Annotated in this window: 51 protein-coding genes and 1 other RNA gene (1 of these 52 cut by a window edge); 16 read left to right on the top strand and 36 right to left on the bottom strand. The window is 64.0% G+C overall.

The window, feature by feature from the left end:
* Window positions 1-320: 320 nt before the first annotated feature.
* The 4 genes from K7I12_RS08165 to K7I12_RS08150 form a co-directional block, all read right to left on the bottom strand.
* The gene (locus K7I12_RS08165) at window positions 321-1,268 is read right to left on the bottom strand and encodes a Nudix family hydrolase (protein ID WP_231663840.1); all 948 of its coding nucleotides are present in this window, start codon (window positions 1,266-1,268) and stop codon (window positions 321-323) included.
* Window positions 1,269-1,344: 76 nt separating this feature from the next.
* Window positions 1,345-2,559 carry a bifunctional glutamate N-acetyltransferase/amino-acid acetyltransferase ArgJ gene (gene argJ, locus K7I12_RS08160; RefSeq protein ID WP_231663839.1) on the bottom strand — a complete coding sequence of 405 codons (1,215 nt, stop codon included), beginning with the start codon at window positions 2,557-2,559 and terminating at the stop codon, window positions 1,345-1,347.
* Window positions 2,560-2,629: 70 nt separating this feature from the next.
* Window positions 2,630-5,356, bottom strand: a complete 2,727-nt coding sequence (secA, locus tag K7I12_RS08155; RefSeq protein WP_231663838.1) for a preprotein translocase subunit SecA — start codon at window positions 5,354-5,356, stop codon at window positions 2,630-2,632.
* Window positions 5,357-5,440: 84 nt separating this feature from the next.
* Window positions 5,441-5,794: a hypothetical protein gene (locus K7I12_RS08150; RefSeq protein ID WP_084173364.1), complete on the bottom strand. Its 354-nt coding sequence runs from the start codon at window positions 5,792-5,794 to the stop codon at window positions 5,441-5,443.
* Between the two features lie 61 nt (window positions 5,795-5,855).
* Here K7I12_RS08150 and K7I12_RS08145 point away from each other — a divergent pair, with 61 nt between their 5' ends.
* Entirely contained in the window at window positions 5,856-6,338 is a 483-nt protein-coding gene (locus tag K7I12_RS08145) for a DUF721 domain-containing protein (protein WP_031383167.1), read from the top strand.
* A gap of 120 nt (window positions 6,339-6,458) precedes the next feature.
* On the opposite strand, the gene lpxC is transcribed toward K7I12_RS08145, so the two are convergent.
* From lpxC to rsmI, 17 genes are all read right to left on the bottom strand, one after another.
* On the bottom strand, window positions 6,459-7,373 hold the full coding sequence (gene lpxC, locus K7I12_RS08140; RefSeq protein WP_031383166.1) for a UDP-3-O-acyl-N-acetylglucosamine deacetylase: 915 nt from the start codon (window positions 7,371-7,373) through the stop codon (window positions 6,459-6,461).
* A gap of 111 nt (window positions 7,374-7,484) precedes the next feature.
* Window positions 7,485-8,648, bottom strand: a complete 1,164-nt coding sequence (ftsZ, locus tag K7I12_RS08135; RefSeq protein ID WP_031383165.1) for a cell division protein FtsZ — start codon at window positions 8,646-8,648, stop codon at window positions 7,485-7,487.
* Between the two features lie 36 nt (window positions 8,649-8,684).
* Window positions 8,685-9,959 carry a cell division protein FtsA gene (ftsA, locus tag K7I12_RS08130; RefSeq protein ID WP_031383164.1) on the bottom strand — a complete coding sequence of 425 codons (1,275 nt, stop codon included), beginning with the start codon at window positions 9,957-9,959 and terminating at the stop codon, window positions 8,685-8,687.
* 203 nt (window positions 9,960-10,162) lie between these two features.
* The gene (locus K7I12_RS08125; RefSeq protein ID WP_031383163.1) at window positions 10,163-10,891 is read right to left on the bottom strand and encodes a cell division protein FtsQ/DivIB; all 729 of its coding nucleotides are present in this window, start codon (window positions 10,889-10,891) and stop codon (window positions 10,163-10,165) included.
* 4 nt (window positions 10,892-10,895) lie between these two features.
* Window positions 10,896-11,846: a D-alanine--D-alanine ligase gene (locus K7I12_RS08120; protein WP_051907386.1), complete on the bottom strand. Its 951-nt coding sequence runs from the start codon at window positions 11,844-11,846 to the stop codon at window positions 10,896-10,898.
* Entirely contained in the window at window positions 11,843-13,255 is a 1,413-nt protein-coding gene (murC, locus tag K7I12_RS08115; RefSeq protein WP_231663843.1) for a UDP-N-acetylmuramate--L-alanine ligase, read from the bottom strand. The genes K7I12_RS08120 and murC overlap by 4 nt, the downstream gene beginning before the upstream one ends.
* A gap of 43 nt (window positions 13,256-13,298) precedes the next feature.
* Window positions 13,299-14,366 (bottom strand): undecaprenyldiphospho-muramoylpentapeptide beta-N-acetylglucosaminyltransferase, encoded by a 1,068-nt coding sequence (gene murG / locus K7I12_RS08110; RefSeq protein ID WP_031383160.1) that lies wholly within the window; start codon window positions 14,364-14,366, stop codon window positions 13,299-13,301.
* A gap of 75 nt (window positions 14,367-14,441) precedes the next feature.
* On the bottom strand, window positions 14,442-15,605 hold the full coding sequence (gene ftsW / locus K7I12_RS08105) for a putative lipid II flippase FtsW (protein ID WP_031383159.1): 1,164 nt from the start codon (window positions 15,603-15,605) through the stop codon (window positions 14,442-14,444).
* Window positions 15,602-17,008 (bottom strand): UDP-N-acetylmuramoyl-L-alanine--D-glutamate ligase, encoded by a 1,407-nt coding sequence (murD, locus tag K7I12_RS08100; RefSeq protein ID WP_031383158.1) that lies wholly within the window; start codon window positions 17,006-17,008, stop codon window positions 15,602-15,604. Before murD ends, ftsW begins: the two co-directional genes overlap by 4 nt.
* 54 nt (window positions 17,009-17,062) lie before the next feature.
* On the bottom strand, window positions 17,063-18,145 hold the full coding sequence (gene mraY, locus K7I12_RS08095) for a phospho-N-acetylmuramoyl-pentapeptide-transferase (protein ID WP_031383157.1): 1,083 nt from the start codon (window positions 18,143-18,145) through the stop codon (window positions 17,063-17,065).
* A 9-nt stretch (window positions 18,146-18,154) separates the two neighbouring features.
* Entirely contained in the window at window positions 18,155-19,522 is a 1,368-nt protein-coding gene (locus tag K7I12_RS08090) for a UDP-N-acetylmuramoyl-tripeptide--D-alanyl-D-alanine ligase (protein ID WP_031383156.1), read from the bottom strand.
* Window positions 19,522-21,060, bottom strand: coding sequence for a UDP-N-acetylmuramoyl-L-alanyl-D-glutamate--2,6-diaminopimelate ligase (locus tag K7I12_RS08085; RefSeq protein WP_031383155.1), 1,539 nt, complete (start codon window positions 21,058-21,060; stop codon window positions 19,522-19,524). The genes K7I12_RS08090 and K7I12_RS08085 overlap by 1 nt, the downstream gene beginning before the upstream one ends.
* The gene (locus tag K7I12_RS08080; protein ID WP_031383154.1) at window positions 21,060-22,775 is read right to left on the bottom strand and encodes a peptidoglycan D,D-transpeptidase FtsI family protein; all 1,716 of its coding nucleotides are present in this window, start codon (window positions 22,773-22,775) and stop codon (window positions 21,060-21,062) included. The genes K7I12_RS08085 and K7I12_RS08080 overlap by 1 nt, the downstream gene beginning before the upstream one ends.
* Window positions 22,772-23,023 carry a cell division protein FtsL gene (gene ftsL, locus K7I12_RS08075; protein WP_231663835.1) on the bottom strand — a complete coding sequence of 84 codons (252 nt, stop codon included), beginning with the start codon at window positions 23,021-23,023 and terminating at the stop codon, window positions 22,772-22,774. Before ftsL ends, K7I12_RS08080 begins: the two co-directional genes overlap by 4 nt.
* 80 nt (window positions 23,024-23,103) lie before the next feature.
* Window positions 23,104-24,054 carry a 16S rRNA (cytosine(1402)-N(4))-methyltransferase RsmH gene (gene rsmH, locus K7I12_RS08070; protein ID WP_231663834.1) on the bottom strand — a complete coding sequence of 317 codons (951 nt, stop codon included), beginning with the start codon at window positions 24,052-24,054 and terminating at the stop codon, window positions 23,104-23,106.
* A 32-nt stretch (window positions 24,055-24,086) separates the two neighbouring features.
* Window positions 24,087-24,444: RNase P RNA component class A (gene rnpB, locus K7I12_RS08065), an RNA gene on the bottom strand.
* A 35-nt stretch (window positions 24,445-24,479) separates the two neighbouring features.
* Entirely contained in the window at window positions 24,480-25,346 is an 867-nt protein-coding gene (gene rsmI, locus K7I12_RS08060; protein ID WP_231663833.1) for a 16S rRNA (cytidine(1402)-2'-O)-methyltransferase, read from the bottom strand.
* Window positions 25,347-25,481: 135 nt separating this feature from the next.
* Between rsmI and K7I12_RS08055 the strand changes: the two genes are divergently transcribed.
* Genes K7I12_RS08055 through K7I12_RS08040 form a run of 4 tightly spaced genes read left to right on the top strand, consistent with a single transcriptional unit; the run spans window position 25,482 to window position 28,848 of the window.
* Window positions 25,482-27,296 (top strand): penicillin-binding protein activator, encoded by a 1,815-nt coding sequence (locus tag K7I12_RS08055; protein ID WP_084173360.1) that lies wholly within the window; start codon window positions 25,482-25,484, stop codon window positions 27,294-27,296.
* Window positions 27,277-27,651, top strand: a complete 375-nt coding sequence (locus tag K7I12_RS08050; RefSeq protein WP_031383149.1) for a YraN family protein — start codon at window positions 27,277-27,279, stop codon at window positions 27,649-27,651. The genes K7I12_RS08055 and K7I12_RS08050 overlap by 20 nt, the downstream gene beginning before the upstream one ends.
* A 22-nt stretch (window positions 27,652-27,673) precedes the next feature.
* Window positions 27,674-28,267: a phosphoheptose isomerase gene (locus tag K7I12_RS08045; protein WP_031383148.1), complete on the top strand. Its 594-nt coding sequence runs from the start codon at window positions 27,674-27,676 to the stop codon at window positions 28,265-28,267.
* A 5-nt stretch (window positions 28,268-28,272) separates the two neighbouring features.
* The gene (locus K7I12_RS08040) at window positions 28,273-28,848 is read left to right on the top strand and encodes a BON domain-containing protein (RefSeq protein ID WP_031383147.1); all 576 of its coding nucleotides are present in this window, start codon (window positions 28,273-28,275) and stop codon (window positions 28,846-28,848) included.
* Between the two features lie 89 nt (window positions 28,849-28,937).
* Here K7I12_RS08040 and K7I12_RS08035 read toward each other — a convergent pair whose 3' ends face one another.
* The 5 genes from K7I12_RS08035 to zapE form a co-directional block, all read right to left on the bottom strand.
* Window positions 28,938-29,444, bottom strand: coding sequence for a ClpXP protease specificity-enhancing factor (locus tag K7I12_RS08035; RefSeq protein WP_231663832.1), 507 nt, complete (start codon window positions 29,442-29,444; stop codon window positions 28,938-28,940).
* Window positions 29,445-29,501: 57 nt separating this feature from the next.
* Window positions 29,502-30,128, bottom strand: coding sequence for a stringent starvation protein SspA (gene sspA, locus K7I12_RS08030; protein WP_031383145.1), 627 nt, complete (start codon window positions 30,126-30,128; stop codon window positions 29,502-29,504).
* Between the two features lie 261 nt (window positions 30,129-30,389).
* Window positions 30,390-30,779 (bottom strand): 30S ribosomal protein S9, encoded by a 390-nt coding sequence (rpsI, locus tag K7I12_RS08025; protein WP_031383144.1) that lies wholly within the window; start codon window positions 30,777-30,779, stop codon window positions 30,390-30,392.
* 13 nt (window positions 30,780-30,792) lie between these two features.
* The gene (rplM, locus tag K7I12_RS08020) at window positions 30,793-31,221 is read right to left on the bottom strand and encodes a 50S ribosomal protein L13 (protein WP_031383143.1); all 429 of its coding nucleotides are present in this window, start codon (window positions 31,219-31,221) and stop codon (window positions 30,793-30,795) included.
* Between the two features lie 148 nt (window positions 31,222-31,369).
* On the bottom strand, window positions 31,370-32,557 hold the full coding sequence (gene zapE, locus K7I12_RS08015) for a cell division protein ZapE (RefSeq protein WP_031383142.1): 1,188 nt from the start codon (window positions 32,555-32,557) through the stop codon (window positions 31,370-31,372).
* Between the two features lie 192 nt (window positions 32,558-32,749).
* Here zapE and K7I12_RS08010 point away from each other — a divergent pair, with 192 nt between their 5' ends.
* Window positions 32,750-33,196, top strand: a complete 447-nt coding sequence (locus K7I12_RS08010; RefSeq protein WP_035575169.1) for a YhcB family protein — start codon at window positions 32,750-32,752, stop codon at window positions 33,194-33,196.
* A 32-nt stretch (window positions 33,197-33,228) separates the two neighbouring features.
* On the opposite strand, the gene K7I12_RS08005 is transcribed toward K7I12_RS08010, so the two are convergent.
* Complete coding sequence (locus K7I12_RS08005) at window positions 33,229-33,987, bottom strand: Nif3-like dinuclear metal center hexameric protein (RefSeq protein WP_031383140.1); 759 nt, start codon at window positions 33,985-33,987, stop codon at window positions 33,229-33,231.
* 115 nt (window positions 33,988-34,102) lie between these two features.
* On the opposite strand from K7I12_RS08005, the gene K7I12_RS08000 reads away from it, so the two are divergent.
* The gene (locus tag K7I12_RS08000) at window positions 34,103-35,344 is read left to right on the top strand and encodes a S1C family serine protease (protein ID WP_031383139.1); all 1,242 of its coding nucleotides are present in this window, start codon (window positions 34,103-34,105) and stop codon (window positions 35,342-35,344) included.
* Between the two features lie 99 nt (window positions 35,345-35,443).
* On the opposite strand, the gene hisD is transcribed toward K7I12_RS08000, so the two are convergent.
* From hisD to K7I12_RS07955, 9 genes are all read right to left on the bottom strand, one after another.
* Window positions 35,444-36,778: a histidinol dehydrogenase gene (hisD, locus tag K7I12_RS07995; protein WP_231663831.1), complete on the bottom strand. Its 1,335-nt coding sequence runs from the start codon at window positions 36,776-36,778 to the stop codon at window positions 35,444-35,446.
* A gap of 43 nt (window positions 36,779-36,821) precedes the next feature.
* Window positions 36,822-37,478 carry an ATP phosphoribosyltransferase gene (hisG, locus tag K7I12_RS07990; protein ID WP_031383137.1) on the bottom strand — a complete coding sequence of 219 codons (657 nt, stop codon included), beginning with the start codon at window positions 37,476-37,478 and terminating at the stop codon, window positions 36,822-36,824.
* Window positions 37,479-37,519: 41 nt separating this feature from the next.
* Complete coding sequence (gene murA / locus K7I12_RS07985; protein WP_031383136.1) at window positions 37,520-38,785, bottom strand: UDP-N-acetylglucosamine 1-carboxyvinyltransferase; 1,266 nt, start codon at window positions 38,783-38,785, stop codon at window positions 37,520-37,522.
* A 13-nt stretch (window positions 38,786-38,798) separates the two neighbouring features.
* Window positions 38,799-39,053 carry a BolA family protein gene (locus K7I12_RS07980; protein ID WP_031383135.1) on the bottom strand — a complete coding sequence of 85 codons (255 nt, stop codon included), beginning with the start codon at window positions 39,051-39,053 and terminating at the stop codon, window positions 38,799-38,801.
* A gap of 139 nt (window positions 39,054-39,192) precedes the next feature.
* Entirely contained in the window at window positions 39,193-39,534 is a 342-nt protein-coding gene (locus tag K7I12_RS07975; RefSeq protein ID WP_031383134.1) for an STAS domain-containing protein, read from the bottom strand.
* Complete coding sequence (locus K7I12_RS07970; RefSeq protein ID WP_051907385.1) at window positions 39,531-40,205, bottom strand: MlaC/ttg2D family ABC transporter substrate-binding protein; 675 nt, start codon at window positions 40,203-40,205, stop codon at window positions 39,531-39,533. Before K7I12_RS07970 ends, K7I12_RS07975 begins: the two co-directional genes overlap by 4 nt.
* Window positions 40,206-40,218: 13 nt before the next feature.
* Window positions 40,219-40,683: an outer membrane lipid asymmetry maintenance protein MlaD gene (mlaD, locus tag K7I12_RS07965; protein ID WP_031383132.1), complete on the bottom strand. Its 465-nt coding sequence runs from the start codon at window positions 40,681-40,683 to the stop codon at window positions 40,219-40,221.
* A complete protein-coding gene (mlaE, locus tag K7I12_RS07960; RefSeq protein ID WP_201448219.1) occupies window positions 40,680-41,459 on the bottom strand; it encodes a lipid asymmetry maintenance ABC transporter permease subunit MlaE in 780 nt (259 codons plus the stop codon). Before mlaE ends, mlaD begins: the two co-directional genes overlap by 4 nt.
* Before the next feature lie 59 nt (window positions 41,460-41,518).
* The gene (locus K7I12_RS07955; RefSeq protein WP_031383130.1) at window positions 41,519-42,331 is read right to left on the bottom strand and encodes an ABC transporter ATP-binding protein; all 813 of its coding nucleotides are present in this window, start codon (window positions 42,329-42,331) and stop codon (window positions 41,519-41,521) included.
* Window positions 42,332-42,531: 200 nt separating this feature from the next.
* On the opposite strand from K7I12_RS07955, the gene K7I12_RS07950 reads away from it, so the two are divergent.
* The 9 genes from K7I12_RS07950 to rapZ form a co-directional block, all read left to right on the top strand.
* On the top strand, window positions 42,532-43,512 hold the full coding sequence (locus tag K7I12_RS07950) for a KpsF/GutQ family sugar-phosphate isomerase (RefSeq protein ID WP_231663830.1): 981 nt from the start codon (window positions 42,532-42,534) through the stop codon (window positions 43,510-43,512).
* Between the two features lie 9 nt (window positions 43,513-43,521).
* Window positions 43,522-44,064: a KdsC family phosphatase gene (locus K7I12_RS07945; protein WP_231663829.1), complete on the top strand. Its 543-nt coding sequence runs from the start codon at window positions 43,522-43,524 to the stop codon at window positions 44,062-44,064.
* Window positions 44,065-44,067: 3 nt separating this feature from the next.
* The gene (gene lptC / locus K7I12_RS07940; RefSeq protein WP_231663828.1) at window positions 44,068-44,655 is read left to right on the top strand and encodes an LPS export ABC transporter periplasmic protein LptC; all 588 of its coding nucleotides are present in this window, start codon (window positions 44,068-44,070) and stop codon (window positions 44,653-44,655) included.
* A complete protein-coding gene (gene lptA / locus K7I12_RS07935) occupies window positions 44,652-45,173 on the top strand; it encodes a lipopolysaccharide transport periplasmic protein LptA (protein WP_231663827.1) in 522 nt (173 codons plus the stop codon). The genes lptC and lptA overlap by 4 nt, the downstream gene beginning before the upstream one ends.
* A 64-nt stretch (window positions 45,174-45,237) precedes the next feature.
* Window positions 45,238-45,963 carry an LPS export ABC transporter ATP-binding protein gene (lptB, locus tag K7I12_RS07930; RefSeq protein WP_231663825.1) on the top strand — a complete coding sequence of 242 codons (726 nt, stop codon included), beginning with the start codon at window positions 45,238-45,240 and terminating at the stop codon, window positions 45,961-45,963.
* Between the two features lie 171 nt (window positions 45,964-46,134).
* Window positions 46,135-47,553, top strand: a complete 1,419-nt coding sequence (locus tag K7I12_RS07925; RefSeq protein ID WP_231663824.1) for an RNA polymerase factor sigma-54 — start codon at window positions 46,135-46,137, stop codon at window positions 47,551-47,553.
* A gap of 188 nt (window positions 47,554-47,741) precedes the next feature.
* Window positions 47,742-48,050 (top strand): ribosome hibernation-promoting factor, HPF/YfiA family, encoded by a 309-nt coding sequence (gene hpf, locus K7I12_RS07920; protein WP_031383123.1) that lies wholly within the window; start codon window positions 47,742-47,744, stop codon window positions 48,048-48,050.
* A 9-nt stretch (window positions 48,051-48,059) separates the two neighbouring features.
* Window positions 48,060-48,557, top strand: a complete 498-nt coding sequence (gene ptsN, locus K7I12_RS07915; protein ID WP_051907384.1) for a PTS IIA-like nitrogen regulatory protein PtsN — start codon at window positions 48,060-48,062, stop codon at window positions 48,555-48,557.
* 104 nt (window positions 48,558-48,661) lie between these two features.
* Window positions 48,662-49,314, top strand: the 5' portion of a protein-coding gene (rapZ, locus tag K7I12_RS07910; RefSeq protein ID WP_031383121.1) for an RNase adapter RapZ. Its footprint extends 238 nt past the window's final position; the window shows 653 of its 891 coding nt (coding positions 1-653); the start codon lies at window positions 48,662-48,664; the stop codon falls past the right edge of the window.

The following is a 49,314-nucleotide window of genomic DNA, read 5'->3' as shown; positions in this document are numbered from 1 at the left end:
ATCGCGTGACTTGTCACCGCGTATCGGGCAAGCGCCCACATGAATTACCTGATCGATTGTTAAAGAGCGTCTCGCTGTGCCGTCGCGCCACCGGGTGGCTCGCCAGCGCCCTGCGAGGAAGACGTATTCTACCGATCCGGGCCGCGCTGTCAAGCGCCGGGTCGAGCCCGCGACGCTGTGCGTCGTCGGCAGCGGATGCGTACTTTACGGATCGATGGCGGCGAACACAAGGGGGCTGACCAGAATTTTTAGTTTAGTCCTTCTTCGGCACGAAAGACCACATTCAGAGCACTTGCCGCGCTTATCTCACTGCCCCCTCACTACTGCCAGAAGTCACGTATCGATGCGATACCTTGAGCGCCCACCGCCCTTGCATGGTTGGCATCGTGGCGAGTCATGCCGCCAAGCGCAAAAACCGGCATGCCGGCCGGCTCCACCAGCTGCTGGAAGTCATGCCAGCCAAGCGGTGTTGCGTCGGGGTGCGTCGGGGTCGTGCGCAAGGGCGAAAGCGTGACGAAGTCACAACCGATATGCGCAGCATGATCGAGTTGCTGGGCATTGTGAGTTGACGCAGAAAGCCACTTACCCTGCACGATGGGCCGGCGATCGAGGGTCATCAGGCGATCGCTGGTCAAGTGAATGCCATCGGCGTCGACAAGCTTGAGCAACTCGGGCTCGCCATTGAGCAGCAGGCGGGCACTGAACCTGCGACACAGGGCAAGTGCCTGCTCGGCACGCTGCACGTAGTCTTCGTGATCCAGGGTCTTGGCCCGCAGCTGGACGAGGCGAAGGCCGTCTTCCTGCAGCGCCCGCTCCAGCTTGTTCAAAAAGACCCCATCGTCAGCCTCTTCGGCACTGATCAAATATTCGGTAGGCAGCATTACGGCTCGCAGAATGGGCATGTTGGCCGCCGGGAATGGATAGTTGAACAGCTCGTCGAGCTTCACCCAGCGCACGGCCTGCCCCTCGCGCCCGTAGGGCTCGCCACTGAAGGCGCGTACCTGCCAGACATCAAGCAGAATGTGCTTGTCCGGGTATTCATGATGGACACGGATCAAGGGCTGCGCTCGATCGATCGTGAGGCCCAATTCCTCGTAGAGCTCACGCTGCAGGGCCACGAAACCGGTCTCGTAAGGCGCCAGCTTGCCACCGGGAAATTCCCACAGCCCACCTTGATCGACCGTAGAGGGCCGCCTGGCAAGCAGAACTTCCTGGCCGTCATCGCTGAAGATGGCGGCAGCCGCCACATGCACCCGTCGCTTGATCATGTTGCCTTGTTACCCTTGTCACGTTACTGGCGCGAGTTCATGAGAGAATTCGCTCATTCTGAAGCTTCGATCGCGACTAGCTGCGATAATCGGCGTTGATCGAAACGTAGTCATGCGACAGATCGGACGTCCATACCGTCGCTGCAGCTTCGCCACGCCCCAGGTGAATACGTATATCGATCTCGTCGCGGGCCATCACCGAACTTCCCGCCTCTTCGATGTAGCCGGGAGCACGCCCTCCCGCTTCCACCAGTCGTACTTCGCCCAGGTCTATGGCCACGCGCTCGACATCGAAATCTTCGAGCGGTGCACGACCGACTGCCGCCAGAATGCGTCCCCAGTTGGCATCCGAAGCGTATAGGGCGGTCTTGACCAGGGGCGAATGCGCCACGGTAAAAGCCACATCCAACGCCTCGTCGCGGGACCTTGCGCCCTGCACGTCCAGCGTGACGAACTTGGTCGCTCCCTCGCCGTCACGGATGATTGCTTGGGCAAGCTCCCGCGTGAGCCTATCCAGCGCGTCGCGAAAGGCAGCGATGGACTCCTCGCCAACGATGCAAGGCCCCTCGCCAGTAGCGATCAACATGCAAGCATCGTTGGTTGACGTATCGCTGTCGACGGTAATGCAGTTGAAGCTGCGATCCACGCTATCTCGCAGCAATCTCTCGAGCAACGCCGTCTCGATTTCGGCATCGGTAGCCACAAAGGCCAGCATGGTGGCCATGTTCGGCTTGATCATCCCGGAGCCCTTGGCGATGCCGTTGATGGTCACCGACTGACCATCGACGTTGCACGTCGCAGTAGCCCCCTTGGGACGCGTATCGGTGGTCAGGATGGCCTGGCCGGCAAGTTCCCAGGCGACAGCTGAATCGTCCAGGTTCGTCAGGGCTTCGGAAAGGCTGTTGCAGAGGCGCTCGACAGGTAGCCGTTCGCCAATCACACCGGTGGAGAAAGGCAGGACACTCTGGATGGCCACATCGGTGAGCGCCGCCAAGGCATCGCAACAGGCCTGGGCGTCCTGCATGCCCTGCATGCCGGTTCCGGCATTGGCATTGCCGGTATTGACCAACAGATAGCGGCTCGCGCCATGCTGCAAATGGCGTTTGGCGACATGCACCGGTGCGGCGCAGAATGCGTTGCGCGTGAAGACACCGGCGACTCGCGCCTGTTCCGGCACTTCGATTATCAGGACGTCGCGGCGCCCCGCCTTCTTGATCCCCGCCTGTGCCGTACCGAGCCGGACCCCGGCAATAGCCGGCATCTGCGGGAAGATTGCTTCGCCTACCGCCATCCCCTAGCCTCCTGAACCGATGAGCCGCGGGCTACGCCGGCCATACGGCCACCGTTAAACACGCTCGCGGTTAATCCAACTTGCCATGACACTGCTTGTACTTCTTGCCGGAACCGCAGGGGCACGGATCGTTACGCCCGACCTTGGGTCCTTCGCGCCGTACCGTCTGAGAGACTGCGGCCTCAGCCGGCGCGCCGCCACTCGGCTCGGCTTCATCCTCTGCCGTTTCATGCTGCTGCGTCGCGGAGGCCTTCTCGCGCTCGAGTGTCTCGCGACGCTGTCGCTCCAATTCATCGACCTCTTCCTGCCGACGGACCTGCACATGGCTCAGGATACGCGTGACGTCATGCTTGATATTGGTCAGCAGGCTCTGGAAAAGCTCGAAGGCCTCGCGCTTGTATTCCTGCTTGGGATTCTTCTGGGCATAGCCACGCAAGTGAATGCCGCGCCGCAAATGGTCCATCGATTGCAGGTGTTCCTTCCAGCGGGTATCCAGCACCTGCAGCATGACCTGCTTCTCGAATCGCCGCATCAACTCGGGCCCGACCGCCTCGACCTTGGCTGCATAGATCTCGCGGTGCTGGTTCTGCAGGCGCTCGCGCAGTTGCTCCTCGTGGAAATGCTCGTCTTCCTCGGCCCACTCGAGTAGCGGCACATCGAGGTTGAATTCGCTCTTGAGATGATGCTGCAATCCTTCCAGATCCCATTGTTCGGGCAGACTCTGTGGCGGCACGTAGGCGGTAATCGCTTCGTCCAGGACCTCGTCGCGAATGCCTGCCACGTTCTCGGCCACTTCATCGGCGCCGAGAATGGCATCGCGCTGCTCGTAGATCACCCGGCGCTGATCGTTGGCCACATCGTCGTATTCGAGCAGCTGCTTGCGAATATCGAAGTTGCGACCTTCAACCTTCTTCTGGGCCCGCTCGACGGCGTTTGAAACCATCTTGTGCTCGATCGCCTCGCCATGCTCGAGTCCCAGTGCCTGCATTAGCCGCTGGACCCGCTCGGAGCCGAACAGGCGCATCAGGTTATCTTCCAACGACAGGAAGAAACGCGTCGAACCGGGATCGCCCTGACGCCCCGCCCTACCACGCAACTGGTTATCGATGCGCCGCGATTCATGGCGCTCGGAGCCGATGACGTGCAGCCCACCGGCCTCCAGAACCGCATCGTGACGCTGCTGCCATTCGGCCTTGGCGGCATCGATCTGCGCTTGACTGGGATTGTCCAGCTTGGCGACTTCAGCCTCCCAGTTCCCCCCCAGGACGATATCGGTGCCGCGGCCCGCCATGTTCGTGGCAATGGTGATGGCCCCGGGACGACCCGCCTGGGCGATGATCTCGGCTTCGCTCTGGTGTTGCTTGGCATTGAGCACGTTATGCGGGATGTCTCCCCGCTTCATCAGGTTCGCCAACAGCTCGGAAGTCTCGATCGAGGCCGTACCGACCAGCACCGGCCGGCCGGATTCACGCTGGGTCTTGACGTCCTCGATGATCGCCTCGTACTTCTCCTGGGCGGAGAGATAGACCAGATCGTTGTAATCGATACGCGTGATGGGCTTGTTGGTCGGAATGACCGTGACATCGAGCCCGTAGATCTGGCGAAATTCGAAAGCTTCGGTATCGGCCGTGCCGGTCATCCCCGAAAGCTTTTCATAGAGCCTGAAATAGTTCTGGAACGTCGTCGAGGCCAGCGTCTGGCTTTCCTTCTGGATGGCCACGCCTTCCTTGGCTTCTACGGCCTGATGAAGGCCTTCCGACCAGCGACGCCCGGGCATACTGCGCCCGGTATGCTCATCGACGATGACCACCTCGTCGTTGCTGACGATATAATCGACGTCCCGATGGAAAAGGTGGCGTGCGCGCAGCGCGGAATGCATGTGTTGCAGCAGCCCCAGATTCTGCGCCGAGTAAAGCGAATCTTCTTCGGCCAGCAGCCCTTGGCGACGCATCAGCTCTTCCACCTTGTGGTGACCGGCCTCGGTCAGTTCGACCTGCTTTTGCTTTTCTTCGAGGCTGAACTCACCGCTCTCGGGGTCTTCGGGATCCTCGCATTGCTTGAGTTCGGTGGCCAGCCGATCCACGACCTTGTAGAGATCGGTGTTCTCCTCGACGGGTCCCGAGATGATCAGCGGCGTTCTTGCCTCATCGATAAGTATCGAATCGACCTCGTCGACGATCGCGTAATGCAACTCGCGCTGAACCTTGTCGCCCAGCGCGAAAGCCATGTTGTCGCGCAGGTAATCGAAGCCGAACTCGTTGTTGGTTCCGTAGGTAATATCGCAGGCGTAAGCCGCGCGCTTGTCTTCGGAGCTCTGTCCCGAATAGATCACGCCAACCGTCAGGCCCAGCGATTCGTAGAGCGGACGCATCCATTCGGCATCGCGCCGTGCGAGATAATCATTGACGGTGACCACATGCACGCCTCGGCTCGGCAAGGCATTGAGATAGACCGCTAAAGTGGCCACCAGCGTCTTGCCCTCGCCGGTCTTCATCTCGGCGATGCGCCCCCGATGCAGGGTGATCCCGCCGATCAACTGGACGTCGAAGTGGCGCATGCCCATGACCCGCTTGCTGGCCTCGCGTACACACGCAAAGGCTTCGGGCAATAACTTGTCGAGGCTTTCGCCGCCTCCGAGGCGCTCTCGCAATTGCTCCGTACGTTGCCGTAACTCGTCATCGGCCAACGCCGCGAGGCTCTGCTCGAAAGCGCCGATCTCGCCGGTAAGCTTGCCCATGCGTTTCACTTCACGGTCGTTTTTCGAGCCGACCATCTTGCGCACCAGGGTGTTTAACATTGGATATCCTGAATCACGAAGTAATCATTGTTACGAAGCACCGTCCGATGCCTCGGCAACCGACTTGCTGGCCCATCGGCCAGACTAGATCATTCGTGCGGGCGGACCGCGTCGATTCAGGACATCGAGCCCGGCACAGGGCTGCCCTGCGCACTGAGTACACAGGGCTTGCAGGCACGCTCTGACATGTCGGCGTCGCGGCATGCCGCGTTGCGCCCGATGGCGGGCCACGCGGCGCGATTCGGCGCGGATGGCAGCCGGAGCCATCAGACAAATCTGGGTCAATTGCTCGGCAATACGCACCGCTTCCGCATGCACGAGTGACGAGGGCAACAGACAACCGACCAGCAAACCGGCCAGCCACCAACGCGACAGGCGCCTTGAGCGCTGCCGGCTGCCACTGGTCTCGGCCTGAGAATCGAACGTCACGTCGGTCATGCTGTTGAAGGGCTCCGGGGCATGCTAGATTGAGTGCACCGCTAAGCAACGGTGCAAGCCAATGAGTATAAAGGCTAAGCGTTTTCGCGCCCAGCCCACCACAACGCTACTCGACGGTAACGGCCGTCGCGGCTCGGAACTCAACGGCCTGATGCGTGTAGCCAATGTGATTGGTCGCGCGCAAGAACACTTACGCAGCCACCTGCCCGAAGAAGTGCGCGGCCATCTTTTCGTCGGCGGCTATCGTCAAGGCAAGCTCACGCTGATCACCGATCGCGCCGTCTGGTTGACCTGGCTTCGCTACGAGCAGGCACGTCTGCTCGAGCTATTACGCCAATTGCCCGAACTCGAAGCCGTTACCGGACTGACTTTCAAGGTGCGTCCAATCGTGCCACCCAGGGTGCCGATCAGCCAACCACGCGCCTTGTCGAGCCAGGCGGCCGACGAACTCTCGAGCTGCGCCCGCGACACCGACAATCCGCGCCTGAAGCGAGCGCTCGAGCGCTTGGCGGCTCATGCAGAGCCGTCGACTGGTGCAGACTAGGCTTTGTCCGAAAACTGCCTGCGCTCGGCCATACTGCGCATACAAAGTTTTTCGCAACGAAAAACGCCAGCCCCGCTGAGCTGGCGTCAATGGATGACCTGCCGAGAACAAGCATCGGTCCTACATGGCCATTGCCGGAGCCGAATAGGAGATCGGTGCCTTTTGGCTAGCCCCTTCAAAAGTGACGATTTCCCATGACTCGGGATTGGCCAGCATGGCGCGGCACAACTGATTGTTGAGCGCATGCCCGGATTTCATGCCCCGGAATTCCCCGATCAGGCTATAACCAAGCTGATACAGGTCGCCGATCGCGTCGAGTACCTTGTGCTTGACGAATTCGTCGTCGTAGCGCAATCCGCCCTCGTTGAGGATGCGGTAGTCGTCCACGACGATCGCGTTGTCCAGGCTGCCTCCCAGGGCGAGATTATGCGAACGCAGGAACTCCAGGTCACGCATGAAGCCGAAGGTGCGCGCGCGCGATACTTCCTTGACGAAAGACGTCGTCGAGAAGTCGACGCTTGCCGTCTGCTTCTGGTTTTCGAAGACCGGATGGTCGAAGTCGATCGAAAAGGAAACCCTGAAACCGTTGTAAGGCAGAAAGACAGCTTCCTTGTCCTCGTCGCGCACCACGATCTCACGCTTGATGCGAATGAACTTCTTGGGCGCCTCCAGCTCAGTGATTCCCGCGGACTGAATCAGGAACACGAAAGGCCCCGCGCTACCGTCCATGATCGGCACTTCGGGCGCGCTGAGCTCGACAAAGGCATTGTCGATACCCAGCCCCGCGAACGCAGACATCAGGTGCTCGACCGTAGCCACCTTGACGCCATCGCAGGACAAGGCCGTGCATAGCGTCGTATCGGTAACATTTTCGGCGCGTGCGGGAATGTGCACGACAGGATCGAGATCGCTGCGAATGAATACGATCCCCGTGTCGGCCGGAGCCGGGCGCAGGGTCAAGTAGACCTTTTCACCGGAGTGGAGACCCACCCCTGTGGCGCGCATGGTGTTCTTGAGCGTTCTTTGCTTGATCATGGGCAATGGCCAGGCTTCATCACAGTTGCGAAACAGTGTTCACTATAACATCGAACAGCTGTTTAAACAAAAAATGTCATCCGGCCACGCCCATCGTCACGATAGCAAAATTCAATCGGCTTGGCGCCGCAGAAAGGCCGGGATGTCCAGGTAGTCGTCCATTTCCTTGCTCTTGCGGCGCTCCTGACGTGCTTTGGCGGCCTCTTCCTGATCGGCCTTGGCCGCTTGCTGACGCATGACCGTCGGCTGCTGGAGCTTGCGGTAGTCGGTCGTCTCCGGACGCGTTGCCGCCTCGCGGCCCGCCGGCTTCTCACGACGGCCATCGAGCCCCGCCGCCACCACGGTAACCCGCAGCTCATCGGACATTTCCATGTCGATGGCGGTGCCCACCACGATTGTCGCATCCTGGGAGGCGAATTCCTGAACAGTGGCGCCGACATCGTTGAACTCACCGATGGACAAATCGGGCCCGGCCGTAATATTGACCAGGATACCGCGTGCGCCATGCAGATCGATGTCTTCGAGCAGCGGGCTGCGGATCGCTTTCTCGGCAGCTTCCCGGGCTCGGTTCTCGCCGACGGCGCCGCCGGTGCCCATCATCGCCATACCCATTTCGGACATCACGGTACGCACATCGGCGAAGTCGACGTTGATGATGCCCGGGCTGGTGATCAGCTCGGCAATCCCCTGCACGGCACCCAACAGGACATCGTTGGCAGCACTGAAGGCAGTCAGCAGACTGGCACTCTTGCCCAGCACGGCCAGCAGCTTTTCATTGGGGATGGTGATCAGCGAGTCGACATGCTCGGAAAGCTCGCGCATGCCCTCCTCGGCGACACGCATGCGCTTGGGCCCTTCGAAGGGGAAAGGCCGGGTGACCACCGCGACCGTGAGTATCCCCAGTTCCTTGGCTACCTGAGCGACCACGGGTGCGCCACCGGTACCGGTACCGCCACCCATGCCCGCAGTAATGAATACCATGTCGGCGCCCTGAAGGAGCTCGGCGATGCGCTCACGGTCTTCCATGGCGGCCTGGCGCCCGACGTCCGGGCTGGCGCCCGCCCCGAGCCCCTTGGTAATCTCGCTGCCTAACTGGAGAACGGTCTTGGCGGCGACTCGCTTGAGCGCCTGCGCATCGGTATTGGCGCAGATGAACTCGACGCCATCGATGTTGCTTTCGACCATGTGATTGACGGCATTGCCGCCGCCTCCACCAACGCCAATCACCTTGATGACCGCGCTGCTGGAAGGTGCGTTATCTACCAGTTCGAACATTTGCCCCGTCTCCTGTGACCGCGCAGTGCGGCCCTGTCAGAAATTTCCTTTGAACCAGCCTTTGACCCGTTCCAGCGCCGAAATGCCGTCCTTGAGACCACGCCGCGAGACTTCCTCTCTACGGGGCTGGGCGGAAACTGCACGGCTCTGCGCATGCTTGGCATCGCGCATACCGTAGAGTAGCAAACCCACGCCCGTGGAATAAATCGGATTGCGTACCACATCCGCCAGGCCTCGCACATTCTGTGGGCTGGCAATGCGTACCGGCATATGGAAGATTTCCTCCGCAAGCTCGACCACGCCCTCCATGCGTGATGTGCCCCCGGTCAGCACCACGCCAGCGGCCACGAGATCCTCGTAACCGCTGCGTCTCAGTTCCTCACGTACCAAAGTAAAGAGTTCCTCGTAGCGCGGCTCGACCACTTCGGCCAATGCCTGCCTTGACAGGTCGCGGGCCGGGCGGTCGCCTACGCTGGGAACTTTGATCAGCTCGTCGCTGGAGGCCAACTGCGTCAACGCGCAAGCGTATTTGACCTTGATGTCCTCAGCGTATTGGGTCGGTGTGCGCAGCGCCATGGCAATGTCGTTGGTCACCTGATCGCCGGCGATAGGGATGACCGCCGTATGGCGAATGGCACCCTCGGTGAACACCGCGATGTCCGTGGTGCCGCCGCCGATATCCACCATGCAAACGCCGAGTTCACGCTCGTCTTCTGTCAGCACGGCATGGCTCGAGGCCAACTGCTCCAGGATGATGGCATCAACTTCGAGCCCGCAACGTCGCACGCACTTCTCGATGTTCTGCACTGCATTCAATGCCGCTGTAACCAAGTGCACGCGCGCCTCAAGCCGTACCCCGGACATGCCCAGCGGCTCGCGGATACCCTCCTGGGTATCGATGGCGAATTCCTGGGGCAACACGTGCAGTATCCGTTGTCCTTCGGATATCGCACGGGCCCGCGCGGAATCGATGACTCGATCGATGTCCGACGGAGTGACTTCGCGATCCTTGATTGCCACCACGCCATCGGAATTCATCGAACTAATGTGGCTGCCGGCGATACCGACATAGACCGAGTGAATATCGCAGCCGGCCATTAGCTCGGCCTCTTCCACGGCACGCTGAATCGACTGCACCGTTGACTCGATGTTGATGACCACGCCCTTCTTCATCCCCCGTGAGGGATGCGAGCCGATCCCGGCGATCTCGAGCCCCCCATCGTCGGTAGGCTGCCCAACGATGGCGACCACCTTCGATGTTCCAATATCCAGCCCGACCACCATATTGGATGCGTTGGATTGTCCTGGCATGGGTCGGGATTACTCCTCGATCTTCACTGAATTAAGAATCCGTTTATCAGCCTAAATAGATATTGAACAGATTATAGTGAGTGCAGCGCGTTTAAAACCGGTTCAATTGAATACGCGCTCAGAATACGGGTATTTTTCGTCGAAAGAAATACCCCTACGCCTTTGTTGGTGGGCGACAGCCATATTAAAGGTAACGCTTGAGCTCAAGGTTCGTCGATCTTGCTGTCGCTCTCTCCATGCCAGGCTATGGCAACACCGTTCGGGTAACGTAGATCGATGTAGCGTATTCGCGACGCCTTGCCACTCAACTCGCGTTGCCATGCGGCAATGAACCGGGCTACTCGCTCCTGACGCTGATTACGTCCCAGCATGACCCAAAAGGCATCATCGATCTGGAAACGCCAGGCACCGCGATCTTCCATCCGTAGCTGCGTGACCTGCAGACCCAATGACAGCAATCGATTCTGCAGCCGATCATACCGGGCAAGCACCTCGCTACCGCTGCCATCGGGGCCAGCGAGATCCGGCAAATCCTCGGCAACCGTCACGTTGTCGCGATCAAAAGCGACGCCCTGGGGATTGAGAAAATAGCTATCGTTCCAGCGTGCGACCGGCTGTTGTTCAAAGAGTTCGAACGTCAGCGAGTTGGGCCACTGCCTGGATACGCGCGCTTCGGCGATCCACTCGGCGGAGCGGGCCTGTCGGCGCAACTCATCCAAATCAACCGACAACCAAGTCTCGCCCTGCACCGCCGGCGAGAGCCTCTCACGCAGATAATCCGCGCTGACATACTCCAGATCGCCACGGATCGAAACCCGCTGGATGGGCCGATCCAGCCATAACCACAGCGCCCGCCCGCCAGCACCCAGCAGGACCAGCAACAGCACGAGCCCCAGGATCGCCCCGCGCACGCGAAAGCCACTTTCCGCCATGCGCTCAGGGCTCCAGCGTGGTGTCGAGAATGCGCAGCACCAGACTCTCGAAATCGAGCCCGGCATGCGCCGCGGCTTGCGGAACGAGGCTATGATCGGTCATCCCGGGCACGGTATTCACCTCGAGCAACCAGAAGCGTCCCTCGCCGTCGCGCATCACATCCACCCGTCCCCAGCCACGCCCGCCCACGGCAACAAAGGCCTCACGACACAGCTCGCCAAGCCGTGCCTCGGTCGCGGCGTCCAAGCCACAGGGCAGATGGTAAAGTGTCTCGCTGGAATGGTACTTGGCTTGATAGTCATAAAAGCCGCTCGGCACTTCGACGCGTATCGCCGGCAGGATGCCGTCCCCCAACAGCGACACGGTATATTCCTCGCCCTGAATGAAGCGTTCGGCCATGACTTCGGCATCAAAACGTGCCGCTTCGCGGTAGGCCGACGCCAGGTCATCGGCATTGGCAACGATGGTGATGCCGAGCGTCGAGCCTTCGTGTATCGGTTTGACGACAAGCGGCAAACCCAGGCGCCTGACCACTGTCGACCAGTCGCACTCGGGGCCCAGAGTAATACTCGCCGGAGTAGGCAAGTCGTGCGCCTGCCAGAGCCGCTTGGTGCGTTGCTTGTCCATCCCCAGCGCCGAGGCCAGCACGCCACTACCGGTATAGGGGATGCGCAGCAGCTCCAGCGCCCCCTGCAAGGTGCCATCCTCCCCGCCCCGCCCATGCAGGGCGATGAAGACCCGATCCGCAGCCAGCGCCTCCAGACCGCTCAGGCCGCCAGCGGCCAGGTCGTAGCCCTGGGCATCGACGCCACTGCGTTGCAGAGCCGCGAGAACCGCGCCACCACTGGCCAGCGAGACATCGCGTTCCGCGGAATCGCCGCCATAGAGAACCACGACGCGGCCATAATCCTGTCGACGCTCACCGCGCACTGCGGCCTGCGTATCTCTGCTCATAATGCGATCTCATCCACCTGGAGCCGGCCGGCTGCGAGAGAGACGGCGATCCCGCCAACATCACCGGCCCCCTGGGTAATTAGGATATCTCCGTCACGCAGTACGTTGCCCAGCAGCTTGGGAAGCTCATGCTTGCTCTCGACGAACAGCGGGTCGACCTCACCGCGCTGGCGGATCGAACCGGCCAGGCTGCGTCCATCAGCCCCGGCGATCGCCTTTTCCCCTGCGCTGTATACGTCGAGCAGCAACAGCACGTCGACGCCGGAAAGCACGCGCACGAAGTCCTCGTAAAGGTCGTGGGTACGCGAGTAGCGATGCGGCTGGTAGACCATCACCAGCCGACGCTGCGGCCAGCCGGCGCGCACCGCGCGAACGACCATCTCCACTTCGCGTGGATGATGACCGTAATCATCGACCAGCATGACCTCGCCCCGGCCGTGCGCCAATGCATAGTCGCCATGCACCTGAAAGCGTCGACCGACGCCGGCGAAGCTTGCCAGGCCGCGCTGGATCGCCGCGTCATCGACGCCGGCATCCGTCGCCACGGCAATCGCCGCCAGTGCGTTGAGTGCGTTGTGTTCGCCAGGCATTGCCAGACGTACCTTGAGCGGCGCGTAGCCTTCGGGGCGCCAGGCGGTAAAGCGGATCTCCCCGCCCTGCTGGGCGAAGTCGCTGATGCGATAGTCGGCTTGTTCGTGAAAGCCGTAACTGACGAACTGACGCTGTACCCGCGGCAGCAGCTCCTGCACATTGGCATCGTCGAGACACACCACGGCGAGACCGTAGAACGGCAGGTTGTGCAGAAACTCGACGAAGGTGTCCTTGAGCCGTGCGAAGTCGCCGGCATAGGTCTCCATGTGATCGGCATCGACATTGGTCACCACCGCGACCATCGGCTGCAGATGCAGGAAGGAGGCATCCGATTCGTCGGCTTCGGCGACCAGATAATCGCCCGCCCCGAGCCGGGCATTGGTTCCCGCGCTGGTCAGCTTGCCGCCGATCACGAAAGTGGGATCGAGCTCGCCCTCTCCGAGCAGCGTTGCGGTGAGGCTGGTGGTAGTGGTCTTGCCGTGCGTACCGGCGATGGCGATGCCGTGACGAAAGCGCATCAGCTCGGCGAGCATCTCGGCACGCCGCACCACCGGCACGCGATGCTCGCGTGCCCAGGCAATCTCCGGATTGCTCGTTTCGACCGCCGTCGAGACCACCACGACATCCGCGCCATGGGCATTATCCGCCGCATGGCCGATCGCCACGTGAATTCCGCACTGGCGCAGGTGCACAACGATCGGCGATTCCTTGATATCGCTACCGCTGATCCGGTAGCCCTCGTTGGCCAGCACCTCGGCGATGCCGCACATGCCGGCCCCGCCAATACCCACGAAGTGAATGTTGCGGGTCCGCCGCATCCCCAGGCCCCGGCGGGTCCGGGCAGGTGTGGGATCGCGCCTGCTATCGTTCAAAACATGTCTCCATACAGCCAGCCACCAGCCGCTCGACAGCGTCGAGCTGCGCACGACCGCGTGCCGCCGTGGCCATGCCGGCGAGTCGTTGGGGGTCGAGTACCTCGCTCAGCGCTTCGGCAAGCGATGCGGCACTCAAGGTTTTCTGGGGCAACAGTCGTGCCGCGCCGGCCTCGACCAGATACCCCGCGTTGACGGTCTGATGATCGTCGACGGCATGCGGAAACGGCACCAGCAATGACGGCTTGGCCGCCGCCGCCAGCTCGGCGACGGTCAATGCGCCGGAGCGACAGACCACCAGGTCGGCCCAGTCATAGGCTTCGGCCATGTCGTCGATAAATTCGCCGATATCGGCTTCGATGCCCACCTCACGGTAGTTGTCGCGGGTAGCATCCACGCGCTCGCGCCCGGCCTGATGACGCACCGTCGGCCGCTGGGCCGCGGGCAATAGGGCAAGGGCCTGGGGCACTCGATCATTGAGCGCCACTGCCCCCAAGGAGCCACCAACGACCAGCAATCTAAGCCGTCGCCCCTGCATTTCCGGAGCCTGCCGAGGCGACTCGCCGAGCAGCGCGATCTCCTCGCGCACCGGGTTGCCGATGACGATCGCCTCGCGTCCGCCGGACTTGCGAAAGGCGCCGGGAAAGGCCGCGTAAGCGCGCGTTGCCAAGCGTGCCAGCACCTGATTGGTCAGGCCCGCGACGGCATTCTGCTCATGCACGATCAACGGCCGGCGCAACAACCATGCTGCCAGCCCTCCCGGTCCGCTGGCGAACCCTCCCAGTCCCACCACCAAGTGGGGGTCGAAAGCGACGATCACCCGACGTGCCTGCCAGATTGCCCGCGTCAGGCGTACCGGCACCGCCAGCCAGCCGACCAGGCCATTGCCACGCAGCCCCGACACGTCGATCCGATGCAGCGCCAGACCGGCCGCCGGTACCAGACGATTCTCGATCCCTCTCGGGCTGCCCAGCCATTCGACCCGAGCCCCTTCAGTCGCCAACGCCTTGGCCAGCGATAGCGCCGGAATAACATGTCCGCCAGTGCCGCCGGCCATGATCAGCACGCGAAGCCGACTACCCTGGCCCGCCAGGACCGCTGCTCGTTCTACCACCGCCGAGTACTCCTTGATCTAGGTCGCCGGCTTGGCGCGGGATGGTGAGCTGCGGCCGCGTTTGCGCGTATCGATATCAACCCGCAACAGCAGGGCCACCATCACGGCACTGACGATCAGGCTCGACCCGCCGTAGCTCAACAGCGGCAGCGTCAGGCCCTTGGTCGGCAGCATGCCGGTACTCACGGCGATATTGATGAATGCCTGGGCGCCAAAAACCAAGGCAATACCGTAGCTGAGGTAGGCCGCGAACGGCAATCGGGCGAGCTCGGCCCGCCGGCCGATCAGCAAAGCGCGATAGACGAGAATCGCGAACAGGGCGATCACCGTTACCGCGCCGACCAGCCCCAGTTCCTCGGCAATCACCGCAAACACGAAATCGGTATGCGCTTCGGGCAGGTAGAACAACTTCTGGACGCTATTGCCCAGCCCGAGCCCCAACCAGTGACCACGGCCAAAGGCGATCAGCGCCTGGGTCAGCTGGTAGCCGGAATCATACATGTCGGCCCAGGGGTTGGCGAAGCTGGTGATCCGCTCTAGCCGATAGGGCTCGGCCACCGCCACATAACCACCGATCAGAATCACCGCCACCATCAGTAGCAGAAAGCGTATCAGCGGCGCCCCGGCCAACAGCAGCATGCCCATCACGCAACCGGTCATGACCACGAGTGCGCCGTAGTCCGGTTCGAGGATCAGCAGCCCGCCCAGCGGCACCATGATCACCAATGGCTTGAGAAACTCCCACCAATGCCGGCGCACCCCGGGCAAAAAGCGTTCCAGATAACCGGCCAGATAGACGATCAAGAACAGCTTGACCAGCTCTGAAACCTGCACGTTGACGACGCCAAGCGAGATCCAGCGGCGGCTGCCGTTGGTTTCGGGGCCAACTACCAGCACGGCAATCAACAGTACGAACCCCAGCATCAGCAACCGAGAACCGTTGTGCTGCCACCATAGCAGGGGAATGCGCAGGGTGATCATAGCGCTCCCCAGCGCCAGCACGTCGAAGATGCCGTGACGCAGGCTGTAATAGTGCGCATTGCCGGTTTGACTGGTGGCGATCTCGATAGACGCCGAGGTCACCATTACCCACCCCAGCAGCAGCAGGGCAAGCGCAGAGAACAGCAACCAGCCGTCAAAGGAGCTGCCTGCTGTCGACAGGCGTCGAGCCAGGGCGGTCATGGCGCCTCCTGTTGATCGAATGTTTGCAGCCAGGCCGCAGCACCTGCACGGAAAGCCTCACCGCGCGCCTGATAATTGCTGAACTGATCGAGACTCGCGCAGGCCGGCGAAAGCAGCACGCAATCTCCGGGTTCGGCGATATCGCCGGCGCGCGCCATGGCTGCCTTCAGATCGTCGCAGCGCGTGATTGCCACATGGCCCGCCAAGGCCTGTGCCAGGCGCGCTGCGTCGGCGCCGAACACCACCGCTTCGCGGGCATGACGCGCCAGTGGTTCGGCCAGCGGCGTGAAGTCGGCTGCCTTGCCCATACCGCCTCCCAGCCAGATGAGACGTCCGCCGAGCGTCGGCCCCAGCCCGGCAATGGCCGCCAGCGTGGCGCCGACGTTGGTACCCTTGGAGTCGTTGATCCAGCGGATGCCGTGCGCCTCCGCGACAAGCTCACCGCGGTGCGGCAACCCCGCGAAGCGCTTCAATACACGAACCATCGCCTCATGCGATAGCCCCAGGCGTTCGCCCATCGCCATCGCCGCCAGGCCATTGGCCTGATTGTGGCGTCCGGCCAGGCGCATCTCGCGCACCGCCATGATCGGCACCTCGCCGTGCATCAGCCAGGGCTCGCGAGCGGCCTCGCTACCAGACTCGGCGATTCCCCACTCTTCAGGCTGCGGCGGCCGGGTGGTGAACCGCGACACGGGCAGGTCAACGTCATCGGGCCAGGTCAAATGATCCTCGGCGTTGACCACCGCATGCTCAGCACCGCGGAATATTGCCAGCTTGGCGGCCCGATAGCCTGCCATGTCGCCGTGCCGGTCGAGATGATCCTCGGACAGGTTGAGGAACGCCGCCGTCGCCGCGCCCAGCCGTGGCGTCGTCTCGAGCTGAAAGCTCGAGAGTTCGAGTACGTAAAGCTCTGCATCGGGACACTCGGCGAGCAAATCCAGCGCGGCGATGCCCAGGTTTCCGCCGACCGCGACACGCTTGCCGGATTGGCGAGCCATCTCACCGAGCAACGTGGTCACCGTCGACTTGGCATTGGCGCCGGTGATCGCCGCGATCGGCGCCCGACAGGCACCCGCGAACAGCGCAATCTCACCGATCACCCGCGGCATGCCGGGCGCGCCCTCGAGCGTCGCCTGCCAGTAACGGGCCAGGCCGGGAGATCGCGGATCGACCCCGGGGCTGACGACGATCTCAACGGCCCGGCTCGCATCGATTTCATCCAGCCGGCCGCAGTGAATCTCGACCCCTGGGAAGGCCGCCCGGAACGCCTCGAGACCGGGCGGCGATTGGCGCGTGTCGGCAACCATGAATGGCCGTGCCTGGCGCGTCAGGTGACGGGCAATCGCCCACCCCGACACGCCCAGGCCGACCACCAGCGTATGACCCTGCGGTACCGCTTGCATCGGCGCTCGCCTCCTTTGAGCAGTGCCTTCCGTGGGCGATTGGCGGCCACCCATTCAGCGAATTTTCAGGGTGGCCAGACCCAGCAGTACCAGCACCACGGTGATGATCCAGAAACGCACGATGACCCGCGGCTCCGGCCAGCCCTTGAGCTCGAAGTGATGGTGTAGCGGTGCCATGCGGAAGATGCGCCGCCCGGTCAGCTTGTAGGAGCCCACCTGGAGGATCACCGACACGGTCTCCATGACGAACACGCCGCCCATCACGAACAACACGATCTCCTGGCGTACGATGACCGCCACGATACCCAGCGCGGCGCCCAGCGCCAGCGCGCCGACATCGCCCATGAAGACCTGCGCGGGGTAGGTGTTGAACCATAAAAAACCCAGCCCCGCCCCGGCGATGCTGCCGCAGAAGACTGCCAGTTCGCCGGCCCCCGGCACCAGCGGGATATGCAGGTATTCGGCGAAGACGACGTTGCCGCTGGCGTAGGCGAATACCGCCAGGCCCATGGCGACCATCACGGTCGGCATGATCGCCAGGCCGTCGAGGCCGTCGGTCAGATTGACGGCGTTGGAGCTCCCCACGATGACCAGATAGCTCAGCACGATATAGAAAAGGCCCAGCTGAACGACGACCTCCTTGAACAGCGGCACGATCAGGCTCGTCTCGACCGGGCTGGCGGCGGTGTAATACAGAAACAGCGCGGCGCCGACACCCAGCACCGACTGCCAGAAATATTTCCAGCGCGCCGGCAACCCGCGCGGGTTCTTCTCGACCACCTTGCGGTAGTCATCGACCCAGCCGATGGCGCCGAAGCCGAGCGTGACGACCAGCACCAGCCATACGTAATGATTGCTCAGGTCGCCCCACAGCAGCGTGCTGATGGCCATCGCCATCAGAATCATCGCCCCGCCCATGGTCGGCGTCCCGGCCTTGGAGAGGTGGGATTGCGGACCGTCGTCACGCACCGCCTGGCCGATCTGGCGCTCGACCAGACGGCGAATCACCATCGGGCCCAGCCACAGGCACAGCAACAGCGCGGTCAACGTACCCAGCACGGCCCTCAGGGTGAGATAGTCGAATACCGTGAAAGCGCTCTGGAATTGAGCCAGAAAATTGGCAAGCAAAAGCAGCATGTAGTGTGATCACCTTGGTGTATCGGCGCGCAAATCGGCGACGAGTCGTTCCATGCCGGCACTGCGCGAGCCCTTGATCAGCACACTGGCGCCGACCGGCAAGTGCTCATGGGCATGGCGCAACAGCGCCTCCCAGTCGGCGAAGTGGCAGCCATTGACGCCGAAGGCGCGAGCAGCGGGCTCGGCTTCGGCGCCCAGCGTGCCGAGAAAATCGATCTCCAGGCTCCGTGCGTACCGGCCGACGTCGGCGTGCCACGCCGCCGATTCATCGCCGAGTTCGCCAATCGCCCCCAGGAAACACCAGCGCGGCGCAGGCAACGTGGCCAGTGTGTCGAGCGCCGCCTTCACGGCGCCGGGATTGGCGTTATAGGTATCGTCGAGCAGACGGCAGTCGCGGATGCCTTCGCTCATCATCAGCCGGCCGGGCGTCGCCACGACACCCTGCAAACCCGCCAGGACATCGGCTTCGGCCGCACCCAGCGCCAGCGCGGCGGCGGCGGCGGCCAGCGCGTTGCGCACGTTGTGCAAGCCCATCAACTGAAGTTGCACGCGCCCCAGCGCCTGACCCGCGAAAACCAGCGTGAAAGCATAGCGCCCCCGGCAATCACAGACTAGGTCGCGCGCGTTGACACGCGCGCTTTCCGTGAGGCCGAAATCGATGATTCGAGCCTCGGCGACCAGCGCGCGCCAGAACGGGAAGAACGCATCGTCGCGGTTGAGCACCGCCGTGCCGTCACCACTCAGCCCGGCGAGAATCTCGGCCTTGGCCTGGGCGATGCGTCCCATGCCGCCGAACTCGCCGACATGCGCTCCGGTGACGTTGGTGATCACCACCACCTGGGGCCGCGCGAGCATCGACGTCCAGGCGATCTCGCCGAGATGATTGGCGCCCAACTCGACCACTGCCTGACGATGACTCCGCTCGAGCCGCAGCAGCGTCAGCGGCGCGCCGATGTCGTTGTTGAGGTTGCCGTGCGTTGCCAGCGTGCTGCCGCGGCGTTCGAAAATCGCCGCCAGCAGCGCCTTGACGGTGGTCTTGCCGCTATTGCCGGTGATTGCCGCCAGCGGCCCGCCCCAGGCCCGACGACGGGCCTGTCCCAGCAGCCCCAGCGCCAGTCGCGTATCGGCGACAAGCAGTTGCGCCAACGGGTCATCGACGGGCCGCGAAACCACCGCCGCGATCGCTCCCGCCTCGCGCGCCTGAGCCAGATAATCATGGCCGTCGAAGCGCTCGCCGCACAGCGCAACGAACAGATCGCCAGGCTGCAATTGCCGAGTGTCGGTAATGATCGCCGCCACTCGCGCGGGTGCCTCGGGCGCCTCGCAGCCCAGCGCTGCGGCGACTGCGTCGAGCGTTTCCAACCCGCATCCGCTCATCAGGCACTCTCCTGCCGACGGGCCAGCGCCGCTTCGGCACAGGCGCAGTCGGAGAACGCCAGCCGCCGGCCCTTAATCTCCTGATAGTCCTCGTGGCCCTTGCCGGCGATCAGGATCACGTCGTCGGGACCCGCGGCCTCGATGGTACGTCCGATCGCTCGTTCGCGCCCATCGACACACCAGGCCGATGCCCGGGCTGATTCGCTCAGCCCGGCGAGGATCTGCTCGCGAATGCGTGCAGGGTCCTCGCTGCGCGGGTTGTCGTCGGTGATCACCCAACGATCGGCGTTGGCCTCGGCGACCGCGCCCATCAGCGCGCGCTTGCCGCTGTCACGCTCGCCGCCGCAACCGAATAGGCACCACAGCTGGCCGGGGTGGGCGGTATCGCCGTCGTCGCGCCCGGGCAGGTGCGCGCGTAGCGCCTCGAGGGCGTGGCGCAGCGCCTCCGGGGTATGCGCGTAGTCGACGATCACGCTCGGCGCCCCGGGACGACTCAGGCACTGCATGCGACCGGGCACCGGCACGAGCTTCTCGGCCGCCACGCACAGCGCATCGAGATCCTCGCCCAGCCCCAGCAGCGTGGCCATCGCCAGCAGTACATTGTCAAGGTTGAAGCGCCCCATCAGCGCAAGCTCGAGCGCGCGCTCGCCGTCCGGCGTGGCAACCAAGGCACGCTGGCCGGCTGCGTGGGGCAGCCAGTCGAGCACCCGCAAGGTGGTGGCCTCCTGGGTACCGCTCGCCAGCACGCGGACCTCGGGCGAAAGCCCGGCCAGCATCAGCCGGGCCAATGGGTCGTCGCCGTTGACCACCGCCAGCCGCAGCTCGGGACGTCGAAAGAGGCGTGCCTTGGCGGCGGCATAGGCCGCCATGCTGCCATGATAATCGAGATGATCGCGGCTCAGATTGGTGAACACTGCGGCGGCGAGACGGCAGCCGTTGAGGCGTTGCTGCGTCAAGGCGTGCGACGATACCTCGAGCGCGACCCGCTCGACGCCGCGCTCGGCCATGCTCCCGAGCGCGGCCTGCAGCTCCAGCGCCCCGGGCGTGGTCTGGCCGCTGTCGACGAGCTCAGCGGGGCGCCCCCAGCCCAGCGTGCCGACCACGCCGGCGGGACGACCCAACGCTTCCGACAAGGCAGCGAGATAATGGGTGACCGAACTCTTGCCGTTGGTGCCGGTCACCCCGATCAGGGTCAGCGTTTCGGGCACCTCGAACAACAAGCGGCCGAGTTCACCGAGGCGTTCTCCGAGCGCCGGCAGCCTGGTAACGCCTTCGGTCTCGCCGCCATCTTCGGTCCGCTCGGCAGCGGCCAGCGTCCAGGCGGCGCCGGCCGCCCGAGCCTGATCGATAAACCGTCGACCATCGACGTTCACCCCGGGCACGGCGATGAAAACGACCGCATGCGGGCAGTCGGCGATGGCCCGGCTATCCAGACACAACGCCAGCGGTGCATCGTCGTCGGCCAACCTGGGCAAGGCCTCGGCGCCGGGCCATAGCGCGCTCAACGTCCGGGCGAGTCGCGCCTGCGTGGTGACGATCACTTGAGGGCCTCCTTCTTGTCGGGCAGGACATCGAGCAGGCGCAGCGCCTTGCCCACCACGCGGCTGAATACCGGTGCGGCGACCAGGCCGCCGTAGTATTCCTGGCCCTTGGCGTTGTCGATCATCACCACCGTGACGATACGCGGATCGGAAACCGGAGCGATACCCGCGAACAACGAACGATAGGCGGTCTGCTGATAGCCGGTACTCGCCACCTTGCGCACGGTGCCGGTCTTGCCGGCGATTCGGTAACCGGGGACCATGGCCCGCGCGCCACCGGCGCCGGGCTGGACGATCTTTTCCAGCATCCCCAGCAGATTGTTGGCGATCTGCGGCTCGATCACCGGCTTGCCTTGCGGATCCTCGCCCTCGAGCTTGAGCAGCGATGGCGACAGCTGCCTGCCCTGATTGGCGATCGCCGTATAGGCGCTCGCCAACTGCAATGCGGAAACCGCCACGCCATAGCCATAGGCCAGCGTCGCGCGCTTGCTGTCGGACCAGTTGTAGGGAGCCGGCAGGCTGCCGGTGGCCTCGCCCGGAAAGCCGGTCCCCCGCGCCTGTCCCAGCCCCAGCTCGTAGTAACGCTTCCAGATCGCGTCTTCAGGCAATTGCAGCGCGACCCGCGACATGCCGACATTCGACGAGTGCAACAGAATGCCGCCCATGTCCAGCTTGCCGTAGTTGCGAAAGTCGTTGATCGTGTATTCATCGACACGCATATAACCGGGCGAGGTATCGACGATCGTGTCCGGCGAGAACTGATCGCTTTCCAGGGCCGCCGACATCGCCAGCGGCTTCATCACCGAGCCCGGCTCGAAGGCATCGGTGATCGCCTGGTTACGCAGCCCCTCGACATCGAGCTCGGCGCGATTGTTGGGGTTGTAGGACGGCGCGTTGGCCATCGCCAGAACCTCGCCGTTGCGGGCATCCATCATCACCAGGGTGCCGCCGTCGGCGTTGTTTTCGTCGACGGCGGCCTTGAGCTCGCGGTAGGCCATGTACTGCAGCCGCAGATCGATCGACAGGGTCAGTTCGCCGCCCGGCTTGGCCTCCTTGATCAGGTGCAGGTCGCGAACCAGACGGCCCTTGCGATCCTTGAGCACGCGACGCTTGCCGGGTGTGCCGGTCAAGTAGCTGTTATAGGCCAGTTCGAGGCCCTCCTGGCCGCGATCGTCGACGTTGGTCACGCCGACCAGCTGCGCGGTGACCTCGCCGGATGGGTAGTAGCGCTTGTACTCGTTCTTGACGTAGACGCCGGGCACGTTCAGATCGATGACCTTCTGCGCCTCGGCCGGAGTCATGCGACGCCGCAGATACATGAACTCGTAATCGGCATAGCGCTCGATGCGTGCGTTGAGGTCGTCGAGCTCGATAGCCAGAGCACGCGCCAGCATCATGCGCTGGATATCGTCGTCAGGCAGCTGCTGAGGGTTGGCCCACAGCGTCACCACCGGGGTCGATATCGCCAACGGGTCGCCGTCGCGGTCGCTGATCATGCCGCGATGGGCGTCGATGGTTTCGACGCGCAGGGTACGCGCATCCCCCTGGCCCTGAAGAAACACCCGGTCGAGCACGTTCAGGTCGACGATCCGTCCGACCAGCACCAGCATGGCGACCACCAGCATCACCAGCATGAAACGGAAACGACCGCTACCCAACGGGGCGACCTCGGCCCGGGTCGGATTGTGGGTGTTATCGGAGCGCCGACTCATGGCCGAATGATCTCGATCTGTTCAAGATCGGGGACGCGCATTTCCAGACGCTCGACCGCCAGACGCTCGATACGCGACGGCGCCGACCAGGTGCTTTCTTCAAGCAGCAGCCGGCCCCAGGCCGTCTGCATCTTGTCCTGGTCGGCCTCGAGCTGCTGCAGGCGTGCGTATTGAACGCGGGTCAGATGAGCGCTGGCAATCACTGCCATGGCGCTCGCCAATACAGCCAGCACCAGTATCGCGATCATCAGATAGCGCCAACCGGGTCTGACAATCCGCGCCCACATGGAAGATGGCGTGTTCAAGCGACCCTGTACCATGCGTCTCCTCAGGCGATTTTACGCGCGGCGCGCATCACCGCGCTGCGCGCGCGGGGATTTTCACCGATTTCAAGGCTGCCAGGCCGGCGGGCCTTGCCCAGCGGTTCGAGCCGACGCTTGAGTTGATCATCACGAATCGGCATGCCGCGCGGCAAGTGCGTGTCGCCGCGCGCCTGGTCGCGAATGAAGCGCTTGACCCGGCGGTCCTCCAGTGAGTGAAAGCTGATCACCACCAGGTGGCCACCGGGTGTCAGCGCGTCGAGTGCGGCATCGAGTGCGGCATCGAGCTCATCGAGTTCGGCGTTGAGGTGGATGCGCAGCGCCTGAAAGGCCCGGGTCGCCGGGTGTTTGCCCTTTTCCCAGGCGGGATGTGCGGCCTTGAGCAATTCGGCCAGCTCCACGGTACGCGTGATCGGCGCTTCGCGGCGCCGCTCGACCACCGCCCGTGCCAGGCGCTTGGCGAAACGCTCCTCGCCGTAAACCTTGAAGACCCGGGCGATCTCGCTCTCGCTGCTGCGCGCAAGCCAGCTGGCGGCGCTCTCGCCACGAGTCGGGTCCATTCGCATGTCCAGCGGCCCATCGCGCAGGAAGCTGAAGCCCCGTTCGGGGTCGTCGAGCTGCGGCGAGGACACGCCGACATCCAGCAGGATGCCGGCCAGGCGTCCATGGACGCCCTGGGCACGGGCGACTTCCGCCAGTTGACTGAAGGTATCGGCATGGATCGAGAAGCGCGGATCGTCGATCTCGCGCGCCGCTGCCAGGGCATCGGGATCGCGGTCGATCGCCAGCAATCGACCATCGGCGGCCAGGCGCTCGAGAATCGCCCGTGAATGCCCGCCGCGACCGAAGGTAGCGTCGAGATAACACGCATGGGGATCGTTGATCAGCGCCTCGATCGCGCCATCGAGTAGGACGCTGGCATGCTGATAGGCGGGCGAAGACGTGACGCGTTGCGACATGCAGGACTCGACGACGGTGACGGGAAATTAGGCTTGGGAGTCGGCCGGTAAGCCGGGTTCTGTCGAGGACAGCCATTCATCTAGGCTCAGCGTCACCACTGAACTCAAGCGACCTACCCGCCCCCACTGCGGGCCACAGCGCCGGGGGCCTATTCGGTCTTGCTCCGGGTGGGGTTTACCGTGCCACGCACTGTTGCCAGGCGCGCGGTGCGCTCTTACCGCACCCTTTCACCCTTGCCGGCAGCCTGCGCTGCTTAGGCGGTCTACTCTCTGCTGCACTTTCCGTCGGCTCGCGCCGCCCAGGGGTTACCTGGCACCCTGCCCTATGGAGCCCGGACTTTCCTCCCCCGCGACTCGATGAGTCCCGGCGGCGACTGTCTGGCCCACTCCCAAGCGCGCAAGAATAGCAGCGCGGCGTCACCCCCTCAACCGTCGGCCTGCAGCGACATCGCCCGGGCATACCAGGCCTTCTTGCGGCCGCCCAGCAACTCGGCCGCCACCGCCGCGGCCTGCTTGACGCCGACCCCCTCGGCCAGCAGTGCGCGCAGCAATGTCGCGCCTTCGACCCAGCCGCCCTCGGTGTCCGCCGGCGGCGCCCCGGCGACCATCACCACGAACTCGCCGCGCGCCTGATTGGAGTCGCTGGCGAGCCGCTCGAGCAGCGTCGCCGCGCTACCCTGCAGATACGTCTCGAAGGTCTTGGTCAACTCCCGCGCGATCACGATGCGTCGCTCGCCGAGCAGCGCCTGCAGGTCGGCCAGGGTGGCATGGATGCGGTGCGGCGACTCGTAGAACAGCCAGGTTTCAGCGCGTTCGGCGAGTTCACCGATGCGCGCGCGACGCGCGCCGCCCTTGGCCGGCAGGAAACCGGCGAACAGGAAACGATCGGTAGGCAGGCCCGCCGCCGACAGTGCCGCAATCAGCGCGCAGGGGCCGGGAACCGGCACCACTCGGTGACCGCGTTCGCGCAAGGCACGCACCAGCACGAAGCCAGGATCGGCGATCAGCGGCGTGCCGGCGTCACTGACCAGCGCCACGTCGTCGCCGGACTCCAGCCGAGCGACGAGCTGCTCGACGCGCCGCGCCTCGTTGTGCTCGTGCAGCGAGATCATCGGTCGCTCGAGGCCCAGGTGGTTGAGCAGCCGCGCCGTATGCCGGGTATCCTCGGCGGCGATCAGCGCCACCTCCGCCAGGGTGCGCTGCGCTCGCGGGCCAAGGTCATCGAGATTACCAATCGGCGTGGCCACCACGTACAATGTGCCACTGAATGTGCCACTGTTAGACTCGGTCATGTGTCGTTACCCGGACGTCAAGAACAATCGGCCGCCAACCAACGGGCGTCTCACAAGCAAGCGGTCTAGAACAAGCGCTGTCGATGCTCAGCCGAGCATGGCCTGACTCCGCCAGATACAAGGAATGCAAAACCTATGGACAAATCGCTGCAACGCCTGTGCGCTGTCGGTCTCGTTGCTCTTGTGATGTCCGGCTGCGCCAGCCAGCGGTCGCCGATGGAAGGCATTCGCGGGCAACAGGCACCCGCTGAACTGCTCAACCAGGCCGAGCAGCAGAGTGGCTCCCAGGCGGCTCAGACCCGCCTTCAGGCCGCCGACATCCTAGCACGCCGCGGCGACACCGCGCAGGCGCTACAGGTAGCGGCCAGTATCGATGCCGCGGCCCTTCCCGACGAGCCCCGTGTACAGTGGGCCCTGCTGCTTTCGCAGCTGGGTCTCGAGCAGCAGGATGGCCGCAGCGTCCTGAAGGCTACCGAGCTGCTCGACGAGAATACCGCCTTGTCGCGCGACGCAGAACTCACCCTGCGCCAGCGCCGCGGGCTGGCATTGGGCATGGCGGGCGACCCGCAGGCCGCGGCGAGCACCCTGATTGCGCTTCAGGCGGAGCAGCCCCCCTTCGATCTCAACGACGCCATCTGGCGCCAGCTGACGCGGCTTCGCGGCTCGGGGCTCGAGGCGATCGCGCAGCAGAGCCCGCTTGCCCGCGACTGGGTCGATCTGCTCAGACTGCAGCGTCGCTACGACAGCGATATCGCCCGACTGTTCGTCATGCTCGACGACTGGCGCGCCCGGAACCCCAATCATCCCGCCGCGCGCCGGTTGCCTGCCGACCTGCAAGCCCTGCGCGAACTGCGCGGCCAGGACGTCCGGCGGATTGCCGTCTTTCTGCCCGAAAGCGGCCCGTTGGCAAATGTCGCCGCGGCGCTCCGCAAGGGGATCGAAACGCGCCTCATGAACGCACTCAACCAGGGCGAGCAGACCCCGCAACTGACGTTCTACGATACCCGCAGCGCCACTATCGAAACGCTTTATGCGCAGGCGACGCTGGCCGGCGCCCAGGTGGTTCTAGGCCCGCTGAACAAGGATACGGTGACACAGCTCGAGCAGCGCTCCAGCGTGCCGTTGCCGACCCTGGCGCTGAATTACGGCACCTCGCCCGAAAACCGTGCCGACGATCTATTTCAGTACGGACTGTCGGCCGAAGACGAAGCGCGTCAAGCAGCCCGACGCGCCACGCTGGATGGTTATCGGCGGGCCGGCTTGCTGGTGCCGGACAATGCCTGGGGCCAGCGCGTCGCCGAAAGCTTTCGTCAGGCCTGGCAGGCCGAGGGCGGAACGGTCGCCGCTCAGGTCAACTACAATCCCGAGGGCTCGGTGGCCAACGCGGTGCGCCCGCTGACCACTCGCCAGCTGGACATGCTGTTCCTCCTCGCGCTGCCGCCCTTCGCTCGCCAGGTACCGCCGACCCTCGACTATTTCGATGCCGGCGAGCTGCCGATCTACGCCACTTCGCATCTTTACGAGGGCGAACCGCAACCGCGTCTTGACCATGACCTGGACGGCGTACAGTTCGTCGAGATCCCCTGGCTGATCCCCGACGCCGCTGTCGGCGGTGCCGAAGCGCTACCCTATTACAGCAGTTATCAGGCGCTGTATGACACCAGCGATCCGGCGCTATTAAAGCTCCAGGCGATGGGCGTCGACGCTTTTGAACTGGCGCGTCGCGTGCCGCTGCTCAAGGCGGCCCCCGATATCGAGTATCTCGGCGCCACCGGCGCGCTGCACGCCGGCGATGACGGTCGACTCGAACGCGTGTTGCCTTGGGCGCAGTTCAGTGCAGGGATCCCCCAACCGCCGCTGCGTGGCATCCAGCAGACCATGCCCGGGCCCACCGAACCGACGGGCGAAGTCAGCGAGACGGCAGGTGGCAATGCCCAGCCTACGCCCTAACGACGCCCGTGCCCGCGGCGCACGCATCGAGCTCGCCGCCGAGGCGTGGCTGCAGGCTCATGGCCTGCAGCCACGCCATCGCAACCAGCATGCCAAAGGTGGCGAACTCGACCTGGTCATGCAGGAAGGCGACACGCTGGTATTCATCGAGGTTCGCCATCGCGCCGATGCCCGCCATGGCCATCCGCTGGAAACGGTGACCGCCGGCAAGCAGCGCCGGATCATCATGGCTGCGCGTTTTTATCTCCAACGCAACGGGCTATCATGTCCCTGCCGCTTCGATGTGGTCGGCGTCACCGGCACTCCACCGCAACTGGAGTATACTTGGGTGCGCGCCGCCTTCGACGCGTTTTGACCGCTACCGAACGTTGGATAACATGGATTTCCAAGCACGCATTCTCGACCACTTCAACGCCAGCATCGACACCAAGACCTATGCCAGCGAGGTGCTGCCTCCCTTCATCGAGGTCGCCAGTCAGATGATGGTTCAGTGTCTGGTCAACGAAGGCAAGATACTCGCCTGCGGCAACGGGGGTAGCGCCGGGGATAGCCAGCACTTCTCCGCGGAACTGCTCAACCGTTTCGAGCGCGAGCGGCCCAGCCTTCCCGCAGTCGCACTGACCACCGACACCTCGACGCTGACGTCGATCGCCAACGATTACAGCTACAACGAGGTCTTCTCGAAGCAGATTCGTGCACTCGGTCAGTCCGGCGACATTCTCCTGGCGATCTCGACCAGCGGCAATTCGGCCAATGTCGTGCAAGCGATCCAGGCTGCCCATGATCGGGGCATGGCGGTCGTCGCGCTGACCGGCCGTGACGGTGGCGACATGGCCTCGCTGCTGGGTCAGGACGATTGCGAGATACGCGTGCCCGCCACCTCGACCGCACGGATACAGGAGGTCCACTTGCTGACCATTCACTGTCTGTGCGACCTGATCGACGAACAACTTTTCGGCAGTAGCGAGTGACCAAAATGAACAAACGCATTCTTACCCCGGCCCTGCTGGCCACGTTCCTTGCCCTCGGCGGCTGCTCGGCCATCAACAGCGTGGCCACCCCGGCTCCCCAAGGCGAGGATTACAGCGCCCGCACGGCGGGCATGAAGGTCGAAGATGAAACCATCGAGTCGAAGATCCAGGACACCATGACCACCACCGACGCTCGCCTCGACGATGCGCGGGTCGGGGTCAATAGCTATAATGGGGTCGTCCTGCTGTTCGGCCAGGTACCCAGCCAGGAGCTCAAGGATCTGGCCGGCCAGATCGCCCAGGACACCCGCCAGGTTCGCCAGGTATACAACGAGCTGACGGTGGCGGCCAACCTGCCGCTGGGCCAGCGCTTGAAGGACGACTGGCTGGAAACCAGTGCTCAGACCGTGTTGGCGGCCAACAAAGACATCGATACCCGCCATCTCGAAGTGATCGCCGAGAATGCCACTCTGTACCTGATGGGAACGGTGACACGTGATGAAGCTCAGCGCGTCGTCAGTGAGGTCTCGGGTATCAATGGCGTCCAGCGCATCGTCAAGATCTTCGAGTACCTCGACTGATGCACTCGCAGCGGCGACGATTGGCGCTGCCTGCGAAACGGGGTGGCCGAATGGCCACCCCGTTTTCCATGCTTCGTCACCGCGAGCCGTCACTTGATCACGCGCAACGATGCTCGCCCCTTCTTCTGCGCTTTATCCGGCGCCTTGTCGTCGCCCTCGTCAACTTCGGGCGACTCCGAGTCCTCGCCTTCGGGCGCGTCGGATGAGTCACCGACACTCTCGAGGGTAGGACGTTGCTCGTCCGAGGCCGAGCGCTGCGTCGCCGGTGCATCGTGTCCCGGCATTACCGGCTCATGGCCGAACACCATGCCGACGCCATTCTCGCGGGCATAGATGGCGATCAACGACTCGCTGGGCACGATCACCTGCATCGGATGGCCGCCAAAGCGCGCATTGAAGGTGATCGCATCGTTGGCCATGTTCAATTCGCGAACCGCACCAGGGGCGATATTGAGGACGATCTGCCCGTTCTGGACGAATGGTTCGGGCACCTGGACGCCAGCACCTTCGGCATCGACGACGATGTAAGGCGTATGGTCGTTATCCACCAACCATTCGTAGAGCGCCCGGGCTAGATAGGGACGGCTGGACAGCATGCGCATACCCCTTGTAGAAAAGGAAAGTGACCGTCAGGCGGCCACAACCGGGTGGATTCAGGTGCGCATCTCGCGCTCGGTTTCCGTCAACGAGGCCTTGAACGCATCGCGCGCAAACAGGCGCTCCATGTAACCGATCAGTGGCTTGACCTGCTTTTCCGGCAGCTCGATGTTGAGTGCGGGCAGCCGCCATAGTAGCGGAGCGAGGCAGCAATCGACCAACGAGAACTCCTCGCTCATGAAAAACGTCATGTCCTCGAAGATCGGCGAGATGCCCACCAGGCTCTCGCGCAGCTCCTTGCGGGCACGCTCCGCGTCCTTCTTGCTGCCCGAGAGGATTTCCTCGACCAGCGGGCACCACTCCCGCTCGATGCGATGCATCCACAGGCGGCTCTGGGCGCGGGCCACCGGATACACCGGCAACAGCGGCGGATGCGGGAACCGCTCGTCGAGATACTCCATCATCACCTTGGACTCATAGAGCACCAGATCGCGATCCAAAAGCGTCGGCACGCTGTTGTAAGGGTTGAGATCCGCCAGCTCCTCGGGGCGGTTCTCGTCACCGACTTCGATAATGTCCACGGCGACCCCTTTCTCCGCCAGCACGATACGTACGCGATGGCTGTAATGATCATCGCTGCCGGAATAGAAGGTCATCGACGACCGCTTGGCCACTACACCCATGTAACACTTCCTCGCATCAGTTCGAACCCGAATGATAACACGACATACCGATTGCGAGAGCCCGCCACCGACACCGCCGACCTTTTCCCTGCCAGCCATCCATGGCGCCGTAGCGCGGCCAGCCAATCGATATCACGCCAGTGCCAGGCCGCTCGGTCGAAGGCCTCGGCAGGTGCATGGTCCAGAGCGCTCATGCTGACGCCAGCTAAACAAAAACGCCCAGGCTGGCCGGCCTGGGCGTTTTCTGCAAAGCGCGGAAAATCAGCGCTTGGAGAACTGCGGGCGACGGCGCGCCTTGCGCAGACCCACTTTCTTACGCTCGACTTCACGCGCATCGCGGGTCACGTAGCCGGCTTCGCGCAGCGGCTTGCGGAACTCTTCATTGTACGAGAGCAATGCCCGGGTGATGCCGTGACGAATGGCGCCCGCCTGGGCGGAACCGCCACCGCCGGCAACGGTGATGTAGGCATCGAACTGCTCGCCGGTCTGGGTCAGTTCGAACGGCTGACGAACCACCATCTGCGCGGTGACACGACCGAAGTACTCGCCGAGTTCGCGATTGTTGACGGTGATCTTGCCGGTGCCCGGCTTGAGGAATACGCGGGCCGTGGAAGTCTTGCGGCGCCCGGTACCGTAGTACTGCTGTGACATGGCGAATGGTCCCTTAGATGTTCAGTTCTAGCGGCTGCTGCGCGGCATGCGGATGCTGGGTACCGGCGTAGACCTTGAGCTTGGTGTACATGGCACGACCCAGCGGGCCCTTGGGCAGCATGCCTTTGACGGCCGCTTCGATGACCCGCTCGGGGGCGTGATCGATCATCTGCTCGAAGGACAGCGAGCGCAGGCCCCCCGGATAACCGGTGTGCCGATAATAATTCTTCGCTTGAGCCTTGTTGCCGGTCACACGAACCTTTTCCGCATTGACGACGACGATGTAATCGCCGGTGTCGACATGCGGCGTGTATTCGGGCTTGTGCTTGCCACGCAAGCGGCGAGCGATCTCTGTGGCCAGGCGGCCGAGCGTCTTGTCCGCGGCATCGACGACATACCAGTCGCGCGTGACGGACTGCGGCTTAGCACTGAACGTCTTCATGGATTGAATCACCAATTGATGTATTGGGTCGCGCGCCAAAAGCGCTCGACCATCCCTATTTTTCTTGGTTGCCAGCCGGCCAGGCCGCCGACAACGGTTGAGCGAGCGCGCATTGTACATGAGCCGATCGCTCAGGTTAAGGGCATTATCAGGGTTTGTGCGGCAGTGCCAGGTACTCCCGCGACTGCATCTCCTGCAGCCTTGAAAGCGTGCGCGCGAACTCGAAGGTCAACGAACCCTCGGGATACAGCGACTCGATCGGCACCGCCGCCGACATCAGCAGCTTGACGCCACGGTCGTAGAACTCGTCGACCATGTTGATGAAGCGTCGCGCCTGATCGTCGCTGGCCCGCCCCAGCTTGGGAACGTTGGTGACCAGCACGCCATGAAACTCGCGGGCCAGCTCGATGTAGTCATCCTGGCTGCGCGGGCCATCGCAGAGCATCGCGAAATCGAACCACACCACCTCGTCGTGCAAGCGCCGTGCCGTGAGGACGCGACGGTTGATCTCCACCGGCACCTCACGCTCGCCCTCGCCACCGGCGAGCTCGCGAAAGCTGCGCTCGAGCCGCTCGTCGGCCTCGGCGCCGAGCGGCGTATGAAAAAGATCGACGTGCTCGAGCGCACGCAGCCGATAATCCACGCCCGAATCGACATTGACGATTTCGCAATGCCGCTTGAGCAGCTCGATCGCCGGAATGAAACGCGCCCGCTGCAGGCCGTTCTTGTAGAGCTCGTCGGGGACGATATTCGACGTCGTGACCAGCACCACGCCTTTGGCGAACAAGGCTTCGAGCAGATTGGCCAGGATCATCGCATCGGTGATGTCCTTGACGAAGAACTCGTCGAAGCAGATCACCCGCGCCTCGCTGGCGAACTTGCCGGCGATCAGCGTCAGCGGGTTCTTCTCGCCCTTGTAGTGCTCAAGCTCGTTGTGCACGCGCTGCATGAAGCGATGGAAGTGCGTGCGCATCTTGTCCGGAAACGGCAGCGACTCGTAGAAGGTGTCGACCAGGTAGGTCTTGCCGCGGCCGACTCCTCCCCAGAAGTACAGCCCGGTGACATCGGGCACCGGCGGCGCCTCGGGTTCATCATCGCGCCTGCGGAGCAGCTTGGCCATCCGCGACTTGAGCCCGCCATCGGCACTCATCGGCGCCAGCGAACGGCGCGGCGTGCTGATCAGCTCGTCATAGAGTCGCTGAAGATGCTCGACCGCACGCTCCTGGGCGGCGTCATACTCGAAGCCCGCGCGCTTTAGATCGGACCGGTAACGGGCCAATGGCGCAAGCGCGGTGCCGGCGTTGGCGCTCGCCGAGGTAGGGGTTATCGTGCACATGAGCGTCAGGCATCTCCCGGCTGCAATCGATAAATCGCGCATTATACGCCGCTAAGATTCGCCGCGCATGCGACCGCGATGGTCGCGCGGCGCGTTGACCCGGCGCGCGCCCTGCCCCGTATAATGAGCCGTGTCACCACGACGACCGCCGGGTGGGCGTCGTGGCCGTGGTTAGAGATCAAGGGGAACGACGTGTATCAAGGCAACATCGATTGGATCCTGGCAATCGCCAGTCTGTTGGCGGGTGTCGGCATCGGCGCCCTGGGCTATCACCTGCTCAACGCCAATGTCGCGCGCAACCAGAAAACCCGCCAGCGATTGGCCGAGACCGAACTCGAGCTGAGCCAGATGAAGGGCGTGCTCAACGATCACTTCGCCCGCGCGGCGGACCTGGTAACCAGCATTCAGCGCCAGAGTCACGAGCTCGAACAACAGCTCGCCCAGGGCGCCGACCAACTGTGCGACGACCTGCAGATCAAGCGCCGCCTGAGTGGTCAGGGCGAGGAGGAGACGCCCAGCGATGGCGACGCGCCTGCCCCGCGCGACTATGCCGACGATGGCCGAGGCACGCTGGCCGAGGACTTCGGCCTGCGTCAGCGCGAGCAAACGGCCGATCCCGCAACTCCGCTGCGCTACTGAGCGCAGCGGCTTGTAGCAGGCTATGCGGGTCATCAGGCCGGGTTATCGATATCCACGAAACGGTGCTCGACACCCAGCTCCCTCCCCAGCCATTCGCCGAGCGCCTGGACACCGTAACGCTCGGTGGCGTGGTGGCCGGCCGCGAAATAGCTGATTCCCATCTCGCGGGCCATGTGCGTTGTGCGCTCGGATATCTCGCCGGAAATGAACGCCTCCGCTCCCGCCTCGGCGGCCTGGGCAATCATGTCCTGGGCGCCCCCGGTACACCAGGCGATACGGCGAATCTCGCGGGCATGACCGCTGATCACCGTCGGCTGGCGATTCAATACCGCCGCCAGATGACGTCCCATGGCCGTCGTATCCATGGCGCTTGCCGGCTCGCCCAGCCATATCAGGCCTTCGCCCAGTTCGCCATCGGCGCAGCCGTTGACCCGAAAGCCCAGCCGTTCGGCCAGGCAGGCGTTGTTGCCCAGGCTGACGTGAGCGTCCAGCGGCAGATGATAGGCGAGCAGGTTGATATCGTTGGCCAGCAGCGCCGCGAGCCGCCGACGCTTCATGCCGGTGATCGCCAGCGGCTCGTTCTTCCAGAAATAACCGTGATGCACCAGTAGCAGATCGGCTCCCCAGGCAACCGCCTCGTCAACCAGCGCCTGGCAAGCGGTCACGCCGCTCATCACCCTGGCGACCCGCTCGCGGCCGGCCACCTGCAAGCCGTTGAAGGTATAATCCTTGAACCGCGCCGCATGCAGCTCGGCATCGCAGGCTTGTATCAGTTGGTCGCGTGCCAGCATGGCTCCTCCCGGGCATTCATGAAAAGGCGGTGATACACTGCCGCCATTGTAATGGCTGCACCCATCGGCTTCGACACAAGCGTGGCGCTGGCGGCCCCTTGCTCAAGGATCATACATGCGTCGCTTCGTGATGCCCCTTGTCTGGCCTGTCATCAGTGGTGTGTTGCTGGCCGTCGTCCTGCTTTACCAGTTTCCCGATCTGCTGGGCACCGAAGAGCCCCAGCCGCCGGCCAATTCCACGGCCCCGAGCGAGCCGACAGCCAGCGAAGCTCCGGGCGTCGCGGCACCCCGGGCAAGCAACGCCACGGCCACCCCGCGCCCGGCGCCGAAATTGCAGGAGGCCGTGCCGCTCGCACGCCTCAGCGGCACGACCAGCTACGCCAGCGCGGTCGCCAAGGCGGCCCCGGCAGTGGTCAACGTCTATTCCTCGCGGGTCGTCGAGCGCGAACAGAATCCGCTGATGTCCGACCCCTTCTTCCGCCAGTTCTTCCGCGACGACACGCCGCGCCGACAACGCCTGCTCTCGAGCCTGGGCTCAGGGGTGATCGTCAGTGCCGAGGGCTACATCCTCACCAATCAGCATGTCATTCGCGGCGCCGATCAAATTCAGGTCGCCCTGCGCGACGGCCGCGAGACGCTTGCCCAGCTGGTCGGCACCGACCCCGAGAGCGATCTCGCCGTGCTCAAGATCGGCCTCGACGGGCTGCCGGTGATTCGGCTTGCCGATTCGGAGAAAATCGCCGTCGGCGATATCAGCCTGGCGATCGGCAACCCCTTCGGCGTCGGTCAGACCGTGACCATGGGCATCATCAGCGCCACCGGTCGTAATCAACTGGGGCTGTCCACCTATGAAGATTTCATTCAGACCGATGCCGCGATCAACCCCGGTAACTCGGGAGGGGCACTGGTCAACGCGCAGGGTGCGCTGGTGGGCATCAATACCGCGATCTTCTCGCGCTCCGGCGGCTCGCAGGGCATTGGCTTCGCTATCCCTACCAATCTGGCGCGCGACATCCTCAGCCAGATCATCACCAACGGCCGAGTCATTCGTGGCTGGCTGGGCATCGAGGTACAGGAGGTCACCGCCAATCTGGCCTCATCGTTCGGGCTCAATGCCATCCAGGGGGTCGTCGTCGCCAATGTGGTACCGGGCGGGCCCGGCGCCGAGGCCGGCCTGCAACCCGGCGACGTGATGACCGCCATCGACGGCAAGCCGATCATCGACCCGCGCGTGGCGATGGCCGATATTGCCGAGATCGCGCCCGGCACGCGGCTGCCGGTCACCTACATTCGCGGTGGCAAGCGCTATACCGTGGAAGTCGTGGTCGACGAACGGCCGCGTCCGCAGCAAGCCTGAACGCGGTCAGCCGTGAAATTCACTCGCCCATAGAAACGGGCCCGCGTCGGGCAGGCCCGTGTTCATGCGCCGGCGGGCGCAAGCCGCACGGCACGCCACTCAGTCGTCGATGCGATTCTCCGCCGAGCGCGCATGGGCGGTAAGTGCTTCGCCCCGCGCCAGCACCGAGGCGGTGCGGCCAAGTGTCGCCGCGCCCTTGGCGGAACAGTGGATGATCGAAGAACGCTTCTGGAAGTCGTAAACCCCCAACGGCGACGAGAAGCGCGCCGTTCCCGAGGTCGGCAGCACATGGTTGGGCCCCGCGCAGTAATCGCCCAGCGCCTCGGCCGTATAGCGGCCCATGAAGATTGCCCCGGCGTGACGCACCTCGTGCAGCCAGGACTCGGGATCGGCCACCGACAATTCCAGATGCTCGGGGGCGATGCGGTTGACCAACGCCAGCGCCTCGTCGCGATCCCGGCAACGAATCAGCGCGCCACGCGAGCGCAACGAGGCGCGCACGATCGGCGCGCGCTCCAACGTCGGCAGTAATCGCTCGATCGCCGCCTCGACGGCGTCGAGATGCGCCGCGTCCCAGCCCACCAGAATCGCCTGGGCATCCTCGTCGTGCTCGGCCTGGGAAAACAGGTCCATGGCCAACCAGTCGGGATCGGTGCCGCCATCGCTGACCACCAGAATCTCCGAAGGGCCGGCGATCATGTCGATGCCGACCTGGCCGAATACCGCGCGCTTGGCGGTCGCCACGTAGATGTTGCCGGGCCCGACGATCTTGTCGACTCGCGGCACGCTTTCGGTGCCGTAGGCCAGCGCGGCGATCGCCTGCGCCCCGCCGATGGTGAAGACGTGATCGACCCCCGCCACGTGCGCGGCGGCCAGCACCAGATCGTTGAGTACGCCATCCGGCGTGGGCACCACCATGACGATCTCGCGCACGCCGGCGACATGCGCCGGGATCGCGTTCATCAACACCGATGAGGGATAGGCCGCCTTGCCGCCGGGCACATAGATGCCGGCCCGGTCGAGCGCGGTGATCTGCTGGCCCAGCAGCGTGCCGTCGGCTTCGCGGTATTGCCAGGATTCGGATTTCTGATGGCGATGATAGCTGCGGATCCGCTGTGCCGCGTGTGCCAGGGCCTCGCGCTGGGCATCGGGGAGGCTATCGAAGGCCTGCTCAAGGCGCTCGGGGCTGAGCGTCAGCGCCTCGACGCTGTCCGCCTCGACGCGATCGAAGCGCCGGGTCAGCTCGACCAGCGCGGCGTCGCCGCGCGTACGCACGTCTTCGATGATCTGACTGACGCGCTTTTGAACTTCGGCGTCGGAGACGCCCTCCCAATCGAGCAAGACCTCGAGCAGCGGACCAAAATCCTCATCCCGGGTATCCAGCCGGGGCATCTTGAAGCTCTCGGTGGCACTGTCGGTAACGGTATCGGCCATGATGCGAACCTCGTCTGTGGCGCTCGACTCGCAGCGCCGGGAATCAGGAAACCGGGGCCTTGGCGTGGCGCGCCTCGACGGCCTGGCGCAGGCGTTCGATCAGCGGCTTGAGACGCTCGTGTTGCATGGTCATGGCGGCCTTGTTGACCACCAGCCGCGTGCTGATGTCGGCGATCAGCTCGCGCGGCTCCATGCCGTTGGCGCGCAGCGTGTTGCCGGTGTCGACGATATCGACGATCTCGTCGGCGAGGTTCATCAGCGGCGCCAGTTCCATGGCGCCATAGAGCTTGATGACCTCGGCCTGAATGCCCTGCTCGGCGTAGTAGCGCCGCGCGATATTGACGAACTTGGTCGCCACCCGGCGCCGCGCATGGCGTGCCTGCATGCCGGTGACACCGGCGGTCATCAGGCGGCAGCGGGCGATCTCCAGATCGAGCGGTTCATAGAGCCCTTCGGCGCCGTGTTCGAGCAGCACGTCCTTGCCGGCGACCCCCAGATCGGCGGCGCCCATCTGTACATAGGTGGGCACGTCGGTAGCGCGGATCACCACCAGCTTGATGCCTTCCAGATTGGTGTCGAACAAAAGCTTGCGGCTCTTGCCGAGATCCTCGCTCGGCTCCACCCCGGCATCGGCCAGCAGCGGCAACGTCTCGTCGAGAATGCGCCCCTTCGACAGGGCGAGTATCAATTGCTTTGACATGGCGACTTCGATTCCAGGTGTTTCCAGACGGCTCGGAAGGCTCAGTGACCGGGCACGCGGCGGATCTTGGCGCCGAGCGACTGAAGCTTTTCCTCGATGCACTCGTAGCCGCGATCGATGTGGTAGATGCGATCGACCAGCGTCTCGCCCTCGGCGATCATGGCAGCCACGACCAGGCTGGCCGAAGCCCGCAGATCGGTGGCCATAACCGGCGCACCGGAAAGCCGCCGGACCCCGGTCACGATCGCGGTGTTGCCTTCGATGGCGATCTCGGCGCCCATGCGCTTGAGCTCCTGCACGTGCATGAAGCGGTTCTCGAAGATCGTCTCGACGACGCGGCCGGTGCCGTCGGCGATGCAGTTCAAGGCCATGAACTGGGCCTGCATGTCGGTGGGAAACGCCGGGTACGGCGCGGTTCTGACGTTGACCGCACGCGGGCGGCGCCCCTGCATGTCGAGTTCGATCCAATCGTCGGCGTGGCGGACCATCGCCCCCGCCTCTTCCAGCTTGGCGAGCACCGCGTCGAGGATGTCGGCGCGGGTATTGCGCACTCGGACGCAGCCCCCCGAGGCCGCCGCGGCGACCAGAAAGGTGCCGGTCTCGATGCGATCGGGCATCACGTCGTAGTGGCAGCCGTGCAAGCGCTCGACCCCTTCGACGGTGATGGTATCGCTGCCCTGGCCGCGGATCTTCGCCCCCATCGCGATCAGGCACGCGGCCAGGTCGACCACTTCCGGTTCGCGGGCGGCGTTCTCCAGCACGGTGGTGCCCTCGGCAAGCGCCGCCGCCATCAGCAGGTTCTCGGTGCCGGTGACGGTGACGGTGTCGAAGATGACCGTCGCGCCCTTGAGGCGACCATCGACGCGGGCCCGGATATAGCCGCCCTCCACCGTGATGTCGGCGCCCATGGCTTCCAGACCGCGAATATGCAGGTCGACCGGCCGGGTGCCGATCGCGCAACCGCCGGGCAACGACACGTCGGCCTGGCCGAAATGCGCCAGCAACGGCCCCAGCACCAGGATCGAGGCGCGCATCTTCTTGACCAGCTCATAGGGCGCGTGGCACTCGCGGACCTGGGAGCCGTCGAGCTGGATGCTCATTTTCTCGCCCATCACCGGCTCGACGCCCATATGCGCGAGCAATTCCAGCGTGGTGGTGATGTCCTGAAGGTGCGGCAGGTTGCCGATGATGACGGGCTCGTCGGCGAGCAGCGTGGCGGCCAGGATCGGCAGCGCGGAATTCTTCGCCCCGCTCGCCCAGACCTCGCCGTTGAGCGGGCCGTTACCGGTGATGATCAGCTTGTCCATGGTGGTCGAGTACTCAGCTCTGGGCGCTCTCGGGCGCGTCCTGCCACTGCGCCGGGGTATAGGTCTTGATGCTCACGGCGTGAAGCGCGCCGCTGGCGATCTCCTCGGACAACGCGCCGTAGATCAGTTGCTGACGTTTGACGGGGCTCAGTCCTGCGAATGCTTCGCCCACAGCGACGACCTGGAAGTTGCAGCCTTCGCCCTGGATGTGAAATTCGCAGTCGTCGATCCGCGACTCCAGTCGCGCCTTGACATCACTGGGTTGCATGGCCGTGGGACTCCTGTCGAAGATGGGCCGGCGACGCGTCGCCGGCGGGTATCGTGAAGGCGTCCATGGTAATGAAAAGCACCGGCAATGGCGATGCCCAGCCGCGCTGTCGGCCCACCGCGCGATCACCTCGAGGCGATCAGCCCCCCACCGCTTGCGTGGGAGATGGCAACAGCTGGTCGATGCCCGCCAGCGAAGTCACCCGAGCCAGCGGCTCGGAAAGTCTGACCGACTCGATCTTGAGACCGCGTTCGCGAGCACAGCGCAGCCATTCGAGCATTACGCTGATCGCCACGCTGCTGGCCCGATCGACGCCGCTCAAATCAAAGCGCACCACACTGCCAACGGCCTGGGCACCCAACCATTCACAGCCGCTCTCGGCCAGGCTGGCGGCGACGTCGAAATCGGCCTCGCCACTGGCGATCAGTGCCTGATCCTCCACGACCAGCCGCACACCGTCGTGATCGAGCAATATACTCACTGCGCCGCCTCTTGCCCCGAGGAAGCGGTGCCCCCTTTCTCCAGCTCCTCGGTGGCGACTTCGGGCGCCCACTCATCGATGACCTTGTCGTAGTTGCGATTATTGTTGCGCATTGCCTGATCGAACTGGTTACGGAACGTCAGCCCTAAGTTGATGCCGTTGACGATGACGTTGACGACCTTCCACTGGCCGTCGTCCTGGCGCAGGGTATAGCTCACCGGATAGACCTGACCGTCCTCGGCCACCACTTCCATGTCGACGCTGGCCTGGTCCTCGTATCGGCCGCCCGTCCCGTCCAGCACCCGCAATTCGCGATAGTTGAACGTCACCAGGCCCCTGGCGTAGGTGTCAATCAAGGTCTGACGGAACGTATCGACGAAGCGTGAACGCTGCTCCGGCGAGGCATTGCGAAAATAGCGGCCCATGACGCTGGCCCCGATGTAGCGAAAATCGGCAATCTGCTCGAGATTCTTGTCGATCAGTGCCTTCAATTCATCGGGATTTGCGACGAAGTAGTCCTTGCGCCCTTCGATCTGCCCCATCAGCTGATTGATGCTGTCGCGGATCAACTGCTCGGGTTTCTGTTGAGCCTGGGCCGCCGATGCCATCAATAGCACCGCGCCTATCACGGCCAACCAACGCAAAACGAAAAACTTGCTGTGCATCGCCATACTCGACTCCTGCTCAATCCTTCACCATGTTCGACACGAACTGCTGAATCAGTTCTTCAAGCACCAGGGCCTGCTGCGTATCGCGGATCGTATCGCCATCCTCGAGAGTTTGCGGGTCGCCGCCCATCGACAGACCGATGTACTGCTCGCCCAACAGCCCCGCAGTAAGTATCGCCGCCGTGGAGTCGCGCGGCAAAACGCCTTCGAGCTTGTCGTCGACCTCGAAAGTGACGCGGGCGTCGAACCATTCAGGGTCGAGTTCGATCGCCGAGACCTGCCCCACCTCGACGCCGGCCAGCGTCACCTTGGAGCGCACCTTGAGACCACCGATATTGGCGAAATTGGCGTGCAGCGTCATGGTATCGCCCGTAACGCCGGTGCCCAGACCGCTGACTCGCAGTCCCAGGAAGATCACGCCGATCACGCCGGCCAGCATGAACAGGCCGACCCCAAATTCTATCCCCTTGCTGCGTCTCATCCGAGTTCTCCAAACATCGTCGCGGTGAGCACGAAGTCCAGCCCCAGCACCGCCAGCGAAGAATAAACCACCGTGCGCGTGGTGGCGCGCGAAATGCCTTCCGAGGTTGGCACCAGGTCATAGCCCTGGAAGACCGCGATCCAGGTCACCACCAGCGCGAACACCACGCTCTTGATCATGCCGTTGCCGATATCCGCGAAGAAGCCGACGCTGTCCTGCATGTTGCTCCAGTAGGAGCCATCGAAGACGCCCAGCCACTGCACGCCGATCAGGTAACCGCCCCAGATGCCCACCACACTGAAGCCGACGGTCAGCAGCGGCAGCGAAACGAAGCCCGCCCACAACCGTGGGGCGATGATCCGGCGCAACGGGTCGACACCGATCATCTCCATGCTCGAGAGTTGCTCGGTGGCCTTCATCAGGCCGATCTCGGCGGTCAGCGCCGAGCCGGCGCGCCCGGCAAACAGCAACGCCGTGACCACCGGCGCCAGTTCGCGCAGCAACGACAGGGCGACCATCTGCCCCAGCGCATCCTCGGCGCCGAAATCGACCAAAATGGTGTAGCCCTGCAGCCCCAGCACCATGCCGATGAACATGCCGGATACCAGCACGATGGCCAGCGACATCACGCCGACGAAATGCATCTGGCGCAGCCACAGCCGCCAGCCTTCCCGTGACGGCACGGTCAGACTCGACAACACCAGGATCATCCCCGCCCGCCCCAGCGCGTCGATGGCATCCAGCGTCGTCCGACCCAGCGCCGCGATCCTGCGCAAGACAGCCCGGCGCAAGATCGTACCGGGCAAGGCATGGCTACGATTTTCGTGACGATCGCTCAACGCTGCACCCTCCCGGCCATGATGTCGGTGACGTAATCCGGCGCTGGATAATGAAACGGCACCGGTCCGTCGGGTTCACCGTGGATGAACTGGCGCACCCGGGCGTCGCCGGTGTCATCCAGCGATGCCGGCGTGCCATGCGCCATCACCTGGCCATCGGAGATCACGTAGACATAATCGGCGATCGTCAGGGTCTCCTTGACGTCGTGGGAGACCACCACGGCGGTCAGTCCCAGTGCCTGATTGACCTTCTTGACCAATTGCACCAGCACGCCCATCGAGATCGGATCCTGCCCCACGAACGGCTCGTCATAGAGGATCAAGTCGGGATCCAGGGCGATCGCCCGGGCCAGCGCCACCCGTCGCAGCATCCCCCCCGACAGTTCCGAGGGCATCAGTTCGCGAGCGCCACGCAAGCCCACCGCCTCGAGCTTCATCAGGGCGATGTCGCGTACCATCGCCTCGGGCAGATCGGTATGCACGCGCAACGGGAAAGCCACGTTCTCGAACACGGAGAGATCGGAAAACAGCGCGCCGCTCTGGAACAGCATGCCCATGCGCCGGCGCAGCCGGAACAGCGCCCGCCGCGACAGGCGGTGCACGTCGTGGCCGGCGATCCTGACCCGCCCCGCGTCCGGCCGCAACTGGCCGCCGATCAGCTTGAGCAGCGTCGTCTTGCCGGTGCCGCTGGGTCCCATGATCGCAGTGATCTTGCCGCGCGGAATCTGCAGATCGACACCGCGAAAGATTTCCTTCTCGCCACGGGAAAAGCGCAATCCTTCCACCTCGACGAGCAGCGATTCGTTCATTCAGGCGACTCAGTGGTGAAAAATTATCGAACATCGTATCCTAACCCAGCGTACCACGACCAGCCCGACCGGGTTTCACCCTTGCATGCCACCGCCACTATGCGTCTAATAAGCGCCCGGCACAGTTGCGACGAACCGGCCGGAGCGTCCGGCAGCGTCGCCTCTTGAGTCCAATCGCCCCGGGGGCAACAATCACTGCCATGACCATCGATATCGACTTCGCCTTTCGTGCCAGCGCCCGACGCACCTTGAAACTGGAACAGCAGGCCATCGCCACACTGATCGGCAAGCTGTCCGACGATTTCGACCGCGCCTGCCGGCTGATCCTCGCCTGCCAGGGGCGCGTGGTGGTCACCGGCATGGGCAAGTCGGGGCATATCGCACGCAAGATCGCCGCCACGCTGGCGAGCACTGGAACGCCGGCCTTCTTCGTCCACCCCGGCGAGGCCAGCCACGGCGACCTGGGCATGATCACCGCCCGCGACGTGGTACTGGCGCTGTCGAACTCCGGCGAGACTCAGGAGATCACCGCGCTGCTGCCGCTGTTGAAGCGCATGGGCACGCCGCTGATCAGCATGACCGGGCGTCCCGCCTCGGCCATGGCCTGCCATGCCGAGGCCCACCTCGACGCCAGCGTGGAGCGCGAAGCCTGTCCGCTCGATCTGGCGCCGACCGCCTCGACCACCGCCGCGCTGGCGCTTGGCGACGCGTTGGCGGTGGCCCTGCTCGAGGCGCGCGGCTTCACCGCCGAGGACTTCGCCCTGTCGCACCCCGGCGGCACGCTGGGCCGGCGCTTGCTGCTCAAGGTCGAGGACCTGATGCACAGCGGCGAACGCCTGCCCCGCGTGGCGCTGGGCAGCCCGCTGCGCGACGCACTGCTCGAAATCTCCCGCAAGGGGCTGGGCTTTACCTGCGTGATCGACGACGAGGGCCGGCTGGCCGGCGTCTACACCGACGGCGATCTGCGCCGCACCCTCGATCAACATGGCGATCTGCGCGCACTGCGGGTCGACGATGTGATGACCCGCGGCGGCAAGCGGATCCGCGCCGACATTCTAGCAGCCGAGGCGGTCAGGCTCATGGAAGACAACCGCATCACCGCGCTGGCCGTGGTCGACGGCGACGATCGCCCGATCGGCGCCATCCACATGCACGACCTGCTCGTCAGCGGCGTGATCTGAGGAGACAGCATGACCAATAATCCCGACCTGACCGAGCGCGCCCGTCGCGTGCGCCTGCTGGTCCTCGATGTCGATGGCGTGATGACCGACGGCCAGCTGTATTTCCAGACCGATGGCCAGGAAACCAAGGCGTTCAGCACCCAGGATGGCCAGGGCATCAAGCTGCTGCGCCAGGCCGGCGTCGAGGTGGCGATCATTACCGGCCGCGAGTCGCCGATGGTGGCGTGGCGCGCCGCGGCACTGGGCATCGAGCATGTTTTCCAGGGGCGCGACGACAAGCTGACCGTGCTGCGCCAGTTGCTCGACACGCTGGATCTCAAATTCGAGCAGATCGCCTATTGCGGCGACGATCTGCCCGACCTCGCCCCCATCCGCTGCGCGGGGCTCGGCATCAGCGTGCCCAATGCGCCAGACTATATCCGTGAACAGGCCGACTGGGTCACCCAGCGTCCCGGCGGCAAGGGCGCCGTGCGCGATATCTGCGATGGACTGCTGCAGATGCAGGGCCACTGGACGGCGCTACTCGACACTTATCTCCACGACCGGAATTAAACGATGCTCCAGCGTCTCTCGCGGCTTTCACCCAAATGGTGGCTGGCACTCATCCTGCTCGCGCTGGGCGGACTCCTGGCGCTGATCGAGCAACGCAATATCCCGCTACCCGCTCCCCCTCCCACGGCCGAAAGCGGCGAACCCGACTACTATCTGGAAGACGCCAAGCTGACCCGCTTCGACGCAGCCGGCAACGCCTATCAGCGGCTCGCGACACCCCGCCTGACGCATACCCCGATTGATGACGTGACGCGCCTCGAATCCCCCGATGCCCGGCTCGTCGACGACCGCGGCCGGGTCTGGTTCGCCAGTGCCGACACGGGTAGGCTGGGGGCCAACGCCAATCCGCTCACGCTAAGCGGCAACGCCCAGCTCGAGGCGCCCGGCGAGGGCTGGCGAATCAACAGCGAGGTGCTGATCTACGATGCCGACGACAACCACGCCTGGAGCGAGAGCGACGCCGTACTGCGCAAATTCCAGCAGCGCGTGCGCGGCGATCGCTTCGACGCCTGGCTGAACACTGGACGCCTGCAGCTCAACGGCAACGTACGCGGCCATCACCCGACGATCGACGAGGATTCAGGAACATGATGCGTACCCTTTTCGCCGCCTTAACCCTGGCCGGCGCAGCGCTTCTCGCCGCGCCGGCCCTGGCGCTGGACAGCGATGCCGACCAGCCGATCAATATCGCCGCCGACCGCCTGGATCTCGATGACCGTGCCGGCACCGCCGTCTACACCGGTGACGTCGACATGCAGCAGGGCAGCATGCAACTGACCGCCCAGCGCGTCGAGATCAAACGCAACGACCAGGGCGAAGTGACCCAGGTCACCGCCATCGGCGACGCCGAGCGCGCCTATCTCGAACAGCGCCCGGCGCCCGACGACCCGCTGGTCAAGGGCTGGGGCGATACGATCATCTACTACGCCGGCGAGCGGCGCGTCGAGCTCGTCGGTCAGGCCGAGCTACGCCAGACCAGAGATACCTTCAGCGGTGCCTATGTCGAATATTTTCTCGACAACCGCCAGGTCCAGGCGCGCTCCCAGGCCCAGGGAGCCGAGAACGAGCGCGTGCGCATGAGCCTGACGCCGAAGTCCGCCGAACAATGACCCCGCCGATCGAGGCCAGGCTAGAGGCCAATCTAGAGGCCAATCTAGAGGAGAGTCCCGCGCGATGAAGACACTGTTCGCCAGGCATCTGGCCAAGAGCTACAAGAATCGCCGCGTGGTTCAGGACATCAGCCTATCGATCGGCCAGGGCAGTATCGTCGGCCTGCTCGGCCCCAACGGGGCTGGCAAGACGACCTCGTTCTACATGATCGTCGGCCTGGTACGCGCCGACGCCGGCGAGGTGGGCATCGACGACCAGGACCTCAGCCGGGCAGCAATGCATCACCGCGCCCGCGCCGGCATTGGCTACCTGCCTCAGGAAGCCTCGATCTTTCGCAAGCTGTCGGTCGCCGACAACATCATGGCGATCCTCGAGACGCGTCGCGACCTGGACAAGCCGGGACGCAAGCACCAGCTCGAACAGCTGCTCGAGGAATTTCATATCACCCATATTCGCGACAACATGGGCATGAGCCTGTCCGGTGGCGAGCGCCGGCGGGTAGAGATCGCCCGCTCGCTGGCCACCGAGCCGGCGTTCATCCTGCTCGACGAGCCTTTCGCCGGGGTCGATCCGATCTCGGTCGGCGAAATCAAGTCGATCATCCGCCAGCTGCGCGATCGCGGCATCGGCGTGTTGATCACCGACCATAACGTGCGCGAGACGCTGGATATCTGTGACAACGCCTACATCGTCGGCGACGGCCAGATCATCGCCGAGGGTAACGCCGAGGCGATCCTCGCCAGCCAGAAGGTCCGCGAGGTCTATCTGGGCAATGAATTCCGGCTCTGAGCGATTGTCATTGCCGGGCAGAATCGGCGCCTGCCAAACGCGTCGGCCCTGCGCAAGATAGCGCCAAGCGGTACCAGACAAATAGATGGCATGGTTATTGCTTTTAAACTTGCAAGAGCTCATCGGTCAGGATAACGTGTCGGAAATTCCGCCAGTGAAGTCACGCTTGTCATGGCAATGAAACCCACGCTGCAGCTTCGGGTCGGCACCCAGCTGACCATGACGCCTCAGCTGCAGCAGGCCATCCAGCTGCTGCAGCTATCGACACTGGATCTGCGCCAGGAGATCCAGCAGGCGCTGGAAGCCAATCCCATGCTCGAGATGGAGGACGACTACGGCGAAGCCGCCGTCGGCGAAGCCGCCGACGACGACTGGGCCAGCGACATCCCCGAGGAGCTCGCGCTGGACAGCGAGTGGTCGGACACCTACCAGGACCTGGCCCCCAGCGCGGGGCGCAGCGAAGACGGCCCCGATCTCGAGCGCAACGCCGCCGATCAGAGCCTGCAGGATCACCTTCGCTGGCAGCTCGACATGACCGGGCTCGACAGTCGCGAACATGCGATCGCCGACTGTCTCATCGATGCAGTCAACCTCGACGGCTATCTCGACGGTCAGCTCGACGAATTGACGGAAGGCCTGCGCAGCCAGGGGCTTTCCGGACTCAAGGCCGCCGAGGTCGAGCAGATTCTGCATCGTCTTCAACAGTTCGACCCCACCGGTGTATTCGCCCGCGACCTGCGCGAGTGTCTGCTGCTGCAACTGGCTACGCTGGCCGACGATACGCCGCTGCTGCCCCAGGCCAAGCGCCTGGTACGCCAGTTTCTCGACGCGCTGGCCAATGATGACCGCAAGTTGCTCAAGCGTCGGCTGCGTCTCGACGATGCCCAGCTCGATGCGGTGATCGCCCTGATCCGCGCCCTCGATCCACGCCCCGGCCAAGCCTTCGACGCCAGTGGCGAGGATTACGTGATCCCCGACCTGGTGGCTCGCCATACTCGCGAGGGCTGGCGTATCGAGCTCAATCCCGAGGCGCTACCGCGATTGCGCGTCCAGCCCGACTATGCCGCCTTGATCAAGCGCGCCGACAAGAGCGACGACAACACCTTCATGAAGCAGCACCTTCAGGAGGCGCGCTGGTTGATCAAGAGTCTGTCGAGTCGCAACGACACCCTGCTCAAGGTCGGTCGCGAGATCATGATCCGCCAGTTCGACTTCCTCGAGCGTGGCGAGGAGGCCATGAAACCGCTGGTGCTCGCCGACATCGCCCAGACCGTGGAGATGCACGAATCGACCATCTCGCGGGTCACCACACAGAAGTTCATTCATACCCCGCGCGGCGTCTTCGAACTCAAGTACTTCTTCTCGAGCCATGTCGGCGGCGGCAGCGAAGGCGATGCGCACTCCAGCACCGCGATACGCGCACGCCTGAAGAAGCTGATCGGCGACGAGCCGCCGCGCAAGCCACTTTCCGACAGCAAGCTGGTCGAGCTGCTCGCCGCCGATGGCATCGCGGTGGCGCGACGCACCGTCGCCAAGTATCGCGAAGCGCTGGGCATCCCCTCCTCCGGTGAACGCAGACGCCTCGCCTGAGGCTCCTTCAGACATATGCAGCTCTCTCCCCGGCACAAGGAAAGTGCCGCGCCCTATCGCATCGAAACGTCGATTCACATGTCTTCCCGCTCTCGACAAGCGACGTTTGCGGCCACCATCCCGCGAGGGGTTTGCTAAGCTGCAAAAAGGGTTACAATCGGCCATCACTCGTCGAAAAGGAACGTGCCATGCAAGCCAACATCACCGGCCATCACGTCGAACTGACGGATGCATTGCGTGACTACGTCAACGAAAAGTTGGCGCGGCTGGAACGCCACTACGACAACATCACCACCGTGCAGGTAACGCTCTCGATCGAGAAGGAACGCCATCAGGCGGCCTGCACGCTTCACGCAGCGGGTGCTGACTTGCATGCCGAAGCCGAGAACGGCGACATGTACGCCGCCATCGATGCCCTGGCCGACAAGCTCGACCGCCAACTCGTCAAACACAAGGAAAAGGCCCAGGCCCGCGCGCAAGGCGCCGGCGCCCGCTGACTCCCCATCATGTCACTGGAAACCATACTGCCCCCCGAACGCACTCTGTTTGCCGTGCCCGGGGGGAGCAAGAAGCGCGTGCTTGAGTTCTTCAGCACCTTCATCGCCCAGAACACCCCTAGCCTGGACAGCCAGGAGGTGTTCAGCCGGCTGATCGGTCGTGAACGGCTGGGGAGTACCGGCATCGGCAATGGCGTGGCCATTCCCCATGCGCGCAATCCCCATTGCAAGGCGCCAGTAGCCGGCTTTATCAAGCTACAGGAGCCGATCGATTTCGATGCAGTCGATGGCGAACCGGTCGACCTGCTGTTCGTGCTGCTGGTACCCGAAGAGGCCGACGACACCCACCTGGCGCTACTCGCCCAGGTCGCCGGCATCATGAACGACGCCGACACCCGCAACCGGCTGCGCCACAGTGCCAGCCAGCGTGAACTGCACGAAACGCTCATCGATGCCATCCATGCCCTCGATGGCGGCGCCGGTAGCGCGCCGCGGCAGGCCAGGTAGCCTGAAGGCTGCGCTTTAATTCGCCCCGGCCTATTCAATTCGGGTCTGGTATGCCCAGCGTCATACGACCGCCTCGTGACTCATCGTGACAAGGGAGCCGCCCCATGCAACTCGTGATCATCAGTGGCCGCTCCGGATCCGGCAAGTCGATCGCCCTCCAGGCACTCGAGGACCTGGGCTTCTATGCCATCGACAACCTGCCGGCGATGCTCCTCGATGCGCTGATCGATGAGCTCCAGCAGGCCGACAGCAAGCGCGCCAGCGTCGCGGTCAGCATTGATGCGCGCAACTTGCCCACGGCCCTCGAGCGCTTTCCCGCGCAGCTCGAGGCCGTGCGCCAGCGCGGCATCGATTGCCAGGTGGTCTATCTGACCGCCGAGGACAAGATCCTGCTCGAGCGCTACTCGGCGACCCGCCGCCGCCATCCGCTGACCCGTAATAGCCAGATGACCCTGGCCGAGGCGATCGAGTCCGAGGAGAAGGCACTGGCGGACATCCGGGATCTGGCCGACCTGGTGATGGATACCTCGCAGCTCTCGGTCCACGACCTGCGCGGACGCATCGCCGAGCAGGTCGCCCACCATACCAGCGAACAGCTCACGCTGACCTTCGAATCGTTCGGCTTCAAGCGCGGCGTGCCGCTCGATGCCGATACCGTCTTCGACGCCCGCTGCCTGCCCAATCCCTACTGGGATCCGCGGCTGCGCCCGTTCAATGGCCGAGATGCCGAGATCGTGACCTTTCTCGAGGATTATCC

This window comes from Halomonas sp. IOP_31 (assembly GCF_021151495.1).
Lineage (GTDB): Bacteria > Pseudomonadota > Gammaproteobacteria > Pseudomonadales > Halomonadaceae > Modicisalibacter > Modicisalibacter zincidurans.
Note: the sequence above shows the minus strand (reverse complement) of the source record. Positions and strands in the feature narration are given on the sequence as shown.

Bases quoted from the DNA above. Each gene is read 5' to 3' on its own strand.
- ftsA (WP_031383164.1), bottom strand. From the start codon at position 9,959: ATGCCAGGACAATCCAACGCATCCAATATGGTGGTCGGGCTGGATATT.
- K7I12_RS08035 (WP_231663832.1), bottom strand. From the start codon at position 29,444: ATGCTGTCCAGCCGTCCCTATCTAGCCCGGGCGCTCTACGAATGGTTG.
- lpxC (WP_031383166.1), bottom strand. From the start codon at position 7,373: ATGATCAAGCAAAGAACGCTCAAGAACACCATGCGCGCCACAGGGGTG.
- K7I12_RS07925 (WP_231663824.1), top strand. From the start codon at position 46,135: ATGGCAATGAAACCCACGCTGCAGCTTCGGGTCGGCACCCAGCTGACC.
- K7I12_RS08150 (WP_084173364.1), bottom strand. From the start codon at position 5,794: ATGACCGACGTGACGTTCGATTCTCAGGCCGAGACCAGTGGCAGCCGG.
- rsmH (WP_231663834.1), bottom strand. From the start codon at position 24,054: ATGTCGCAACGCGTCACGTCTTCGCCCGCCTATCAGCATGCCAGCGTC.
- K7I12_RS08040 (WP_031383147.1), top strand. From the start codon at position 28,273: ATGAACAAACGCATTCTTACCCCGGCCCTGCTGGCCACGTTCCTTGCC.
- K7I12_RS07950 (WP_231663830.1), top strand. From the start codon at position 42,532: ATGACCATCGATATCGACTTCGCCTTTCGTGCCAGCGCCCGACGCACC.
- K7I12_RS08005 (WP_031383140.1), bottom strand. From the start codon at position 33,987: ATGCTGGCACGCGACCAACTGATACAAGCCTGCGATGCCGAGCTGCAT.
- lptC (WP_231663828.1), top strand. From the start codon at position 44,068: ATGCTCCAGCGTCTCTCGCGGCTTTCACCCAAATGGTGGCTGGCACTC.
- murA (WP_031383136.1), bottom strand. From the start codon at position 38,785: ATGGACAAGCTGATCATCACCGGTAACGGCCCGCTCAACGGCGAGGTC.
- zapE (WP_031383142.1), bottom strand. From the start codon at position 32,557: ATGTGCACGATAACCCCTACCTCGGCGAGCGCCAACGCCGGCACCGCG.
- sspA (WP_031383145.1), bottom strand. From the start codon at position 30,128: ATGGGTGTAGTGGCCAAGCGGTCGTCGATGACCTTCTATTCCGGCAGC.
- K7I12_RS07955 (WP_031383130.1), bottom strand. From the start codon at position 42,331: ATGAACGAATCGCTGCTCGTCGAGGTGGAAGGATTGCGCTTTTCCCGT.
- K7I12_RS08000 (WP_031383139.1), top strand. From the start codon at position 34,103: ATGCGTCGCTTCGTGATGCCCCTTGTCTGGCCTGTCATCAGTGGTGTG.
- argJ (WP_231663839.1), bottom strand. From the start codon at position 2,559: ATGGCGGTAGGCGAAGCAATCTTCCCGCAGATGCCGGCTATTGCCGGG.
- ftsW (WP_031383159.1), bottom strand. From the start codon at position 15,605: ATGACCGCCCTGGCTCGACGCCTGTCGACAGCAGGCAGCTCCTTTGAC.
- K7I12_RS08045 (WP_031383148.1), top strand. From the start codon at position 27,674: ATGGATTTCCAAGCACGCATTCTCGACCACTTCAACGCCAGCATCGAC.
- K7I12_RS07980 (WP_031383135.1), bottom strand. From the start codon at position 39,053: ATGCAACCCAGTGATGTCAAGGCGCGACTGGAGTCGCGGATCGACGAC.
- K7I12_RS07945 (WP_231663829.1), top strand. From the start codon at position 43,522: ATGACCAATAATCCCGACCTGACCGAGCGCGCCCGTCGCGTGCGCCTG.
- ptsN (WP_051907384.1), top strand. From the start codon at position 48,060: ATGTCACTGGAAACCATACTGCCCCCCGAACGCACTCTGTTTGCCGTG.
- rpsI (WP_031383144.1), bottom strand. From the start codon at position 30,779: ATGTCACAGCAGTACTACGGTACCGGGCGCCGCAAGACTTCCACGGCC.
- K7I12_RS08120 (WP_051907386.1), bottom strand. From the start codon at position 11,846: ATGAGCAGAGATACGCAGGCCGCAGTGCGCGGTGAGCGTCGACAGGAT.
- hisG (WP_031383137.1), bottom strand. From the start codon at position 37,478: ATGTCAAAGCAATTGATACTCGCCCTGTCGAAGGGGCGCATTCTCGAC.
- K7I12_RS08090 (WP_031383156.1), bottom strand. From the start codon at position 19,522: ATGAGCGGATGCGGGTTGGAAACGCTCGACGCAGTCGCCGCAGCGCTG.
- K7I12_RS08050 (WP_031383149.1), top strand. From the start codon at position 27,277: ATGCCCAGCCTACGCCCTAACGACGCCCGTGCCCGCGGCGCACGCATC.
- hpf (WP_031383123.1), top strand. From the start codon at position 47,742: ATGCAAGCCAACATCACCGGCCATCACGTCGAACTGACGGATGCATTG.
- mraY (WP_031383157.1), bottom strand. From the start codon at position 18,145: ATGCTGCTTTTGCTTGCCAATTTTCTGGCTCAATTCCAGAGCGCTTTC.
- murD (WP_031383158.1), bottom strand. From the start codon at position 17,008: ATGCAAGCGGTACCGCAGGGTCATACGCTGGTGGTCGGCCTGGGCGTG.
- rplM (WP_031383143.1), bottom strand. From the start codon at position 31,221: ATGAAGACGTTCAGTGCTAAGCCGCAGTCCGTCACGCGCGACTGGTAT.
- K7I12_RS08145 (WP_031383167.1), top strand. From the start codon at position 5,856: ATGAGTATAAAGGCTAAGCGTTTTCGCGCCCAGCCCACCACAACGCTA.
- rsmI (WP_231663833.1), bottom strand. From the start codon at position 25,346: ATGACCGAGTCTAACAGTGGCACATTCAGTGGCACATTGTACGTGGTG.
- murG (WP_031383160.1), bottom strand. From the start codon at position 14,366: ATGGCCGGCGGCACTGGCGGACATGTTATTCCGGCGCTATCGCTGGCC.
- hisD (WP_231663831.1), bottom strand. From the start codon at position 36,778: ATGGCCGATACCGTTACCGACAGTGCCACCGAGAGCTTCAAGATGCCC.
- ftsZ (WP_031383165.1), bottom strand. From the start codon at position 8,648: ATGTTCGAACTGGTAGATAACGCACCTTCCAGCAGCGCGGTCATCAAG.
- K7I12_RS08080 (WP_031383154.1), bottom strand. From the start codon at position 22,775: ATGAGTCGGCGCTCCGATAACACCCACAATCCGACCCGGGCCGAGGTC.
- lptA (WP_231663827.1), top strand. From the start codon at position 44,652: ATGATGCGTACCCTTTTCGCCGCCTTAACCCTGGCCGGCGCAGCGCTT.
- mlaD (WP_031383132.1), bottom strand. From the start codon at position 40,683: ATGAGACGCAGCAAGGGGATAGAATTTGGGGTCGGCCTGTTCATGCTG.
- murC (WP_231663843.1), bottom strand. From the start codon at position 13,255: ATGCGGCGGACCCGCAACATTCACTTCGTGGGTATTGGCGGGGCCGGC.
- K7I12_RS08055 (WP_084173360.1), top strand. From the start codon at position 25,482: ATGGACAAATCGCTGCAACGCCTGTGCGCTGTCGGTCTCGTTGCTCTT.
- K7I12_RS08125 (WP_031383163.1), bottom strand. From the start codon at position 10,891: ATGGCGGAAAGTGGCTTTCGCGTGCGCGGGGCGATCCTGGGGCTCGTG.
- secA (WP_231663838.1), bottom strand. From the start codon at position 5,356: ATGTTAAACACCCTGGTGCGCAAGATGGTCGGCTCGAAAAACGACCGT.
- K7I12_RS08165 (WP_231663840.1), bottom strand. From the start codon at position 1,268: ATGATCAAGCGACGGGTGCATGTGGCGGCTGCCGCCATCTTCAGCGAT.
- ftsL (WP_231663835.1), bottom strand. From the start codon at position 23,023: ATGATCGCGATACTGGTGCTGGCTGTATTGGCGAGCGCCATGGCAGTG.
- K7I12_RS07970 (WP_051907385.1), bottom strand. From the start codon at position 40,205: ATGGCGATGCACAGCAAGTTTTTCGTTTTGCGTTGGTTGGCCGTGATA.
- lptB (WP_231663825.1), top strand. From the start codon at position 45,238: ATGAAGACACTGTTCGCCAGGCATCTGGCCAAGAGCTACAAGAATCGC.